The organism is Nocardia wallacei (assembly GCF_029869545.1).
GTDB classification, from domain to species: Bacteria; Actinomycetota; Actinomycetes; order Mycobacteriales; family Mycobacteriaceae; genus Nocardia; species Nocardia wallacei_A.
On sequence record NZ_JARWQD010000312.1, the window covers coordinates 1 to 57,671 of the forward strand.

Genomic DNA, 57,671 nt, shown 5'->3' on the forward strand with positions numbered 1-57,671 from the left:
CCCCCGGCCCACCGCCGCGGCGTTGCTTACGCGGGCTCGGGGGAGACCATGTTAATAGGTAAGTCGGGTTTTTTTACGGGGTTAGGGGCGACCCCCGGATTAATTTACCACCCCCACCCGCCGAAACTCCACCCGGGGGCCCCCCCCCCCCCCGCGGCATCCCTGGCCCGTCTTGGTGAACCGGGCCGCGGCCGCGCCGCGGGGCCCGGGGCCGCGACCCGATCGCTCGGTCGATGTCGCGGTGGTCCAATTCGCCCCCTACACCGACAAGGACGCCAATCTGGCGCAGCTGCGGGCCGAGGTGCGCGCGGCGGCCGAGCACGGCGCGCGGGTGGTGGTCGCGCCGGAGTATTCGATGTTCGCGGTGACCCGGCTGGACCGGCGGGTGCTCGACGCGGCGGAACCGATCACCGGGCCGTGGGTCGAGCGGCTGCGCGGGCTCGCCGCCGAATTCGGCGTCCACCTGGTCGCGGGAGTGGTCGAGGCGCCGGGCGGCGGGGAGCGCGAACGCGTCCACAACACGCTGGTCGCCGCGGCGCCCGACGCGGAGTTCGTCGCGGTGTACCGCAAGGTGCACCTGTACGACGCGTTCGGATTCCGCGAGTCGGACATCGTGCTGCCCGGCCCGATCACCGACCCCGCGACCTTCACCGTCGACGGCGTGACGTTCGGCCTGCAGACCTGTTTCGACCTGCGCTTTCCGGAGGGCTGCCGACGCGTCGCGGCCGCCGGGGCGCAGGTGCTGGCCCTTCCGGCGCAATGGATCCCGGGCCCGGCGAAGGTGGACCAGTGGACGACGCTGCTGCGCGCCCGCGCCATCGAGAACACCGTCTACGTCGCGGCCGCCGACCAGGCCGCACCGCGCGGGGCGGGCGCCTCGATGATCGTCGACCCGACCGGCACGGTGCTGGCCGAACTGGGCGAGGCCACCGGAATCGCCACCGCCCGTGTGGATCTCGGGCATCTCGAGCAGGTACGCGAGGCCAATCCCAGCCTGGCGCTGCGCCGGTTCACCGTCGAACCGCGATAGTGCCGCGGACGGTCGATGTACGGCTTTCGTCCACAGGTACCGCCACCGGAACTAGACTTGACAGACCATGATCTATCCCGATCGCGCCGCCGCCGGTCGCGCGCTGGGTGAGTCGCTGCTGCACCTGCGAGCGTCGGACCCGCTGGTGCTCGGGCTGCCCCGGGGCGGGGTGCCGGTCGCGGCGGCGCTACGCGAGAAGATCGGCGGGGATCTCGACGTCCTGCTGGTCCGCAAGCTCGGCGTGCCCTGGCAGCCCGAGCTGGCGATGGGCGCGATCGGCGAGGGCGGGCTGCGGGTGCTCAACGAGGACGTGATGCGCCATTCCGGGGTGACTCCCGAACAGCTGGCCGAGACCGAGGAGCGCGAACGCGCGGAACTGGAACGGCGCCAACGGATGCTGCGCGCGCACGCGGCCCCGATCTCGCCGAAGGACCGCACCGTGGTGATCGCCGACGACGGAATGGCAACCGGCGCAACGGTTGCGGTCGCCTGCCGGATACTGCGGCTGCACGGGCCGCGGCGGATCACGGTGGCCGTGCCGGTGTCCTCGGCCGAGGCGCTGCACCGCATCGAGGAGCTGGCCGACGAGATCGTCTGTCCCTTGGTGCCGCGCGTGCTCGGCGGCGTCGGCGGCGCCTACGACGACTTCCACCAACTCAGCGACGACGAGGTGATCGAGCTGATCAGCGCAGCCCCCCGGGACGGCTAGCCGGTTCGCTCAATCATCGATGGCGCTCAGCCCTTTTCGGTGCCGCCGGGCGAGTTCGGCGTAGAAGCCCGGATTGAGCTTGACCCAGCCCTCGGCCTGCGTACCGGCGAGCGGCCGCTTCACCTCGGCGGGCGATCCGGCGGCGAGCACCCCCTCGGGAATCTCGGCGCCGGGCTGCACGAGTGAGTGCGCGGCGACCATCGAACCCGCGCCGATGCGCGCCATGTCCAGCACCGTGGTGCCGTTGCCCACAATGGCTTCCGCGCCGACGACGGCGCCGTGCAGCACCACGCTGTGGGCGATGGTGGCGCCCGGCCCGACCTCCACCGCGACGTCCGGCGGCGTGTGTACCACGGCGTTGTCCTGGATGTTGGCGCGCTCGCGCACGATGATCGGCGCGAGATCGGCCCGCAGCACGGCGCCGTACCAGACCGAGGCCCCCGCCTCGACCCGCACGTCGCCGATCAGCGTGGCCGTCGGCGCGATGAACGCCGTCGGATCCACCTGCGGTCGCTTGCCCTCGAACTCGAAGAACGGCATCTGTACACCGTAAGGCGGTGCCGCCCGGCCGTCCAGAACAACATCGAGCATCGTCCCCGCCCGGTACTCACCAATCGGCGGTTTCAGTGACCATGCGCTCGGCCGCCGCGACCATCGGGCGCAGTTGGGTGGCGAAGACCTCGGCGGTGACCGGGACGATGTCTACCTCGGTGCGGGTGCGCACCGTGTAGCGGCCGTCGCCGGTCACATCGATCCAGCAGAGCACGCCGAGCGGGCGCATGGTGTCGTCGACGCGGCGGGCCGAGACCACGATCTGACCGAGGCCGTCGCGCGGTTGTTTCAGCAGCCGCCGCATCCGGGCGGATTCCGTCGGCCCGGCGACCGGCACCGTCACCAGGTCGCGGCTGTCCTCGCGCACCCGGTCCAGCGGTGCGGTGCGGCGCGGTCCGGTCCCCGGGGAATTCTCCGGCAGCACCGAGACCACCCGCGCCGCAAGGGTTTTCAGCGTCCCGACGAACAGCCGCACCTCGGCGCCCCGATCCGGCGCGGTACCGGCACGCTGCGCCGCGACCACCGTGACGTGCCCGTCGGCGGCCCCCAGCACCCGCACCGGCTGCGCCTGCCCGCCCGGGCCGTATTCGCCGAACACCTCCACCTGGATCGCGGGCCGCGCCAGCACCCGCAGCGCCGCCTCCAGGTCGGGATCCAGGGTGCGGTCGCACCAATCGTGCAGCTCGGGCAGTTGTGCGGCGCGTTCGGCGCTGTCGCGGGCCGAGAGCCGGACGGCGAGCGGATACGGGATCCGGTCGCCGTCGGTGCGCTCCCAGGCCAGCGCGAACTGGTCCGGGGTGAGCGTCCATCTCACCGGCGGCGGCCCGCCTCGATCGTCGTGATGTCGTTCATCCCGCCGTCAGTCGTCCTCGGCCCATTCGCCCAGCACCGGCGGCGTGGTCGGGTCGAGCCGACCGACGAGGTCGGTGCCCGGCTCGGCCGGTTCCAGGTAGGTCGGCTCGTCGAAGTCGTCGTAGTAGTCCTCGTCGAAGTCGTCCTCGTCGTCCTGGGAACGCTTGGGCGGCACGGGAATACTCGATCCGGAGCGGACGGCGTCACCGGCGGCGAACGCGCCGCCCGCGAGTCCCCCGACGACCCCCGCGCCCATGCCGCTGACGGTATCGGTGGCGGGGTCGCGGCGCTGCTCGTGCTCCTCGCGCCTGCGCTGTTCGTCGGAACCCTGCGCGGTGGTGGCGGCCGCCGCCGGGCGGGTCGCCACCGGCGGGGGCGCCGTACCGACCGGAGCCGAGGCCACCGCCACCGAATCCTGGTGCGGCGCAACGGTAGTCATCGGAGCCGCGGGAGCGGCGGCCGCGGGGCGATCGAGTTCCGGCGCGGCGGTTGCGGCTCCGGCGGGCACGGTGGCGGCGGCCGGAGTGGTCGCCGCGGGCGCGGTATCGGACCCCGCCGGGGCGACCGCTGCCTGCTCGGCCCGCGGGGTCTGCGGCTCCGAATCGGCTTGTGGCCGTATAGATTCCACCACCGGAGCGGGTGCCGTCGCCGACCGCAGCCCGGCGGCGGAGTCGGTCGGATCCGGGCCGCCGCCGTCGCCGTCCGGCCCCGGAGCCGGGGACTCGGACGTCGGATACATCCCGCCGTCGTGGAAGGCCGGGACGCCGTTGCCGGTGGGGACGAACGCCCCCGCGTACACCGTCTCCATCACCCGGACCACGTCCTGGCGCACATTCTCGGCCTGCTTCTGGATCGAGACGTTGAGGGTGGCGCGCTTGGGATCCAGCAGCGCCGCTTGCAGATCCGGCCCCGCGGACACCGGCTTCGCCACGGCCGCGCGCAGTGTCTCCGCGGCGTCGTTGGCCTGGCCGAGCCGCCGCGCGACGTCGGCCATCACATCGGCAACGTGCTGGCCCAGTCCCTCGAACGCCTGCATCGCGGCGACCGCCTGCTGCGCCGCGCCGCCACGCCAGCCGTCCGCGACGGCGCCGCGGATCTCCGCGTGCGCCTGCTGTACCGCGTCGCCCAGGCCGGTGGCCGCGCCCTGCCAGGCCTGGCGCCCGGCGGTGAGCACCTCCGGATTCAGCTGCAGCACACCGCGATAGATCTCGTCGTAACGCATCTGGTCGAAGACCTCGACCGTCGGCGCGTAATCGGGGTCGGCGGTGCCGGACCCGGGCGCGTTCCCGGTCTTCCTATGCATGACCCACCCCCACCGCATCCGAGCCGACCCGGCCGATCGCCGCGGAGATGTCCGCATCGTGCTGGTCGTAGGCCGCGGCGGCCGCGCGCAGCGTGTGCGCCAGCTGCCGTGCGGCGTCGGCGTACTCCTGTAGCCGCTGCAGTCCCTGCGCCGCCTTGTCCTCGAAGCCGCGCTGCAGCGCGATGCCGGACTCGAAACCACCGAAGCCGGGTAGTGCCGCGGCCGCGCGCAGCGTCCGGATCTGCTGCTCCACCTGATCGGCGAGCTGCTCGTAGCGCCGCGCACAGCGCTCGTGGACGCCGTCGCCGACGAGCACGCCGTCGATCCACAGCCGGCCGTCGTCGACGGCCTGGGTCAGGGCAGCGACATCACTGCGCAGGTCCCCGGGTTGTTGCGACTGCACCGGTCCCCCTTTCTCGTGGTCACATCACGGGCGCACCGGCCGCGGCGACGCCCTGGATCCACTCCACGATGTCGGCGGTGACCTGTGTCCGCACCGGTTCGTGCAGCAGATCGTGCCCGGCATCGGCGTACTCACGCAAGCGCAACCCTACCGACTCCGGGCGCGCCGTCCAGTCCCGAACCGCATCGATAGGGGCTCGGCGGTCGTCCGCGCCGTGCAGCACCAGCACCGGCAGCCGGGCGGGCAGTTCCGGCGCCGGGGTGATCACCCGCCGGGGCGTGCCGGTGAGCACCAGCCCGGAGCAGTCGGGCAGCGCGGCCAGGGCGGCGGCCGCGCCTAGGGAGTGACCAGCGACGATCAGCGCGACCCCGGGACGCTCGGCGCGCACCAGCGCGGCGAAGGCCCGGGCGTCGGCGGCGAGTTCGGGGAGGGTGCCGGGGGCCTGCGGATCGCCCTCGCTCAGACCCTGGCCCGGGATGTCCAGCGCCCAGGTCTCGATGCGCGCGGCGCCGAGGCCACCGGCGAACGGATGGTAGTGCCCGCTGTGCTGGCCGGAGCCCGGCAGCAGCGCGACCACAGCCACCGGCCGGTCCACTCGCCACCGCCGATAATGCAGCCGTCCGCGCGCACCGTCGAAAAACGGCATCCTGCAATCCTTTCCGCGCCGAGTAGTCGAGATCATCATGATCCGGCGGCCCGCCGCGCGAAAATCCGGACCACCACCTGCGACGACACGCCCCCCTCGCGCCACGCCGAACTACCTCGACTGATTACGCTGGGGCGCGACCCGGTACGCAAGGATGCGGCGGCCGGTGCGGGTGTCCGAGCCACAGGAGGGCCGCGATTGATTCTGGTCGGTGATCGTGTCGTGTACAGCACCGGCGACCTGGTGGCGGCAGCACGCTGTGAGTTCGCGGTGCTGCGCGCACTCGACGCCGAGCTGGGGCTGGTGGCGCCGGTGGGTTCCGGCGCGGGTGCCGTGCCGACCGAGCACGGCGAGATCGACTTGCCCGGACCCGATTTCGTCCGCATCGCGCCGCCCGCATCCGCGACGACCGCGGACTTGGCCCGCGCCCATCGCGACACGCTGTCCGCGGTGCACCGCGGCGTGGCGGCGATCGCGGGTGCCACCTTCTTCGACGGCACCTTCGCCGCCTCCTGCGCGGCACTGGTCCGCACGGAGGTCACCGACCGATCCCCGATCCGGGAATCCGCGGCGGGCGACGACGGCCCGGAACTCCCCAGCGAGTGGTCCGGCAGCGCCGCCATCGATCACGGCGGCCAAGGCCAGGTCGTCGACGGTGACGCACTGAGTTGCTCGTTCGCAACCGCCGACACGCCCGATGTTCCGGCCGTCGGCGTTCCCTCGCCCGGCGGCCACGACACTGCCACCGGCGACGCGGAGACCGCTCCGACCACCGAGCCTCCCTGCTACATCGTGTACGGATCGGCGCGCGCCGAGGCATCCACCGCGCAGTTCATCGAGCTCGCGGCGTGCGCGGAAGCGATGCGGCACAGCGGTTTCCGGGTGGATCCCGTGCTGCGGGTGCGGCATTCGGACGGCTCGGAGTCGACCCGGCCGCTGGCGGAGGCCATCCGGGTGTACGCCGCGCGGCGGCGCCGGCTGGCCGCGATCCTCGCTGCCAAACAGGACGAGCTGCTGCCGGTGCAGTGGGGCGATCGGCGGTATCTGGCGTGCGGGCGCTGCGCCACCTGTACCGCGGAGCTGGTGACCGGGCGCGATCTGCTGCTCGTCGCCGGGATGCGCCCGGCCGTGCGGGCGCAGTTGCGCGATGCGGGCATCACGACGGTGGATCGGCTGGTGCGGGCCGACGCCGCGGTGACCCGGGTGGCGACCCAGACGTTCTCGGCACTGCGCCGCCAGGCCGAGGCGCAGGTGCGGCGCGAGCGCACCGGCGCACCGGTCCACACGCTGATCGACGCGGCCGCGCTGGCGGCCCTGCCGTCGCCCTCGCCGGGCGATGTGTTCCTCACCGTCGCGGGGAGCCCGGCCGCCGTCGTCGGCGTCGGGGTGCTGCCCACGCGGCCGCCGGAGGAGGGCGCGGACCCCGCCGATCCCGCCATTCTCTTCCATGCCTTCGGCCTGCACGACGATCCGGCCGCCCTGCTGGAATTCCTGGCCGAGCGGCAGGAGAACCATCCCGATCTGCGCATCTACCACTACCGTTCCGCGGCCCGTCCGCTGCTGGCCGAGTTGTGCGCGCGCTGCGGCGCCGACGAGGTGGTCGCCGACGATCTGCTCGGCGCGCTGGTGGATCTGTATCCGATCGTGCGGGCCGCGCTGGTCATCGGCGAACGGTCCTACGAGCTGCGGGATCTGGCGGGCCTGCTCGGCACCGAGGCTCCCGCAACGGACCTGGAATCGGAGTGCGCGCAGATTCCGCGGCTGCGCGACCGGCTGCGGGACCTGGCCGCCGACAACGACATTCGCGCCTGCCCGGCCCCGCGCGACACCCCGGCCGAATCGCCCGCCGCGGTCGAGGACGCGCTGCGCGAATTCGCCTTCGACGACCGCGGCGCGGGCGAGCGCACCGATCCGGCGGCCCCCGACGAAACCCAGGCGGCGAGCGGCGACGCCGCACCGGGCTGGGACGGAACCCGCACCCCCGCACAGCGATCCGCGGCACTGATGGCCGCCGCCCTGGGCTACCGCCGCCGCGAGCGCCAGCCGCTGCACTGGGCACACACCGACCGCCTGCACCGTCCGGTCGCCGAATGGGCCGATACGCCTGGGGTTCTCGTCGCCGACTGGGGCACCGTGGACACCAAGTGGCACAGCACCGGTCACGGGCCGATGCGCCGCTACCTGAAGCTCACCGGACGGCTGGGCACCGGTAGCGCGCCCCCGCCCGGAACACCCGTGCTCACCCTCTACGACCGCCCGGTGCCCGGCATGCGGTGCGTGCCCGGGCGGCGCGCCACCGCCCGGGCCACGGTCCTGGGCTGCGCGCTGGACGACAATTTCGACGACACCGTCCGCGTCGAGGAGCTGCTGCCGGAGGGGTGCGCGCTCTACGACGATCTGCCGGTCGCGATCGTCCCCGGGCCGCCCGAGCACGACGAGAACATCGAGGCGGCACTGGAATCGGCCGCGCACGACCTGCTGGTGAGCCTGCCGGAGGTCCCGGCGACCGCGGCATTCGATCTGCTGTGCCGCCGCGCGCCGCGGCTGCGGTCGGCCGACGCGCTGCCGGAGGTGTTCGGCGACCACGCCGCCGCGGTGACCGCCGCCGTCCTCGATCTCGATGACTCGTATGTCGCGGTGCAGGGCCCGTCCGGCACCGGCAAGACCGATACCGCGGCGCGGGTGATCGAGCGGCTCGTCACCCGCTACCGCTGGCGGGTCGGTGTGGTCGCGCAATCGCACTGGGCGGTCGAGGAGGTGCTCGACGCCCTGGTGCGGGTCGGGGTGCTGCCGGAACTGGTGGCGAAGTCCGATGCCCGCGCGGTCGCGCCCGAGTGGCTGGCGATCGATCCGGCGCGCTTTCCCCGCTTCCTCGACAATGCCGTCAACGGCTGCGTGGTCGGCGGGCTGCCCGACGAACTCGCCGATGCCGAGCGGGTCGCGCCCGGCAGCCTCGACCTGCTGATGGTCGCCGACGCCGGGCATTTCCCGGTGGCCGACGCGGTCGCGGTGGCGGGCAGCGCGCGCAACCTGCTGCTGCTCGGCGACCCCGCCCCACTGCCCGGGCACGGCACCCATCCGGAACCCGTGCACGACTCGGTGCTCGGCCGCCTGGTCGGCGACAACCCCACGCTGCCACCGGAATTCGGGTACTTCCTGGACCGCACCTGGCGGATGCATCCGCGGCTGTGCGAACCGGTATCGCGGCTGCGCTACGGCAATCGGCTGCGCTCCACCGAAACCGTCACGCTCGCACGCGATCTGGAGGGTGTGCCGCCGGGTGTGCGGTCGGTGCCGGTCGACCATCACGGCAACGGCACCGAATCCGCGGAGGAGGCCCGCGAAGTCGTGCGCCGGGTGCGCGCGCTGCTGGGCCTGCCGTGGCGGCAGGGCGCGGTGACGCGCCGGCTGCATCCGCACGACATCCTGGTGGTCACGCCCTATCACGCTCAGGCCGCGCGCATCCGAACCCTGCTGTCGCGCGCCCGGATCGAGGATGTGCTGGTCGGGACGGCCGAGCGCTTCGCGGGCCGGGAGGCGGCCGTGGTCCTGGTGTCGCTGACCACCTCGTCACCGGCCGAGGCGCCGCACGGCATCGACACGCTGCTGTCGCGGCACTGGCTCACCACGGTCGTGTCCCGGGCGATGTGGACCGCGCTGGTCATCCACTCCCCGCTGCTCACCGAGTACCTGCCCGAAACCCCGGAGCAGCTGTCGGATCTCGCGGCCTTCCTGGAGCTGGTCTCGCCGTAGGGCCCGAATCGGGCAGTGCCGCACGGCTATCCGAAGTTCTTGCCCTCGCCGCGATAGGTCGGGACGGCGGTGCGGGTGCCGTCGGTGTCGACGATGTGCACGGTGTCGAAACGCTCGCACAGCTCCCCGGCCTTGGCGTGCCGGAACCACACCCGATCGCCGATCGCCAGTCCGTCGGCCCCGCTGAGCGGGGTCTGCACCTCACCCGCCCCCTCGGTGCCGATGAGCCGTAAACCGCTGGGCCACACCGGCTTCGGCACCCTCGACTTACCCGCGGGCCCGGAGGCGATGTAGCCGCCGCCGAAGACGGTGGCCATGCCGGGCGCCGGGTGCCGCAGCACGGGCAGCGCGAAGAACAGCGCCGGGCGCGGCGCGAAGCTGCGGTAGCCGTCGAACAGCGTCGGCACGTACAGCCCGGAGCCCGCCGTCACCTCGGTGACACCCGGGCTCGCGGCGCTGACCTCGAGGGAGCCGCTGCCGCCGCTGTTGACGATCTCGAGCTCCCCCACCACCGACCGCACGGCGTCGAGCACCTGTCCTCGCCGCTTGCCGATCTCCGCGGCCGACGCCCACTTCACCAGGCGCACAGCGGGATTGGTATCGGGCAGGCCGGCGATCTGGGCCTCGTAGGTCATCAGCCCGACCACCCGGAAACCGCGCTCGAGCGCGAGGCGGGCCAGCCGCGACGCCTGCTCCGGGGTCCGGATCGGCGACCGGCGCACCCCCAGGTGCAGCGGGCCGATCCGCAGTGAGGCGTCCACGTCCAGGCATATCCGCGGGGACACCCGTTCGGCGCCGACAGCGGTCTTGATGAGGTCGAGCTGGGCCGGATCGTCCACCATGAGCGTGATGGATTCCCGCAGTGTCTCGTCCGCGCCGAGTTCGGCCAGCGCGGCCCGGTCCACGCTCGGATAGCCCAGCAGGATGTCGCGGGCACCGTGGCGCGCCAGCCAGATGGCCTCGCGCAGCGAATAGGACATGATCCCGGCGAATCCGCCCGCCGCGGTCAGCTCCGCGCCGAGCACCTCCTCGAGCACCGCGCGGCAGCGCACCGATTTCGCGGCCACCCGGATCGGCAGGCCGCGGGCGCGGCGGACCAGATCGGCGGCGTTGGCGCGCAGGGCGGCCAGATCGAGGGCGGCCAGCGGTGGGTCGAGGTCCGCGGTGCCCGCCCGCAGGGCGGCGGTCGGCGACAGATCTGTCACATCGACCACTCAACCACGTAACTGGTCATGCGTCCAGCTTTTGGGCGCGGGCTACCGATCCACCGCCTTGGTGGACAGGCTCGAGACCAGATCGTCCAGCACCACCAGCGTGGTCTCGTCGTCGCAGTCGGCCAGCCAGCGCAGCACCGTCCCCTGCATCACCGCCACCGCGTAGGCCGCGATCGCCTCGACCGGTTCCAGCCACTCGCTGTTCGACCGGTCGGCGCACAGCCGCAGAAACGCCCCGACCTCGGCATCCAGATCGCGGAACAGCGCCGCCACAGCGGGATCGGCCACCGGGTCGGTGCGGTCGGCCCACTGCCGGCGCAAGGCCTCGATCGTCGACTCGTAGGTGCGGATCTGCTTGTGGGGCGCCGCCTTGATGGCCGGCCACAGGGCGCTCACTCCGGCGTGCAGCAGCACCCGCAGGGCACGCGTGCCGGTGCAGTCGATGGCGGCGGCCGCCTTCTCGACGGCCTCCTCCACGGGCGGCCGTGGTCGTACCTCGATGATTTCTCCACTAGCGCTCAACGACGACTCCCTCGGGCGAATGAACGCGCGCACCTCGCCTGCGCGACTCGCTCAACGGGTTGCAGATCCTCACTGATCGCACCGGGGCATTCAACCCGGTCGACCCGTTCAACAACCAACAATGTTAGAGGGTTTTCGGGGATCGCGACCAGGTTCGATGGGTGTTTCCGGACTGAAAGAATGTTTTGTTACCCCTCCGGGACGGGCCCGAAATCGAACGGAGACCGGCGGCTCCGCCGGGCATGACCCACAACCGACATGACTCTACGCGCCCAGCGACCGCCGCCCCGGACCTGTGGCCGATCACACAGCCGCTCGACGTTCGCCGGTTCGATCGGAGAACGACACCGTCGCGATACCGGCGCGCCGATAGCCTGGATTGGTGACGATCGCGCGCCCCGACCAGTTCCTCATTTCCGGCACCTTCAACTATCGCGACGTCGGGGGTGTGCGCACCGAATTCGGCCCGCGCGTGCGCGCCGGGGCGCTGCTGCGCTCGGCGCAGCTGTGCCGCCTCGACGCCGACGGCCACGCCACCATGCGCGAACTCGGCATCGCCGCCGTCCACGACCTGCGCGGCCCCGAGGAGATCCGGCACCTGGGCGCCGACGTCCTGCCGGACGGCGTGCGGTTGGCGCTCACCCCGTTCGACTCGAAGATCGGTGAGCAACCGCCGCACGAGGTGGTGCACGACGAACCGTGGCAGGAGATGCTGCACGTGTACCGGTCCTTCCCGGCCATGCCGGAGGCGGGCGTCGCCATCACCGGAATCGCGCGGTCGCTGGTCGGCGGTGACGGTGCGGTCCTCGTGCACTGCGCCGCGGGCAAGGACCGCACCGGCTGGGCGATCGCGACGCTGCTGCGCGCGGTGGGCGTCACCGAAACCGACCTGCTCGACGACTATCTGCTCAGCAACGACGCCGTCGATGCGCTGCGCGACGACGTCGCGCGCAATTCCGAGGGCCGGGTGAGCCTTCCGCTCGACGTCCTCGGCGTCGCCCCGGAATACCTCGCCGCGGGCACCGACGCCATGCACCAGCTCTACGGCGGCCTCGACGGCTACCTCACCGCCATCGGCCTCACCGACGACCTCCGCACGGCCCTCCGCACCCGCCTCCTCGAATAACCCCTACTCGGCGCGGTGGACGAGGCCCTCGTCGTCGATGTCGACCTGGTTGCCGGTGTGGAACCAGGGGCCGGTGAAGCGGGACTCGGTGGTTTCCGGGTCGTTCCAGTAGCGGGGGGTGACATTGGGGCCGCGGCAGAGCAATTCGCCGTGACCGGCGGCCGCGTGCGGGCCCCACAGCGCCAGTTCGGTACCGCCGAACGGGAATCCGAGCAGGTCGCACCGCGGGGCCTCGCCGCCGTCGGGCAGCGCCAGGCCGATACCGCTGGTCTCGGTGGCGCCCCACACCGACCACTGCCGCGCCAGCGGGAACACCTCGCGCAGCGCGGCGGCGACGACCTCCGATGTGCCCGGATCGGTCGCCGCCAATTCGGCGCGGTGCCCGGCGCTGCAGACCTGCCGCACGCCCTCGGCCCGCAGCCCGGCCAGCTCGGGCAGCAGACCGGCGAAGATGCGCGGCGTCGCCGCGACCATATCGACGCGCTCGGCCACGATGGCCTCCGCGACCAGCGCCGGATCCGGGGCCAGCACCACGGTGCCGCCGACGGCGAAGGTGGGCAGCAGCTGGTCCACACAGCCGCTGGCGTGCGCCAGCGGCAGCAGCACCAGGTTGCGCAGCCCGTCGGTGGGCAGATCCAGCGCCCCCACCATGGATCGGACCGCGGACAGCAGGTTCTCGTTGGTCAGCTCCACGCCCTTGGGCGGGCCCGAATCCTCCTGGGCCACCGCGCCGCTGGTGTAACACAGCAGTGCCAGCTCGCTCAGCGAGGCGCCGTCGTCGATGAATGCCGCGCCGTCGGGAAAGTCCGCGCAGCCCGGCCCGCCCAGCACGAAATCGGTGCTGCTGTCCGAGAGGAGCTGGGCCGCAATATCGTCGGGCAGGCCGTCCTGCACCAGCACCGGGACGGCCCCGGACAGCAGCGCGCCGAGGAAGGCCTGGATCCAGCGCGCCCCCACCGGCATCCGCACCGCAACCCGGTCGCCGTAGCCGATGCCGTGCTCCTGCAACCCGCCCGCGATGCGCGACGCCGAATGCCACAGCTGCCGGTAGGTCAGCCGCGGACCGCCGATCTCCACCACCGCCTCCCGGCCCGAGAAGGCGTGCACCTGCACGTCGAGTAGCTCCGTCAGCGCCGGGTTGAGGTTGCCGTAGCGCAGCACACCGTCCGCGCCACGGGCAAGAGGGTTGTCGCACCACGGGTTTCGCGATTGCGGATATTCGACCAGGAGCTGCGCCATAGATCCCTCCGAGCGCCTCGATTTCGGCAGGCACCTGTGACTATATGACGCAGATCACAAACGCGGGCGGATAGACGGCAAACGTGTCCGCACCGTCATACCGGTCACTTCCCGGTATAGGTCGCCTTACCCGGTCCGACCTCCAGGAAGCTGCGCACGGCGCCGCGCAGATCGTCGGTGCCGAACAGCTCGCCCGACACCTGCGGGGTCACCGAATCCGCGTGCGCCACACCGCCGGAACGCCACGCCGCCACGATCTGCTTGGTGGCCGCATGCGCGCGGGTGGGGCCCTCGGCCAGCCTGGCCGCCAGCGCGCGGGCGGCGGCGTCGACATCCTCGTGCACGGCGTTGACCACACCCCATTCGGCGAGCTCCCCAGCGCCGAACAGGTCGCCGGTCATCACCAGTTCGCGGGCGCGGCCGGAACCGGCGCGCTCGGCCAGCCGCTGCGGGCCACCCATCGAGGGCGTCAGCCCGACCACCGTCTCCACCAGGCCGAACTTCGCCTTCGGTCCGGCCAGGATGATGTCGCAGGCCAGCGCGACCTCGAAGGCGGCGGTCAGGGTCAGGCCGTGCGCGGCGAAGACGACGGGGCACGGCAGCGCCTCCAGCGGGTGGATGATCCGCGCGAACAGGGTCCGCCACAGCTCGGCGCCCTCCTCGGGCGTAAGCCCGTCGAAGACATGCACGTCCACGCCGCCGGACACCATCTTGCCCTCGGCGCGCAGCAGCACCGCGCGCGGCGGATCGGCGCTCAGTTCGGCGATGTCGGCGGCCAGCGACTCCATCAGCGCCTGGTCGAACAGGTTCAGCGGCGGGTTGTCGAGGGTGAGGACGGCCAGCCGCGCCCCGTTGTCGGTATCGACGCGTTCCAGGCGGGTGGGTTTCGAATCGCTCATCCGCCGAATGTATCCAGGTATGACGGGCGCACGAAACCTCATCTGCGACACTGGGCCGGTGAGCACCTCGTCTTCCGACAGCGCCACGTACATCGAGCCCGGTGAGTTCAAGCGGGACACCAACTACATCGGCACGCGGATCACCGCCGACGGCCGCGACGGATATCCGGTCGAGGCGGGCCGGTATCGCCTCGTCGCCGCGCGCGCCTGCCCGTGGGCGAACCGGACGCTCATCGTGCGGCGGCTGCTCGGGCTCGAGGACGTGCTGTCGCTCGGGCTGTGCGGCCCCACGCACGACAAGCGCAGCTGGACCTTCGACCTCGATCCCGGTGGCGTGGATCCGGTGCTCGGCATCCATTTCCTGCGCGACGCCTATTTCGCACGGTTTCCGGACTATCCGCGCGGGATCACGGTCCCCGCGGTGGTGGACGTGCCGACCGGGCAGGTCGTCACCAACGACTACCCGCAGATCACCCTCGATTTCTCCACCGAGTGGACGAGATTCCACCGGCCGGGCGCGCCGCAGCTGTATCCGGAGCCGCTGCGCGCGGAGATCGACGAGATCAACCGGCGGGTGTACACCGAGGTGAACAACGGCGTCTACCGCTGCGGTTTCGCCGGCGCCCAGGACGCCTACGACGCGGCCTACGATCGGCTGTTCACCGCGCTGGACTGGCTGTCCGAGCGCCTGGCGCGGCGCCGCTACCTGGTGGGCGACACCATCACCGAGGCCGATGTCCGCCTGTTCACGACCCTGGTCCGCTTCGACGCGGTCTATCACGGCCACTTCAAGTGCAACCGCAACAAACTGACAGAGCTCCCCGTGCTCTGGGCCTACGCCCGCGACCTGTTCCAGACCCCGGGCTTCGGCGACACGGTCGATTTCACCCAGATCAAGCAGCACTACTACATCGTCCACGCCGACATCAATCCCAGCGGCATCGTGCCCAAGGGCCCGGATCTGTCGAACTGGCTCACCCCGCACGGCCGGGAGGAGCTGGGCGGCAGGCCCTTCGGCGACGGCACGCCGCCCCCGCCCCCGCCGCTCCCCGAGCGCGTCCCCGCCGACCACAGCGCCTGACCCGACGGGCCGGGTCACGCGTCCTGGTCGCCCCGGTAGGTGCGGGGGCGAGCCCGGTCACGCGTCCCGGTGTCCGGGGTAGGTGCCGAAGCTCCAGAAGACGCCCTCGGGGTCGCGGCAGGTGAAGCCGCGGGAGCCGTAGTCCTCGTCGCGCAGTTCGCGGGTGATGGTGGCACCGGCGGCCTCGGCGCGCTCGTACAGCTCGTCCGGGTTGTCGATGACCACATACACCGAGCCCGCGCCCGGCGGAGCCATCTCGAGGGACGACCCTTCCCGGACGGTGCCGAGCATGACCCCGCCGCCGCCCGGCAGGGTGAGTTCGGCGTGTTCGACCACGTCGCCCTCGCCGTAGCGGGCCCGTTCGACGAAGCCGAAGGCCCGTTGCAGGAAGTCGATCGCCGCCGGGGCGTCACGGTAGGCGAAGCACGGCCATAGGACCGCGCCGGTGCGAGTGCTGCTGGTTTGCGTCGTTGTCTCGGTCATATCCCCGAGCCTTCCAGCGCGGTCCGCGACCGGTCTTGGACGAATGGGAACTGTTCGGCGGCCAGCCACGCCGAGGGCGGCATGCCCGCCAGTTCCCGCCACTCCCGGGCCATGTGGGCCTGGTCGTAGTATCCGGCCGCGGCGGCGACCGCGGCGATCGACACCTCCGTCCGGCCGCGCGCATACGCGGTGGTCACGGCCGACCGCAGCAACCGATGCGAGGACTCGAAGCGGGCCAGCCGGGCCGCATCCTTCGGGGTGATGCCGAATTCGGCGAGGAACCGGTTCCCGAGATGCCGTCGGCTCCAGCCGATCTCGGTCGACACCTCCGCGACGCGGGCCTGCCCGGCCCCGGCGGTGAGCAACAGCCACGCCCGCCCCAGATTCGGATCGATCGCGGATTCGGCGAGGCGGCGCAGCAGGATCTCGTCCAGGATCTCGAATCGCCGCGCCCAGTCGGACGTGGCCGACACCCGATCGCGCAGCTCGCGGGCGTCCGCGCCGAGCAGATCGGCCAGGTCGATCACCCAGGATCCGAGTTCGGCCACCGGCACCCCCAGCAGGGCCCGCGCGCCCAGCGGTGTCACCGCCAGCTGGATGCCGTGCTGGAAGCCGCGATGCGCGATGGCACAGGGCCGCACGGTGAGCCCGCTGGCCATCGTCTCCCAGCGGCCCGCCGACTGCGCGGGATGCGGCGACACCGGAATCTCGAGGGGTTCGTCGATCGTGATGATCACGGTGAGATCGGTGCCCGGCATGCCGATGTGCGTGCCCGGGTCGAAGCCGCGCAGCAGGTATCCCTCGTAGCTGCGGACGAAGGCCCGCAGCCGCGGATCCGGCAGCCCCGCGGCGCCCTCGGAGACACCACTCACGGGTCAACCCTAAGCCCGATCCCGCGGAACCGGCTCGCCGTCCGACGCGTTCTCCGGACGAGGACGCGCACGGCGGTCGCGACCGGCCACCGTCGCAAAGCAGAACCATATGGACTATCAATAGGTACACAGCCACCGATGCGAAGGGGTAGACGATGTTCAAGGGCGGTGCGGAGAAGGCGGTGAAGGCACTGCTCGACAACGGGGCGCAGCTACAGGCCCCGGCCGTCGCCAAGTATGTCGACCGCTTCCGGCGGTCGCATCCCGACGAGAGCCCCGCCCAGATCATCGAGCGGCTGGAGCGGATCTACCTGAACACGGTGACCGGCAGCGGCACCGCGGTCGGGGCCACCGCCGCGGTCCCCGGCGTCGGCACCGTCGCCTCCCTGGCCGCGATGAGCGCGGAGACCACCTTCTTCCTGGAGGCGTCGGCGGTGTTCACCCTGGCCGTCGCGGCCGTGCACGGCATCGCCCCCGACGACAAGGAGCGCCGCCGTGCCCTGGTGCTGGCGGTGGTGCTGGGCGAGAGCGGCATGCAGATCGTCGAGAAGAACGTCGGCCATTCGGCGAAGAACTGGGGATCGCTGCTGGCCAACCAGATCCCCGGCATCCGCAATATGAACGAGTCGCTGATGAAGCGGTTCATCGTGCAGTTCATCGCCAAGCGCAGCGCGCTCATGTTCGGCAAGGTGCTGCCCGCCGGAATCGGCGCGGCCGTGGGCGGTTTCGGCAACCGCGCGATCGGCAAGCACACCATTTCCAACGCGCGACAGGCCTTCGGCCCGGCCCCGCTGACCTGGCCCAACCCCACGGTGATCGACGCGGATCCGCTGCCGGCGCTGGACGACAAGTCCTCCGGGCAGCAATGAGCGCGGCGCAGCCGCCCGCCTTCGCCGCCGCCGGGCTGACCAAGAGGTTCGAGGCCGTGGGCGCGGTGCGCGAGGTGAGCTTCACCGTGCCGCCGGGTACCACCGCCGCGCTGGTCGGTCCCGCCGGTTCCGGCAAGACCACGATCGTGCGCATGCTGCTGGGGCTACTGCCGCCAACCTCGGGCGGCGCGGCGTTCGGTGGCCGTGGATCGCAAGCACCGCGACCGGCCGGATCGGTCGGCACCGTGCTGCAGCCGCGCGGACTGCACCCGGCCCGGACGGTGCGCGGTCAGCTGCGCGTCTACGCCCCCGCCGTGGGCGTCGCCGACGACCGGGTCGACGCCCTGCTCGAACTCATGAGCCTGGAAGCCGTTGCCGGAGAACGGATCCGGGCGCTACCGGCGAGCGTGCACACGCGGCTGGCCCTGGCGATCGCGCTGCTGGGTGATCCGCCGCTGCTGGTTCTCGACGACCCGTTCGCCGGGCTCGAACCGGCCGAACGCGGCTGGCTCGCGGACTATCTGCGCGGGCACGCCCGCCGCGGCGGCACCACCCTGGTGACCTCGCAGAGCCTCGCGGCCGTGCTGCCGGTGGCCGACCAGCTGATCGTGCTCGGCGGCGGGTCGGTGGTGTACCAGGGCAGCCCCCGCCGGCTGCGGCGCAGCCACCCCGACCGCCTGGTGGTGGGCGCGTCCAGCGCCATCGCCTTGGCCACCACGCTGGCCGCGCGGGGATACACCGATACCGTGATGCGCGCCGACGGGCGCCTGGCCGTGGCCGAAGCCTCGCAGGACGAGATCGTCGCCGCCGCGAGCACCGCCCGCGTGCAGCTGACGGAGATGATCCCCGAACCGGTACACCCCGACCGGGTGCTGGCCGCGCTCACCAGAACCGCACCGACCGTCCAACCACCGATGCCTTACGGGACGCCACCATGATTCCGACCCTGCCCACGGATGTGAGCCGGGCTGCCACCGCCGAACTCCGCAAGATCACCACGCTGCGCGCGGGCTGGGTGCTGCTCGGGCTCTGCGCCGCGATCGGCTTCGTGGCCACGGCCGTCACCGCGATCACCGGCAGCGGCCCGCAGCAGGATCAGGCGCTGGCGACCGGCACCGCCAGCATCGGTATCTATCTGGGCGTGGCGGCGGCGCTGGCCGCGTCCGCGGTGTTCGCGGCGCTCGGATCGGGCGGCGAGTACCGCGATCGGAGCATGCCGCTGACCGCTCTGTTCACCTCGGATCGCGATGTGCTGTGCGGCGCGAAACTCGCTGTCGCCGCGGGCTTTTCATTGCTGCTCGCGCTGGCGGCGGAGGTGGGCGCCGCGCTCGCGCTGGCGGCGTTCGGACGCGACCGGATCGAGTTCGGGCTGCGGCTGGTGAGCGTGTTCGGCGGCGGGCTGCTGGCGGCGGTGTGCTGGGGCGTGATCGGCGCGAGCCTCGGGTTGCTGCTGCGCTCGGCGGTACCGGCGATCGCGGCCCTGGCCGGTTGGCTGGTGGTCGTCGAGCCCCTGCTGTGGGTGGTCCTCGACGGCATCGGCCTTCCCGGATTCGCGGTGCTACTGCCGGGCTCGGCGACCGTCGGCACGGTCGCGGTCGACTCGTTCCCGAAGAGCCCGTTCCTGCCGCCGAGCGCCGCCTCGATCGTCGTGCTGCTGCTCTGGGCGGCCGCCGCGGGCGGCGCGGCGTGGTGGTTGCTGCGCGAGCGGGAGATCTGAGCGGGCGCGGACTCGGCCACCCGGCGGCTGCGGGAACAAAGCCGTGTCGGTGGGCGTCGGTAGGTTCGAAACGATATGAGTGACGCCGACGCAACCGCACAGCGCGGCCCCGGGTGGATACGCCGACTGTGGGCCGCGTGCCGAGCGCATCCGAGGCTGCTGACCGGTGTGATCGCGGCGGTGATCGGGGGTGCGCTGGCGGAGGTCGCCGCGCCGCTGGCGGCCAAGCAGGCGCTCGACAGCGCGCGGGTCGGCGATACCCGGGCCATCGGCGCGATCGCGATCGTGCTGGTGCTGCTGGCGGCGGTGCGGTTCGCCACCGCGTACGGGCGGCGGTGGCTCGCCGGGCGCCTGGCGCTGGATGTGCAGCACGGACTGCGGGTTTCGCTGCTGACGGCGCTGCACCGCTACGACGGGCCGGGCCAGGACTCGTTGCGCACCGGGCAGGTGGTGTCGCGATCGATCACCGATCTGCAACTGGTGCAGGGACTGCTGGCCATGGCGCCGCTGTCGGCGGCCTCGCTGCTGATCTTCGTCCTGGCCGCCGCGGTGATGCTGGTGCTGTCACCGCTGCTGGCGATCGTCGCGCTGCTGACGGTTCCGGCGCTGGGGGTGGTGGTGTATCGCACCCGGCCGCTGCTGCACGCGGCCACCTGGTCGGCCCAGCAGCGCGCGGCCGACCTGGCCCAGCACGTCGAGGAGACGGTCACCGGGGTCCGGGTGGTGAAGGGCTTCGGGCAGGAGGGCCGGATGGTCCGGCTGCTCGAGGGCCACGGGCGGCGGCTGTACGCGGAACGGATGCGGGCCGCGCGCATCGACTCCCGGTTCGCGCCGACGGTGGCGGCCATTCCGCAGATCGGCATGGTCGTGGTGATCGCGCTCGGCGGCACGCTGGCCCTGCGCGAGGTGATCGGGGTCGGGACGTTCCTCGCCTTCGCCGCCTATGTCACCATGCTGGCCTCCAGCACCCGCATCGTGTCGAACGTGATCGTCATGGCGCAGCTGACCCGCGCGGCCGCCGAACGCGTCTACCAGGTCATCGATTCGGCACCCGCAGACACCGACCCGCCCGACCCGCGGCCCCTGCCCGACGGCCCGCTCGGCATCGAGATGCGCTCGGTGACTTTCGGTTTCGATCCGGACCGCCCGGTGCTGCGCGATTTCGACCTGTCCGTGCGGCCCGGCGAGACCGTCGCGATCATCGGGCCCGCCGGTTCCGGGAAGTCCACGCTCGCGCTGCTGCTGCCCCGGCTGTTCGCGCCGGACGCCGGGCAGATCGTGCTGCGGGGACCGACGAGCGCGGCAGGCCAGCCCGATGGTGAACACGCCGCAGGAACGCCGTGCGAGGTGGACATCGCCGATGTGCGCGCGGCCGAACTGCGCGCGGCGGTGGGTGTCGTCTTCGACGAGCCGTTCCTGTTCTCCGATACGGTGGCGGCCAATATCGCGCTGGGCCGCCCCGACGCCACACCGGACGAGATCCGCCGGGCCGCCCGGCTGGCGGCCGCGGACGGATTCATCGGCGAACTGCCCGACGGATACGACACGATGGTCGGCGAGCGCGGCCTCACCCTCTCCGGCGGCCAGCGGCAACGCCTGGCCCTGGCCCGCGCCCTGCTGGCCGACCCCCGCATCCTGATCCTCGACGACGCCACCTCCGCCGTGGATGCCGTCACCGAGGCCGCCATCTTCGACACGCTGCCCACCGACACCGCCCGCACCACCCTGATCCTGGCCCACCGCGAATCCACCCTCACCCACGCCGACCGCATAATCCGCCTCCCACCACCGGAGTCGACCGACAACGCCGTCCACCTCTGGCCGGATTCCGGCCAAGAGCACGCCGGAAACAAGAAGACAGCCACAGGCACCGCAAACGAGAAGGCAGCCACACTCGCCGGAAACAGCGAGGCTTCCCGCCACGCCGAGCACCCTCCCACTTCCCGGCGGGGCGAGGACTCTTCTGTTTCTCGGCGGGGCGAGAATCCTTCTGTTTCCCGGCATGCTTTTGGCCGGGATGTGCCGCCGGAGATTCGGGAGGATCTTGCTCGGCTGCCTGCGGCGACGGAGGTGCCGGGGCTCGACGAGCGGGGGCTGGAGCGGCCGGAGCCGGACTTTCGGCTGGTGCGGCTGTTGCGGCCGGTGCGGTGGCTGCTGGTGGCGGTGGTGACGCTGCTGGCGGTGGATGCCGTGATCGCCGTGGCATTTCCGGCGCTGACCCGGTACGCACTCGATGACGGCGTGGCCGCGGGCAGCGCGCGGGTGCTGGCGATCGCGGCCGTCGGCGGCACCGTGCTGGTGCTGCTGAGCTGGCTGGACGAGGCCGTCGGCACCCTGCTCTCGGCGCGCGGCGGGGAGCGCGTGCTGTACGGACTGCGGGTGCGCAGCTACGCGCACCTGCAGCGGCTCGGCCTGGACTACTACGAGCGCGAGCTGTCCGGCCGGATCATGACCCGGATGACCACCGACATCGACGCGCTGTCGACATTCCTGCAGACCGGCCTGGGCAATGCGTTGATCAGCTTCGGCACGGCCGGTGGCATCGCGGTGGCACTGCTGGTCATCGATCCCCGGCTGGCGGCGGTGGTCTTCGCCACCCTCCCGCCGCTGATCGGCGCGACCCTGATCTTCCGCCGGGTGTCCGCGGCCGCCTACTCGGCCTCCCGCGAGCGCGTGGCCACGGTGAACGCCGACTTCCAGGAGAATGTCGCCGGACTGCGCGCCACCCAGGCCTACCGGCACGAACCGCATGCGGCGCAACGCTTCACCGACTACTCCGACGCCTACCGCCGCGCCCGCATGCGGGCACAGCGGGCCATCGCGCTGTACTTCGCCTTCGTCGTCGCCTGGGCCGACCTGGCACTGGCCGCGGTGGTCTACGTGGGCGCGCGGGAGATCGCGCACGGCGCCACCACCGCCGGCACGCTGGTGGCCTTCGTGCTCTATCTGAACCTGCTGTTCGGCCCGATCATGCAGCTGTCGCAGATATTCGACAGCTATCAGCAGGCCCGGGTCGGCCTGCGCCGGATCGAGTCGCTGCTGCACACCCCGTCCTCGATCGCCCCCGACCCGCCGGAGGCGGCCGCGGTCCCCGATCGGATGCCCGCCGATGTCGTCTTCGACAAGGTGAGCTTCCGCTACCAGGACGCGAAATCGCCTGCCCTGGAAGATGTCTCACTGCACATCCCGGCCGGAACCACCCTCGCCCTGGTCGGCGAGACCGGCGCGGGCAAGTCGACGATCGTGAAACTCCTCGCACGCCTGTACGACCTGCCACCGTCCGACGCGCCGACCGGCACCATCCGCGTCGACGGCGTCGACGTCCGCGACTACCGCCTCGCCGACTACCGCGCCCGCCTCGGCGTCGTCCCGCAGGAAGCTCACCTGTTCACCGGCGACGTTGCCAGCAACATTGCATTCGGGAAACCTTTCGCCACACCCGAGCAGATCGAACGCGCCGCCGCGACGGTCGGCGCGCTGGACATGATCGCCACCCTCCCGCGCGGCATGCGGCAGCCGGTCGGCGAGGGCGGGCGTGGCCTGTCGGCCGGGCAGCGCCAGCTCGTCGCCCTGGCCCGCGCCGAACTGGTCGGTCCGGATCTGCTGCTACTGGACGAGGCCACCGCGGTCCTCGACCCCGGCAGCGAGGAAAAGGTGCTGGCAGCGAGCAATTCGCTGATGCGCGCGGGAACCGGCCACGGCCGCACCGCGGTGATCGTCGCGCACCGGCTGGCGACCGCCGCCCGGGCCGACCGCATCGCCGTCGTGGACCGCGGCCGCATCGCCGAGATCGGCACGCACGACCAGCTGCTCGCGGCCGGTGGAATCTATTCCCGGCTGTGGTCGGCGGCACGGTCTGAGGTAGGAATATTCTCGACTTCGGACGGGTCGTCACATATGAGGCTGGGTCTGTCCGGCAGTCGATAGGCGCCTCGGGGCACGCTCCACGGGGATGGGAGGCGAAAGCTTTGCGCAATCCGAAGAAACCCGCGGAGACCGCCATGGGGCGCTGTGCCGGGCCTGCGCCTATCCTCAGAAAGGGCGCATCGGCACGCAACACGCCGATTACCCGTGCCGAGCACGTCACAAACGTCGCAGCGCAAAGAACGAAATGAGGCGAACACCTGCTGTGAGCAGCTCAACATCCCAGTTCGGACAGAACCAGTGGCTAGTCGACGAGATGTACCAGAAGTACAAGCAAGACCCGTCGTCGGTCGACGAGAGCTGGCACGAGTTCCTGGCCGACTACACACCGGAATCGACGGGCGAGACCAACAGCTCGGGCCGGGCGGGTGTTGACGCTACTCCGGCCGCCGCCGCACCGACGAACACTCCCGCCCCCGCACAGGCGCCCGCCGCCGCCCCCGCACCCGCCGCCGCGCCCGCGGCCCAGGCCGCCACGCCCCCGGCCCCCAAGGTGAACTCGGCCGCCTCGGCCGCCGCCGCCCCGCCGCAGGCGCGCGCCCCCCAGACCACTCCGGCCCCGGCCTCCAACGCCGCGCCGACCACCGGCGCCCCGAAGACCGCCGAGACCGCGGACGAGGCGAAGGTGCTGCGCGGCCCGGCCGCCGCCATCGTCAAGAACATGTCGGCGTCGCTGACCATCCCGACCGCCACCAGCGTGCGCGCCATCCCGGCGAAGCTGATGATCGACAACCGCCTGGTCATCAACAACCACCTGGCCCGCACGCGAGGCGGCAAGATCTCGTTCACCCACCTGCTGGGCTACGCGATCGTGCAGGCGGTCAAGTCGTTCCCGAATATGAACCGGCACTTCGCGGAGGTCGACGGCAAGCCGAACGCGGTCACCCCCGCGCACACCAACCTGGGCCTGGCCATCGACCTCCCCGGGAAGAACGGCAACCGCACCCTGGTCGTCGCGGCCATCAAGAACTGCGAGACCATGACGTTCGCGCAGTTCCACACCGCCTACGAGGACATCGTCCGCCGCGCCCGCGACGGCAAGCTGGGCGCCGAGGACTTCTCCGGCGTCACCATCTCGCTGACCAACCCGGGCACCATCGGCACCAACCACTCGGTGCCCCGGCTGATGGCCGGTCAGGGCGCGATCATCGGCGCGGGCGCCATGGAGTACCCGGCCGAGTTCCAGGGCATGAGCGACCAGCAGCTGGCCGAGATCGGCATCGGCAAGCTGATGACGCTGACCTCCACCTACGACCATCGCATCATCCAGGGCGCGGAGTCCGGCGACTTCCTGCGCACCATCCACCAGCTGCTGATCTCCGACGAGTTCTACGACGAGATCTTCCACGGCATGGGCGTGCCCTACGAGCCCGTGCGCTGGCGCAAGGACATCAAGGAGCGCGGCGTCGACAAGAGCGTCCGCGTGCAGGAGCTCATCGCCGCCTACCGCAACCGCGGCCACCTGATGGCCGACACCGACCCGCTGCGGCTGGTGAAGGACAAGTTCCGCAGCCACCCCGATCTCGACGTCACCCAGCACGGCCTGACGCTGTGGGACCTGGACCGCGAGTTCAACGTCGCCGGTTTCCACGGCCAGGAGCGGATGAAGCTGCGCGACGTGCTGTCGCTGCTGCGCGACGCGTACTGCCGCCACATCGGCGTGGAGTACACCCACATCCTCGACCCCGAGCAGCTGGCGTGGATCCAGGAGCGGGTCGAGCAGAAGCACGCGCGTCCCACCGTCGCGCAGCAGAAGTACATCCTGAGCCGCCTCAACGCGTCGGAGGCCTTCGAGACCTTCCTGCAGACCAAGTACGTCGGCCAGAAGCGCTTCTCGCTGGAGGGTGCCGAATCGGTCATCCCGATGATGGACGCCGTCATCGACCAGTGCGCCGAGCACGGCCTGGACGAGGTCGTCATCGGCATGCCGCACCGCGGCCGCCTGAACGTGCTGGCCAATATCGTCGGCAAGCCCTACTCGCAGATCTTCACCGAGTTCGAGGGCAACATGAACCCGGCCGCCACGCACGGCTCGGGCGACGTGAAGTACCACCTCGGCGCGCACGGGACCTACATCCAGATGTTCGGCGACAACGACATCGAGGTGTCGCTGACCGCCAACCCGTCGCACCTCGAGGCCGTCGACCCGGTGCTGGAGGGCCTGGTCCGCGCCAAGCAGGACCTGCTCACCAAGGAGGACCTGGTCACCAAGGGCGAGGAGGCGCGCACCTTCTCCGTCGTGCCGCTGATGCTGCACGGTGACGCGGCCTTCGCCGGTCAGGGCGTGGTCGCCGAGACGCTGAACATGTCGGGCCTGCGCGGCTACCGCGTCGGCGGCACGGTCCACATCGTGGTGAACAACCAGATCGGCTTCACCACCGCGCCGGAGAACAGCCGCTCCACCGAGTACTCGACCGATATCGCGAAGTTCATCGGCGCCCCGGTCTTCCACGTGAACGGCGACGATCCGGAGGCGTGCACCTGGGTCGCGCGGCTGGCCACCGACTACCGCGAGCGGTTCCACAAGGACGTCGTGATCGACCTGATCTGCTATCGGCGCCGCGGCCACAACGAGGGCGACGACCCGTCGATGACCCAGCCGTACATGTACGACGTCATCGACACCAAGCGCAGCGTCCGCAAGTCCTACACCGAGGCCCTGATCGGCCGCGGCGATATCTCGATGAAGGAGGCCGAGGACGCCCTGCGCGACTACCAGGGCCAGCTCGAGCGGGTCTTCAACGAGGTGCGGGAGCTGGAGAAGTACCAGCCGGAGCCGAGCGAATCGGTCGAGAAGGAACAGACCATCCCGCAGACGGTCGTCACCGCCGTGGACAAGACGGTGCTGCATCGCATCGGCGACGCCTTCGTCGATGTGCCCGAGGGCTTCAGCGTCCACCCGCGCGTCAAGCCGGTGCTGGATCGCCGCCGCGAGATGGCCTACGAGGGCAAGGTCGACTGGGCGTTCGCGGAGCTGCTGGCCTTCGGCACGCTGATCGACCAGGGCCGCGCGGTGCGCCTGACCGGTCAGGACTCGCGGCGCGGCACGTTCACCCAGCGGCATTCGGTGGTCATCGACCGCAAGACCGGCGCCGAGTACACCCCGCTGCACAACATCGGCAGCGCCAACCCGGGCTGGTTCGCGGTGCACGACTCCGCGCTCAGCGAGTTCGCCGCCGTCGGCTTCGAATACGGCTACTCGCTGGGTAATCCGGACGCGCTGGTGCTGTGGGAGGCGCAGTTCGGCGACTTCGTCAACGGCGCGCAGTCGATCATCGACGAGTTCATCTCCTCCGGTGAGGCCAAGTGGGGCCAGCTGTCCGACGTCGTGCTGCTGCTGCCGCACGGCCACGAGGGCCAGGGTCCCGACCACACCTCCGGCCGCATCGAGCGGTTCCTGCAGCTGTGCGCGGAGGGGTCGATGACGGTGGCGGTGCCGTCCACCCCGGCCAACTACTTCCACCTGCTACGCCGGCACGTGCTCGACGGCATCCGCCGCCCGCTGATCGTCTTCACCCCGAAGTCGATGCTGCGCAACAAGGCCGTGGTGTCCAATATCGAGGACTTCACCGACAGCAAGTTCCGCTCGGTGTTCGAGGAGCCGACCTACGAGAGCGGCGACGGCGATCGCAGCAAGGTGAAGCGGATCCTGCTGACCAGCGGCAAGCTCTACTACGAGCTGGCGGCGGAGAAGGCCAAGAAGAACCGCGACGACGTGGCGATCATCCGCGTGGAGCAGCTCTACCCGATTCCCTCGTACCGGCTCAACGAGAAGCTGGCGACCTACCCGAACGCCACCGACCTGGCGTGGGTGCAGGAGGAACCGGCGAACCAGGGTGCCTGGCCGTTCTTCGGCCTGAACCTGCCGGAGATCCTGCCGGAGCGGTTCAACAAGCTGCGCCGGATCTCGCGCCGCGCCATGTCGGCCCCGTCCTCGGGTTCGAGCAAGGTGCACGCGGTGGAGCAGGCCGAGATCATCGCCGAGGCGTTCACGCCGACCGCGTAAGGGTTGACCGGATCACTGCTACTGCGCCGGGTCGAATTCGCTCCATCGGAGCGGTTCGACCCGGCGTCGTGGTATCTGGACGTGCCGGTCATCGCCGAAATATGTTCGGACGGGCTGACTTTCGAGAAGCCGGTGACGGTGATTGTCGGGGAGAACGGGGTCGGGAAGTCGACGCTGGTGGAGGCGATCGCCGGGAGCTGGCAGGCCGGGATGCACCGGGCGGAGGACCACATGTGGGCTCCGGGCCGCACATCCGGCGACAGCGATCTGAAATACCACCTGCGCTGCGACGGCGTGTACCCGCGGCCGACGAACGGCGGTTTCCTGCGCGCCGAAGCCATGCTGAATCTCTTCGAGACCGTCGACGCCACGCGCGTGCGCGACACCGATCAGGTGTGGAACAACCTCTCCCACGGCCAGTCTTTCCTGCGCTATGTCGCCGAACGCCCTGTGGGGCAAGGGCTTTGGCTGCTCGATGAGCCCGAGGCCGCGCTGTCGTTCCAGTCCTGCCTGGCGCTGGTCGGCGTCCTGATCGACCTGGCCGCCGAGGGCTCGCAGGTGATCATGGCAACCCACTCCCCCCTGCTCGCCGCCTGCCCGGACGCGGAGATCCTAGAACTCACCGAGGACGGCATCGAGTACCGCGAGTGGGATCGGCTCGACATGGTGCGCAACTGGCGCGCCTTCCTCGATTCGCCGCAGCAGTATCTGCGCCATTTGTAGCCCATCGGCGGCACTGTGACTCCGCTCATCCGCCCTTGTTCAGCAAAGATTCCGCACCGTATATTCGGCGTGGAGTATTTCGACGCGGAGGGAGAACGACGATGACGAAGCAGCCGGGTGCGACGCTGACGCCGCTGGCGCTGGCGGTGCTCGCGCTGCTGGAAGAACGCCCGATGCATCCGTACGAGATGTATCAGCTGCTGTTGCAGCGCCGGGAGGACTATTTGCTCAAGATCCGCCCCGGCTCCCTCTATCACACGGTGACGCGGCTGGCCGAGCAGGAACTGGTCTACGCCGAGGGGACCGACCGCGCGGGCAATCGCCCCGAGCGCACGACGTACCGGATCACCGAATCCGGCACCACCGCCTTGCGCACTCGAATATCCGACCTCATCCGCCGCCCCCTCCGCGAATATCCGATCTTCCCGCTGGCCCTGTCCGAGGCGCACAATCTGCCCCGCGAGGAGGTGATCGCGCTGCTGCGCGAGCGCATCGGCTGGCTCGACGACGACATCACCGAACTGGACGCCCTGCACGACTGGCTGACCACGCACAAGGTCGCCCGGCGGTACTGGATGGTCCTCGAGTACCTGCGCGGCCAGGTCGACGCCGAGGTCACCTGGCTGCGCCGCATCACCTCCGAACTGGAATCCGGTGCCCTGGAATGGGAACCGTTCACCCCCGACGGCATCCGCATCACTCCGGAGACCGGCGTCATCGGCCACGGCTGGGGCGCGGCGGTCACCGACGACGTGCTCGCCGAGCTGCGGAAAGGAATCTCATGACGACTCAACGCAATCCGTGGCTGGCGCTCTACGCGCTGGTCGTCGGGTTCTTCATGATCCTGCTCGATATGACCATCGTCGCGGTGGCCAACCCTGCGATCATGACCGACCTGCACACCGACATGACCAAGGTCATCTGGGTGACCAGCGCGTACCTGCTCACCTACGCGGTGCCGCTGCTGGTGACCGGACGACTCGGAGATCGCTTCGGGCCCAAGAACATCTACCTGATCGGCCTGGCCGTATTCACCCTCGCCTCGCTGTGGTGCGCCATGTCCACCACCGTCGAGATGCTGATCGCGGCGCGCGCGGTGCAGGGCCTGGGCGCGGCGCTGATGACACCGCAGACCATGGCGGTGATCACCCGCACCTTCCCGCCGGACCGGCGCGGCGCGGCGATGGGGCTGTGGGGCGGCGTGGCGGGTCTGGCCACGCTGGTCGGCCCGATCCTCGGCGGCGTGCTCGTGGACTGGCAGGGCTGGAACTGGATCTTCTACATCAACGTGCCGATCGGCATCGTCGCCTTCGTGCTCGCCGTGTGGCTGGTGCCCGCACTGGAGACGCACGAGCACAAGTTCGACCTGGTCGGGGTGGTGCTCAGCGGTGTCGGCATGTTCCTGCTGGTGTTCGGCATCCAGGAGGGCAATACGCACGACTGGAACGCGTGGATCTGGACGATGATCATCGCGGGCCTGGTGGTGTTCGGGCTGTTCGTGGTCAATCAGGCCCGCAATACCGGCGAGCCGCTGGTGCCGTTGAGCCTGTTCCGCGATCGCAACTTCGCGCTGTCCAGCGTGGCCATCGCCGCGATGGGCGCCGCGGTGACGGCCCTGATGGTGCCCGCGTACTTCTACCTGGAGGCGGTGCGGGAATTCTCGCCGACCAAGGCGGCGCTGGTGTTCGCGCCGATGGCGATCGTCACCGGCCTCACCGCGCCGTTCATCGGCAAGATCTCCGACCGGATGCCGCCGCGCATCATCCCGACCATCGGCTTCTTCCTGTTCGCCGCCTCGGTGTTCGGCTTCTCGGTGCTGATGAAGCCCGACGGTTCCATTCCGCTGTTCCTGGTGATCGCGGCGATCGCCGGTCTGTCCAACTCGTGCATCTGGGCACCGCTGGCCTCCACGGCCACCCGCAACCTGCCGGTCTCCCAGGCCGGTGCCGGCGCGGGCGTGTACAACACCACCCGGCAGGTCGGATCGGTGCTCGGCAGTGCCGCCATCAGCGCGCTGATCTCCGCCCGCATGTCCGCGCAGGGCCTGGGCGGGGCCAATGTCTCCGAGGGCGGCGGCACCACCATGGGCAAGCTTCCGGAGGCCATCGTCGACAAGTTCAGCAGCGCCCTGGGCCAGTCGATGATCCTGCCCGCCGCCATCCTCCTGATCGGCGTCGTCGCCTCGGCCCTGTTCGTGAGCGGCAAGTCCAAGTCGACCGGCGCGGAGGCCGACGCCAAGGTCCCGGTCGACATCGGACACTGATCAGCCAACGCGGACCGAGACCGTCGGATATCCCGTGGCACCGTCGGGGATGACATCCCGGACCTCCGAGGTCTGGGTCCGGCCGGTGGCATCGGTGGAGCGGGCGCGCAGGGTGTGGGGGCCCGGGGTGGCGGCCCAGTCGTAGGACCACTGGCGCCAGGTGTCGATCGTGGGTTCGGCGGCCAGGCGGGCGGATTCCCAAGGGCCGTCGTCGATTTGGACCTCGACGGCCCGGATGCCGCGATGCTGGGCCCAGGCCACACCCGCCACGACGACGCGGCCGCCGCTCACCCGGGCGCCCGAACGCGGGGTGTCGATGCGGGTGCCGGTCTTGATCGGGCCGTGTGCCGACCAGCCGCGCTTGGTCCAATAGGCCTGGGCGCGGTCGAATCTCGTGATCTCCAGCTCGGTCACCCATTTCGTGGCCGACACGTAGCCGTACAGGCCGGGCACGACCAGCCGGGCGGGATAGCCGTGCGCGACGGGCAGCGGCTCACCGTTCATGCCGACGGCCAGCAGGGCATCGCGGCCGTCGATGAACGTAGCGAGCGGGCTGCCCGCGGTGAACCCATCGACGCTGCGGGACAGCACCATATCGGCATCCGGATGCGGGCGGGCCTCGGCGAGCAGTTCGTCGAGCCGGTAGCCGAGCCAGCGCGCGTTGCCGATCAGATCCCCGCCGATGGGATTGGAGACGCACGCCAGCGTCACCAGCCGCTCGACCGCCGGGCGCCGCATGAGATCGGCGTAGCCGAGCCGGATTTCGCGCTCCACCATGCCGTGGATGCGCAGCGACCAGGTGTCGGTGCTGACCTGCGGCACCACCAGCGCGGTATCGATCCGGTAGAAGTCGGCGTTGCTGGTCAGATACGGTGTGAGACCGGGAATTCGGAGATCGGCGGCCGGATCGATCGGTGGCGCAGCAACATTCGGCAGCGGCAGCTGCACCGCCGCCCGCTCCGAGGACACGCTGTGCACCCGCGCACCGAGCAGCCGCCCCGCCAAACCCGTTGCGGCGGCGAGAATTCCGACACCGACAATGCCTCGCACGGCCTGCCGCCGGTCCAGCGCCCCGGCCGAAACATCGGAAGCGGCAGGGCCGTCGGCGCTATCCCGTGTGCCGGATGCCGCGTGGCCCGCCGATGTCGCGCGCGAGGCGCCCGGGGCCGCGACCACATCGTCGCGCGGGCGCCCTCCCACACCGGGCGCGGCCCGAGGCCGGGCCGGTACGCCGTCCCGCCCCGGTGCCACCTGCTCGCAGCGTCGAATCGACCAGCGCAGCACCATGATTCCGAGCACGACGCCCACCAGCGACGGCAACGCCCAGGTCCACGACGCTCCCGGCCGGTTCGCCGCGACGAATGCGGCCACCAGACCGAACACGGCCAGCACCGCGGAGCCGAACGGACGATCCGTGCGCTCGATGCGCCCCGCCAGCGCCGCCACCGCCGCCGCGACAACCCCCATGCAGACGAACAGCACCAGCTTGTCGTTGGTGCCGAAGGTGTCGATCGCCCATTCCCGCACCCGGTCCGGCGTGCGGTCCACCACGGTGGAACCGATCGCCGCCAGGGGTGCGCTTCCCGCGCCGACCGGCACCGCCACCAGCTCCGCCACGCCCAGCGTCAGCCCGGCGGCCACGATCCCGCAGGCCGCGCGCAGTCCCGATCCGGTCATACCGTGAGCGTACGTCCGCCTCCCCGCCCTCCGACCCGCCGAACAGGCACGACAACCGGCCCGTCACACATTCGTCAGATCTCGAGCACCGCTTTGCCGTGCAGGCGCCGCGACAGCAACGCCTCGGCCGCCTCGCCGAACCGCGTCCAGTCCCCGCGCCAGGCGATATTCGGATCGAGCTGCCCGGTCGCGACCCGTTCGGCCAGCCAGCGCAGGTCCGGGCCCAGGTTCGGGCACGCCATCAGGTAGAACGTCGTGATCGATCGGTCGTGGCGACCCTGGTCACCGAAGAAGGCCCCGAAGGGAAACGTCTCGTCCGCACCGGCGGCGTGCCCGATCGCCACCACCGTGCCGCCCTCGGACAGCCGCTGGTAGGCATCGACGAGTTGGGAACCGCCAACCAGATCGATCACGCCGTCGACCGGATCGCGCAGGCCCGACGGATCGGCGATCACCTCGGCCGCGCCGAGCGCGCGCAGACTCGGGGCATGGGTGGCCGGATCCCCGGTCGCCGCGATGACATGCGCGCCACCGAGGCGGGCGAGCTGGACCGCGTAGCGACCGGTGCCGCCGGTCGCCCCGGTGATCAGCACCCGCCGCCCCAGGATGGGCCCGAGCCGATGCAGGGCCCGCAGCGCACTCGTCCCGGCGACCGGAACCGTGCTGATCGCCGCCGGATCCGCACCGTGCGGGATAGTGCCGATCAGATCCGTGTCGACGGCCCGCAGTTCGGCCCAGGCTCCGTCGGGCGCGAGCGTGACGACCGGGGTGCCCACCGGCGGACCGGAACCGTCCGCGGCCGCCCGCTCCACGATCCCGGCCGCATCCCAGCCCAGCACCGCGCCGTCGGGCGCCGCGGCGAGCACGAACTGGACCTCGCCGTTGTTGAGCGAGGTCGCCGTCACCCGGATCACCGCCTCGTGCGGAGCGGGCTCCGGCTCGGCGACCTCACCGAGGCGCAACCCGGAGGGAACGGAATGGTCGACAACCAATGCGCGCATGCCACAACGCCTTTCGAACGCAAGGGGATTCTGTGATGCCGGAAATCCCACATCACCGCCAATGTGCCACTGAGTGGCAATTGCTGTCAAGTGGCTCTAGCCGCTAAGGGGCGTTATCCTGGCGACATGGCTGACGCTGAGATCGACCGGCTGCCGCTGCGGGAGCGCAAGAAGCAACGCACCCGGCAGGCACTGGTCGACACCGCCCTCGAGCTGTTCACCGAGCGCGGTTTCGACACCGTCACGCTCGATGAGCTCTGCGACGCGGTCGATATCTCCAAACGCACGTTCTTCCGCAACTTCACCAGCAAGGAAGATGTCGCGATGGCGCCGCTGCGGGATATGTGGGCCGCCTTCCTCGCGGACCTCGCAACCCGCGAGCCCGGTTCGCAGCCGCTACTGCGCACCCTGCAGGACGGTCTGCTGGCGACCCTGGACCGGATGCCGCCCGACGGCTGGGCGGACCGGGCCGCGCGCAGTCACCGACTGGCACGGACGACCCCCTCGATGGGCGCGAGCAACCTGCAATTCTGCGATCGGACCGTCCGCGATGCCCTCGCGATCCTGCACGATCGTTTCGCCGTCGACCCCCGCACCGACCGGCGCCCCCGCCTGACCCTCGATATCGCGGTCGCGGCGTTCCACTCCGCCCTCGATACGTGGAGTTCGGGCCCGGGCAACCTCAGCACGGCCGCCCTCACCCGCCACGTGCGCGAGGGCTTCGACGCGATACCCGGGGCGCTCACCCTCACGGTGTGAGGTCGGGCACGTGGCAGTTCCACGGCCACTCCCCAGCGAGTTCTCAGGAATCGCGCGCCTAATGGGTGCAGGGATACCGACATTTCGAGGACGTGATGACCTTGCATCCGAATCAAGGCGGTTGGCAGGGGCCGTACGGGCCGCCCGCAGGCCCCCGGGCGCCGCGGCCGCAGCGGCCCGCGCTGAACTTCACCGTCGTGGCGGCCCTGGTGCTGGCCGTGGCCGTCGTCATCGGCCTGGTGGCCGCGCGCATGAGCGCGAACCAGCACGCGCCGACCACGCCGCCCGCACCGTCCGGCGGCGTCATGCAGGCGTTCGACTCGAAGAGCCGGGCCGACCTCACCGATGCCGCGCAGCGGGTCGCGCCGGGCATCGTCACGGTGAACACCGAACTCGGCCTGCAGGGCGGCGGCAGCGCGGGCACCGGGATCGTCCTCACTCCCGACGGCGACGTCCTGACCAATAACCACGTCGTCGAGGGCGCCACCCGGATCCAGGTGACCAGCGTCGGCAACGGTGAGACCTACCCCGCCACCGTGCTGGGCTACGACCGCACCAACGATCTGGCCGTGCTGCGCCTGTCCGGCGCCTCGGATCTGCCGACCGCACCGCTCGGCGATTCCGACAAGGTCGCCGTCGGCGACGAGATCGTCGGGGTGGGCAACGCCGGCGGCACCGGCAGCCCCTCGGCGGCGAGCGGCCGGGTGACCGCGCTGGACCGTTCGATCACCGCAAGCGACGAATCCTCGGGCAGCTCCGAGCAGCTGACCGGGCTCATCCAGGTGGCCGCCGATATTCAGCCGGGCGATTCCGGCGGTCCGCTGGTGAACGACTCGGGTCAGGTCATCGGCGTCAATACCGCCGCGTCCCAAGGCTTCCGGCTCGGCGCCGGTGGCGGTGAGGGTTTCGCCATCCCGATCAACAAGGCAGTATCGATCGCCGGGCAGATCCGGTCCGGAACCGGCTCGGGCACGGTGCATGTCGGCCCGAGCGCCTTCCTCGGCATCACGGTCAGCGACGCCGGCGGCCAGGGTGCGCTGGTCCGCAATATCGTCCGTGGCGGCCCGGCCGACGAGCTGGGACTGACGCCCGGCAGCGTGATCACCGACATCGACGGCGACCGCATCGATTCGGCGAACGCCCTGATCGCCACGATGGACAAGCACCACCCCGGCGACAACGTCGACCTCACCTGGACCGACCGAACCGGCCGAACCCAAACCGCCAAGGCGGAACTGGCGAAGGGTCCCACGGGCTGAGCCTCGCGCTGCCTATGCTTTGGATCGACGTTCTATTTTCCAGAGGCGAGGTCATCGATGGCCAGAGGTTCCCGGCGGGCCTATCACACCGGGTTGTCGCGCGGCGTGATCGTCGACGCCGCGCTGGCGCTGACGGCCGAGCGCGGCCTCGACGGCTGGAGCATGCGTGATCTCACCGGCCGCCTCGATACGTCGCTGTCGGTGATCTACCACCACGTCGGGGACCGGGAGCGGCTGCGCGCCGCCGTGGTCGATCGGATCTATGCCGAGATGGACCTGGACATCGACGAAACCGATTGGCGGACAGCGCTGTACAGCGTGCTGTCGGCCATGATCGACCACCTGTCCGGCTACCGCGGCGTCGCCACCTGGCTGCTGCACAACGGTCCGCAGACCGAGCAGCTCGTTCCGGTGCTGGAGACGGGGATGCGGCTCATGCTAGAGGCGGGCTGGGGTGAGGAGTCCGCCCCGGCCCACTCCATGGCGTTCAACACCTGCCTCGGTCTCATCGCCCTCGGCGACCGGCAGCCGGGCGACACCGCCGAGCCCGGCCTCTCCGGTCTGCGGTCCCTGCTCGAATCGCATCCGGCGGCGGGACCCGGCGCCGAGCAGATGGGCCGCATGGCCGCGCGATTCGAAGGCGATGCGGCCGAGACCGCGGCCGTCCGGCGCGAGTACTGCCGGTACGCGCTGGACCGCATCCTGGACGGGCTCGAGGTACGGCTCGACACGATCCGCGAACGCGCGACCCAGGCCCCGCGGACTCGTTAGCCGACCCACCGGCACCGCGCACCCCTTGCATTCGCCGGACCAGTCGTTACACTCCAGATTAGAACAGTGATCTAATTTGTGAGGTTCGATGACTACCGTGCGGCAGGATCCGGCCACCGATAACAGACCCAGTGCCCTCGGCGTCGTGCTCGCACCGATCCGCGGCCGGTTGGCACTGGCGGCCGCCCTCCAGGTGCTGGGCGCGCTCGCCGCGCTCGCGCCCTATCTCGCGATCGTCGAGATCGCCCGCGAGTTCCTGGGCGGCGATGCCGTGGATCGCGGCAGGATCTGGGCGTACGTGGCGGTCGCGGCCGCCGGGTTCGTCCTCCGCACGGTCTGCGCCGGGATCGCCTACACGCTCAGCCACGTCGCCGATGCCGATGTGGGCCTGAGCATCCGGCGCACCGCGGTCGACCGGCTGAGCCGCGTATCGCTGGGCTGGTTCACCGAGCGCAGTTCCGGCCGGGTGAAACGAGCCCTGACCGACGACGTCGGCGCGGTTCACCACGTGGTGGCCCACGCGATCAACGATCTGGTGGCCGCCGTGGTCACCCCCGTCGCGGCACTCACCTACCTGTTCCTCCTGGACTGGCGGCTGGCGGCGATATGCCTTGCGCCCCTGGTGCTCTGGCTCGCGTTGGTCGCGGTGATGTCGCGCGGCGATGCCGAACGCACGGCGCGCTGGACCACCGAACTCGACAAGGTCAACTCCGCGGTGGTCGAACTCGTCGACGGGATCGCGGTCGTCAAGTCGTTCGGCCGCGCGGGCCGGGCCCAGGCCCGCTATCGGCAGGCCGGTGCGGATCTCGCACACTTCCTCGACGAATGGATGGGCCCGACGCAGCGGCTGGATTCCCTTGCCTCCGTGGTTATTTCGCCTCCGGTCCTGCTGCTGACCGCGATCGGTGGCGGCGTGTGGCTGGGGGTCGATCCGGTCGAGGTCATCGCCTTCGTGATGCTGGCGGTCGGGCTCGGGGCGCCGGTGCTGTCGCTGGGATTCGGCGCGCTGGCGATGCAGGAGGCGACCGCGGCCGCCCGACGAGTCGCCGCGCTGCTCGCCACTCCCGAACTCCCCCGCGCCACCGACCCGGCGACGCCGAGCGGCGCCCGCGTCGAATTCGATTCCGTGCGTTTCTCCTACGACGGCCGCACGACCGTGCTCGACGGTGTCGATCTCGTGCTCGAACCCGGCACGGTCACCGCCCTGGTCGGCGCCTCCGGTTCCGGGAAATCGACGCTGGCCCGGCTGCTGCCGCGATTCTGGGATGTCGACGAGGGCGCCGTGCGCCTCGGCGGCGTAGACATCCGGCACATACCGGAAGGCGACCTGTACCGCCACGTGGGCTTCGTCTTTCAGGAAACGTCGCTGCTGCGCACCAGCATTCGCGACAATATCGCCCTCGGCCGAGCGGGCGCGGACATCGCGGAGATCCAGGACGCGGCGCGCGCGGCACAGATACACGAGCGCATCCTGGCGCTGCCCCGCGGTTACGACAGCGTGATCGGCGCGGATGCGCACCTCTCCGGCGGTGAGGCGCAAAGGATTTCGATCGCCCGGGCGGTGCTGGCCGACACACCAGTCCTGGTGCTCGACGAGGCGACCGCCTTCGCCGATCCGGAATCCGAAGCGGCGGTGCAGGATGCGCTGTCGCTGCTGGTATCCGGGCGGACCCTGCTGGTGATCGCGCACCGCCTGCACACGATCCGCGGCGCGGACCGCATCGTCGTGCTCGCGCACGGCCGGGTGGCCGAATCCGGCAGACACGACGAATTGCTCGCCGCCGGTGGCGAATACGCGCGGATGTGGGACAGGCACACCGCCCTCAGGAAGGAATCGGTATGATCCGCAAGCTGTTTCGGATCGTTCACCCGAATGATCGGGCGCGCTTCGTCCGCTGGGTCGGGCTGATCATCGCCTTCTCCGTGCTGCAGGGGATCTGCGTCCTGCTCGTGGTTCCCATCCTGCGCCCGCTGCTGGCGGGCGACCGGGACGGCGCGCTGCCGTGGCTGGCCGTGCTGGCCGCCACGACGGCCGCGACATGCGTCGTGTTCTATGCCCAGGCGATACACGGCCACCGGATCGCCGACAGGCTGCTGCTCGGCATCCACCACCGGGTCGGCGATCACCTGGCGAAACTGCCGCTGGGCTGGTTCGGGACCGACCGGACCGGCCGCCTGACCCACACCATGTCGCAGGGCACGACGAGCATCCTCGGGGTGCCCGCCCACCTGATGCAGCCGGTGGTCGGCGCGGCGGTGACCCCGGCGGTCGTGGTCGCGGGACTGTTCCTGTTCGACTGGCGCCTGGCGGTCGCGTCGGCGCTGGCGGGACTGGTGTTGCTCGCCGCGTACCGCCGCGCCCAGCACGCCCTCGCGCGCAGCTTCGGCGCGGTCGACCGGGCCGCGGTCGAGGCCGCGGGGCGAGTGGTCGAGTTCGCGCAGTGCCAACCGGTCCTGCGCGCCTTCGGTCGCGCGGGCTCCCGAAATACCTTGCTGGGCACCGCCATTACCGGCGAGCGCCGAGCCCTCGGGGAGCTGAGCCGCCGTGCCGTATCCGCGCTGCTGGTGTTCTCCGTCGCCGTGCAGGCCGTCTTCGTCGCGCTGCTCGCCGTCGGCGTCGCCCTGGCCCTGGGCACCTCGCTCGATGCCGCGGAGCTGATCGCGCTGCTCGTGCTCGTCACGCGCTTCGTCGGCCCGCTGGTCGAGACCGTGGATCACGGCGCCGCACTGCGGGCGGCCTCGGAGAACATCGATCGGATCGATGAGGTGCTGGCCGTCCGTCCCCTGCCGGAAGGCGCGGTGGCGCAGGCGATCACGCCCGGCGAGGTGCGCTTCGACAATGTCACCTTCGGCTACGGCGACCGCACGGTCCTGCGCGATATCGCCTTCGAGGCCGGGCCCGGCACGCTGACGGCGATCGTCGGCCCGTCGGGATCCGGCAAGACGACGCTGCTCCGGCTGGTGGCGCGCTTCTGGGATGTCGATGCGGGGGCCGTGCGCGTCGGCGGCGCCGATGTCCGGGAACTGACCACCGAGGCCCTGATGGACCAGCTGGCCATGGTGTTCCAGGACGTCTACCTGTTCGACGACACCATCGAGGCCAATATCCGGATCGGGCGGCCCGACGCCACCGCGGCGGAGATCGGCGAGGCGGCCCGGCTGGCCCGGGTGGACGAGATCGTCGACCGGTTGCCCGACGGCTGGAACACCCGGGTCGGCGAGGGCGGCGTCGGCCTGTCCGGCGGTGAGCGCCAACGGGTTTCGATCGCCCGGGCACTGGTCAAGCAGGCGCCGATCGTGCTGCTCGACGAGGCCACGGCCGCCCTGGACCCCGACAACGAGGCGGCGGTCGCCGATGCGATCCGGGCCCTCGCCCGGCGGCGGACCCTCATCGTGGTCGCGCACCGGCTGCACACGATCGCGGCGGCCGACCAGATCCTGCTGCTCGACGACGGGCGCATCGCGCAGCGCGGTACGCACGATGAATTGATCGGTCAGCCGGGGAAATACGCGGACTTCTGGCGGGAACGCGAACGCGCACTGGGCTGGCGGCTCACCGCGTGAGGCGACCGCGGGGCGACCGGGCCCATGATCCCCCAGGCGGTCGCCGAGGCGGGCACCAGCAGCGGATGCAGCACGGCCGCCACCGCGAGCAGTGCCACCGCGACGATCGCGTCGAGCCAATAGTGGTTGCCGGTGCCGACCACGATGAGGGTGGTGAGCACGGGATGCGCCAGCAGCAGCCACCGCCAGCCGCTGCGCATCGCGGCCACGCCGGCGAAGGCGAGCAGCAGCGCCCATCCGACGTGCAGGGAGGGCATGGCGGCAAGCTGATTGGACAACCCGTCGGATTCGATCGGGCCGTAGACGGATTGGCCGTGCAGCGCCGCGAGATCGACGAAGCCGTACTGCGGCATCATCCGCGGTGGCGCCAGCGGGAACAGGGTGTGCACGGCCAGCGCGGCACCGGTGAGCGCCACCATCAGATTCCTGGTCCATCGGTAGTGCTCGGGGCGAAAGACCCACAGCCACAGCAGCATTCCGACCGCGACGGTGAAATGCGCGGTGGCGTAATAGAAATTGGCGGGAACGGCCACGACATCGTGATCGACGAAGATCGCCTGCACCGCCGTCTCCCCCGGCAGCCCGAGGCGATCCTCCAGCCCCAGGACACCGTGGGCATTGCCGAACGCGTGCACGGTGTCGTCGGCGGTGAGCAACCGGCCCATGCGATACCCCATATAGAGCACGGTGATCAGGACGAGCTGGCCGATCGCCTCACCGCCGCGGCCGCGCACCGCCTGCCGTACCCGCTGTGCGATGCCGTCGGTCGCGAAGCCGAAATCGATGCCCGGACCGCCGAGCCCCAACGTCACCATGCCGCGACCTCCTTCACCGTTGAACAGGTCGCCGAATCCGTTTAACCGGAGCCAACGCCTCCGTTTATCGTAGCGCCGGGTTCAGCCGCAATTCATCGCAATGTGACCCGACAGACACCGGGCGTGCGCGGCAGGCGGTCACGCGCGCAGGCGGCGGACCTCTGCGGCGGAGGGGCAGCGCAGCGCTCGGGCCGCGAGCGCGGTGCAGGTCTTCATGTCCGAGGCGCGGACGGCCGCCTTGATCTCCGGCACGGCCGGTGGGGCGACGCTGAGTTCGGTGACGCCGAGGCCCAGCAGGATCGGGACGGCGCCGGGGTCGGCGGCCAGTTCGCCGCAGACGTGGACGGGGATGTCGCCCGCCCCGCGGCAGGTCATGTCGATCAGGCGCAGCACACCGGGGTCGAGCGGATCGGCGAGGGCGGCGAGGGTGTCGTTGCCGCGTTCGGCCGCCAGGGCGTACTGGGTCAGGTCGTTGGTCCCGATGCTGAGGAAATCGACGTGATCGGCGAACGCCGAGGCCCTGGCCGCGGTTGCGGGGACCTCCACCATGATGCCGAGATCGACCGAGAGTCCTTGCGGCGCCACCTCTTCCAGTAACGCGCGTCCGGCCCGGACCTCGTCGAGCGCGGTCACCATCGGGAACATCACACCGACGGGGTGGTCGGCAGCGACGCGCGCGATCGCGCGCAGCTGGTCGCGGAACAGCCCCGGATGCGCCAGGGTGAAACGGATCCCGCGCACGCCGAGGAACGGGTTGGCCTCCACCGGTCGCGGCAGGTACGGCAGCGGCTTGTCCCCGCCGACATCGAGGGTGCGCAGGATGATGCGGCGGCCGCCGAATGCCGCCGCTATCTCGCGATACACCTGCTCCTGCTCGTCGACCGTGGGTGCCCGGTCGCGGTCCAGGAACAGGAATTCGGTTCTGACCAGGCCCGCCAGGTCCGCTCCGGCGCGCGCCGCCGCCACCGCCTCGGCCACGCTGCCCACATTGGCCGCGACATCGATGACGGTGTGGTCCCGCATGATCGCCGGTTGTGCCGCCGCGGCCCGGGCGGCGTGCCGATGCTGCCGCAGTTCCGCCGCGCGCGTGGCGAACTCGCCGAGCAGGCCCGGGTCCGGGTCGATCTCGAGCACACCGGCGCCGCCGTCCACGATGACCGTGGTCCCCTCCGGGATCTCCAGCACCCGCGGGCCCGCGCCGACGAGGGCCGGAATCCCCTTGGAGCGCGCGATGATCGCGCTGTGCGCGGTGGGACTGCCCTGCGCCAGCACCATGCCGGTCACCAGTTCCGGGTCGAGCCCGGCGACCTGCGCCGGGGTCAGGTCGGTCGCGACGAGAACGCCTGGGCGAGTTGAGATTCCGGCGCCGCGTCCGAGTAGTTCCGCCAGCACCTGATCGCGCACCGCCCGCAGATCCTCGGCACGGGCGCGCTGATAGTCGTCCGGCAGCTGCGCGAGATCGGCCGCGGCGGAACCGAAGACGGTCGCCCACGCCGTCGCCGCGGCCTGTCCGGCGGCGATCCGCTCCCCGATCGCCTCGGACAGTTCGTCATCGTCCAGGAGCAGCAGATGCGCCTCGAAGATTCCCGTGGTGGCCTCGTCGCGCGCCCGGGATGCGCGATCGGCCTCGGCGCGAATGCTGTTTCGTGCCTTGGCGATTGCCGCATCGAGGCGTCGGCGTTCCGCGGCGGGTGGACCGCCCGGGTGGTCCGGTGGCTCGAATTCGGGTGCCGACAGGTGCCGGGCCGGGCCGATACCGATTCCCGGGGAGGCCGGATAGGGACCGGACGTGCTTGCACCGGACGGCGTGGCCTCGATGGGCGATGGACCGGCCGCTTCCTGTGCGCTCTCGCCGAATTGCCTGTCCGCCAACGCCAGTAACCCGTCGACCGCCTGTTGCGCCTCGGGGCCCGTCGCGGTGGCCTCCACCTCCTGCCCGGCCCGCACCCCGAGTCCCGCGATCCGGCTCAGGCTCCGCCCGGACACCGGACCGGTTCCGGTACTCAGATTCCGCAACCGGACGTCGGCGTCGTAGCCACGCAGTGCGGTAACCAGCCGTGCGGCAGGTCGTGCATGCAGGCCGTGCTCATTGGCCACCACGAATGTCGCCCGCACAGCGGGGCCGGTAGGCGCGTCGTCATCGGCCGAGACAGCCGCACGGAGCTGGGACTGCTTGCCGGACAACGCGTCCGATGCCTCGGCGGCCACCTCGTCCAGCCCCGCTCCCCCGGCGGCCGACACCACGGCGGCGACCAGACCTTCGACGAGCGGCGCCGCGCACAACCGCACCTCGTGCGGCGAGTCCAGCAGGTCCACGGCGAGTTCGGCGGACAGCACCGCGCTCCCCAGGTCCATCAGCACGAGCACACCGTCACCACTGTCCGCCGCGGCGATCGCCTCCGCGACGGCCACCGCATCGGTACCGAAGGTGTGCTCATCGAGCCCCGCCGCAACCTCGACCCGCACCGCCCGCCCCTGCACCATCTCCCCCGCCAAGCCCACGGCCGCCCGCGCCAGCGAAAAGCTATGGGAAACAACAACAACCCCGATCACGCCCACACCTCCCGGCCTACCATCGCCCCGCCCCCGTCATTTCCGGCACGCTTTCGGCCGGAATGCCCTGCGGCCAATGTGTGGATCCCGGCCAAAAGCACGCCGGGAAATGAAGGCCGAGCATGCGGGGACCTCCGGGCCTCATGAAAGTGCCTGGCGGGCTGCGGATATCAGTAAGGCCGTGCTGGTGGCGCCCGGGTCCTGGTGGCCGATGCTGCGGTCGCCGAGGTAGGAGGCGCGGCCCTTGCGGGCCTGAAGCGGGATCGTCGCGTCGCGGCCGGATTCGGCCGCCTCGGTGGCGGCGGCCAGGGAGGCGGCGAAATCTTCTCCCGCCGCGAGTTTTTCCTCCAGCGCATCGACCGCGGGCGTGAGGGCGTCGATCATCGTCTTATCTCCCGGCTCGGCCTTGCCGCGGGCGATCACGCCGTCCAGACCGGCCCGCAGCGCCTTAGCGAAACCCGGTGCGTCCAGCCCGTTTTCGCCGACAGAAGTGGCCATGCGGAGCAACAGTGTGCCGTAGAGCGGGCCGCTGGCACCACCCACCGACCGGATCAGCACCATTCCGGCCTGTTTCAGCGCCTCGGCCGCGGAGGCCGGTGCCGACTCGTCGAACGCAGCCACGACCGCGACCGTGCCCCGGCGCATATTCGTGCCGTGATCCGCATCGCCGATGGCCGCGTCCAATTCGGTGAGCGCCTCGGTGTTCTCGTCGATCGACGCCGCGAACGCGCGTAGCCAGCGGACGGTATCGAGGGTCGCCATGGTTCACATCCCCCAGCGCAGGGCCGGGGTGCGCACCGGCGCATCCCACAGCCTCAGCAGTTCGTCGTCGACCTTGGTGAGGGTCACCGAGCACCCCGCCATCTCCAGCGACGTGATGTACGGCCCCACGAGCGAACGGGCGATCTCCACCCCGCGCCCGCGCAGGATGCGGGCCACCTCGTTGTACACCACGTACAGCTCGAGCAGCGGGGTGCCGCCCATCCCGTTGACGAAGCAGATCACGCTGTCGCCCTTGACGAACGGCAGATCCGAGACCACCGGTTGCACCAGCATCTCGGCGATCTCCCGGGCGGGCGCCAGCGGTGCGCGGCGGCGGCCGGGTTCGCCGTGGATGCCGATCCCGATCTCCATCTCGGTGTCGGGCAGATCGAAGGTCGGCTTGCCCGCGGCGGGCACGGTGCACGAGGTCAGTGCCATCCCCATGCTGCGGGAGTTCGCGTTCACCCGGCTCGCCACCGCGGCCACCTCGGCGAGCGGGCGGCCCTCCGCGGCGGCCGCCCCGGCCAGCTTCTCCACCAGCACCGTGCCGCCGACCCCGCGCCGCCCGGCGGTGTAGAGGCTGTCCTGCACGGCGACATCGTCGTTCACCACCACCGACACCACCTCGGTCCCGGACTCCGCGGCGGCCAGTTCGGCGGCCATCTCGAAGTTCATGACATCGCCGGTGTAGTTCTTCACGATGTGCAGCACGCCCGCCCCGGCGTCGACCGCGGTCGTCGCGGCCTGAATCTGATCCGGTACCGGCGAGGTGAAAACCTCACCGGCACAGGCCGCGTCGAGCATTCCCGGGCCCACGAACCCGCCGTGCAGCGGCTCGTGGCCCGAGCCGCCGCCGGACACCAGCCCCACCTTCCCCGGCACCGGCGCATCCCCGCGCAGCACGAGGCGGTACTTCTCGTCGACGCGGAGCTCCGGATGCGCCGCGGCCATCCCGGCCAGGGCCTGCGCGACCACCTCGGCCGGGTCGTTGATCAGCTTCTTCATCGAGTCCTCCTGTCGGCGCGCTCCCTTCGAAGGCTGCCACCGGTCGGCGATCTCGCGGTGGATTTCCGCCAGGAATCTAGGAATCCCGGTGGCGGTCGTAGTAGCGGGCAACGCGGACGCGGTTCCCGCAGCGCTGGGGCGAGCACCAGCGGCGGCGCGGGTGGGCGGGCAGGAACAGCATGACGCAATCGTCGGCCTCGCAGCGTTTGAGGCGGGCGATGGCCGGATCGATCAGCAGGTCGACGGCGGCTTCGGCCAGCACCGCGGCCAGCCGGGCGCCCTCCGGCCCCGCGCGGAACGTGGGTGCGGTGAACGCGCCGTCGTGCCACTCCAGGTAGCGCACCGCGGGCGCGGCGGACTGCGCCCTGTCCAGTCCGCGCAGGGCGTCGGCCGGGGGGCGATGGCCGTGCAGCACCGCCTCCAGGATGGCCGCGGTGTGGTCGCGAACGGCCCGCACGGCCCGGAGGTCCTCATCGACGGGGTGCGGGATCGGCGGCTCCGGCAGCCGGTCGGCCTCCGCGCGCAGCCAGCGCGCCAGGTCCTCCGGCGTGCTCAGCAGGTCGGCCCCGGCGGGCCGGGTGTTGACCAGGTCCAGCGCCAGCGGCTCGCCGATCAGCGGCGTCGGGTCACTCATGTGCCTAATGCTACATCCTCAAGTTGACACATTAGGTTGGTGACAGCTAGAACTAATGCATCTTCTCCGAAAGAAAGCATGTGAACGCCATGGGCCTGCCAGTGATCAACCACCGCCACCTCGATGTCGACGGCGTCCAGGTCTTCTACCGCGAGTCGGTGCCGACCCGCCCCGACGCTCCGGTTCTGCTACTGCTGCACGGATTTCCGTCGGCCTCGCACCAGTTCCGCAGGCTCATCGATGCCCTCGGCGACCGCTACCGCCTCGTCGCGCCGGACTATCCCGGCTTCGGAAACACCACGGCCCCGGACGATTTCGTCTACACCTTCGACCGCCTCGCCGACATCACCGAGGGATTCGTGCGGCGCCTGGGGCTGACCAGGTTCGCCATGTACGTCTTCGACTTCGGCGCTCCGATCGGATTCCGCCTGGCCGAACGGCATCCCGAATGGATTGCGGGCCTGATCGTGCAGAACGGGAACGCCTACGCCGCCGGATTATCCGACGGCGCACGGGAATTCACCGCCTTGCGACCGGACCAGGACGGCGCCGAGGACACCGTTCGCGGCCTGCTCACGCTGGAGGGCACGCGCAGCCAGTACGAGACCGGCGTCGCCGACCGGACCCTGCTGTCCCCCGAATCCTGGCTGCTGGACCAGCATTTCCTGGATCTGCCCGGCCGCAAGGAGGCCCAGGTGGCGCTCGCCTTCGACTACAAGTCGAATATCGCCCGCTACCCCGCCTGGCAGGCATGGTTGCGCACGTACACCCCGCCGACCCTGATCGCCTGGGGCGCGCACGACCCGTTCTTCCCCGAGCCCGGCGGCCACGCCTACCTGGCCGACGTCCCCGACGCCGAACTGCACGTCCTCGACACCGGCCACTTCGCCCTGGAAACCCACGCGGCCGAAATCGCCTCCCTCATCGCCGATTTCCTGGACCGGCTACCGGCGGCGATCGCCTATTCGGCGGGCGTGTAGCCGATCATCCACGGCACCGCGTACTTGTCGGTCACCATGCCGAACAGCTCGGCCCATTCGGTCTTGCCGATCGGCAGGGATACGTCGCCGCCCGCCGACAGCTGCTGGAAGATCCGCTCCGCCTCGCCGCGGTCGTTGAAGTCCACCGACACCGCGTAGGCCGGGCTGTCGGTGTTGACGGTCTGCCCGGGCGGGCAGTCCGACGCCATCAGCAGCTGATCGGTGCCCTGTAGCGGCAGCGCGGCGTGGGCGATCAGATCCTTCGCCTCGGCGGGCAGATTTCCGCCGTCGCCCATCTCGCTGAAGCGGATCAGCTGCAGCTCACCGCCGAATACGGACCGATAGAAGGTGAACGCCTCCTCGGCGTTGCCGTTGAACATCAGATAGGGATTCACAGTCGCCACGGGTTGCCTCCTCGGATGAGTACATGGCCGGACGGACGACAGTGGCCGCCGTCCCATATAGGGACGACGGCCACTCTACGAATTCATCGCTCCCCGCACCGGCATTCCGACCGGACCGGGGTCCGTTTCGCGGCGACTCAGCCGTTGTAGATGGCGTCCACGTCGGCGGCGTAGTTCTTCATGACCACGGCCCGCTTCAGCGACATCTTCGGCGTCAGTTCGCCGCCCTCCTGCGTCCAGTCGACGGGCAGGATGCGGATCTTCTTGATCTGCTCGGCGTGCGAGACCAGCTTGTTGGTGTCGGCCACCGCGGCGTCGATCGCGGCCTTGAGTTCCGGCAGCTCGATCAGCTTCTCCATCGGCAGGTCGGCGGGCAGGCCGTTGCGTTCCTTCCAGCCCGGCACCGCCTCCGGGTCCAGGGTGATCAGCGCGCCGATGAACGGCTTGCCGTCACCCACCACCATCACCTGACTGATCAGCGGATGCGCCCGCAGCGAATCCTCGAGCATGGCCGGTGCCACGTTCTTGCCACCCGCGGTGACGATGATCTCCTTCTTGCGGCCGGTGATGGTGATGAAGCCCCGATCGTCGATGGCGCCCAGGTCACCGGTCTTGAACCAGCCGTCGGCGAAGGCGTCCTCGGTGGCGGTCGGGTTGTTCCAGTACCCGCCGAACACGACCGGGCCGCGCACCAGCAGCTCACCGTCCTCGGCCACCTTCGCCCCGTGTCCGGGCAGCGGGCGGCCGACGGAGCCGACCCGGAGGAATTCGGGCGTGTTGACCGAGACGGCGGCGGTGGTCTCGGTGAGGCCGTAGCCCTCGTAGATCGTCACACCGACGCCGCGGAAGAAGTGGCCCAGCCGCGCGCCCAGCGGACCGCCGCCGGACACCGCCGACCGGCAGCGCCCGCCCATGGCCTCGCGCAGCTTGCCGTAGACCAGCTTGTCGAACACCGTGTGCTTGGCCTTGAGCACCAGCCCCGCACCGCCGTTGTCCAGCGCCTGGCTGTAGGCGATGGCGGTCTCGGCGGCGGCGTCGAAGATCTTGCCCTTGCCGCCGTCGTGCGCCTTCTGCTTGGCGCCGTTGAACACCTTCTCGAATACGCGCGGCACCGACAGGATGAAGTCCGGCTTGTACTCCCCGAACTGCTCGACCAGCGTCGACCAGTCCGCGGTGTGCGCGACGGTGACACCGGCGTCGAACGCGGCGAGCGCCACCGCGCGGGCGAACACGTGCGCCAGCGGCAGGAACAGCAGCGACTTGTTGCCGGGCTTGAGGAACTGCGGCATCGCCGCCCGGTCCGCGGCCGATTCCGCGTACAGGTTGGCGTGCGAGAGCATGACGCCCTTGGGGCGGCCGGTGGTGCCGGAGGTGTAGATCAGCGTCGCCGGGGAGGCGGCCTTCACCTGGGCGCGCCGGTCGTGCACGGCCTGGTCGTCGAGGTCGGCACCCTTGGCGACGAGCTGATCGATCGCGCCGTCCGCGAGCCGCAGCACCTCGCGCAGCTCCGGCAGCCCCGACTCGATCTCGGCGATGGTCGCGCGCTGGGCGGCGGTCTCGACCACCAGCAGCTTGGTCGAGGAATCCTCGAGAATCCAGCGTGCCTGCTCGGCGGAGGAGCTGTCGAAGATGGCGACGGTGCAGCCGCCGGCGGCCCAGATGGCGAAGTCCAGGACCACCCACTCGTAGCGGGTCGAGGCCAGGATGGCTACCCGGTCACCGAGTTCGATGCCCGACGCGATCAGTCCCTTGGACACCGCCGTGACGTCCTCGGCGAACTTCGCCGCGGTGACATCGGTCCACCCGCCCTTGCCGTCGGGGCGATTGAACACCACCAGGCCGGGCGTGCGCTCGGCATGCCGGAAGGCCCCGTCGGACATGTTGGCGTCCTCGGGAATGGTGTAGGTCGCCGGGACTTCGAACTCTCGCATCGGTGCCCTTCCACGTGGTTTACTCACCGGTAATTTACGCCACTCGCGGCGGCCCCGTGTGCCCGGAGGGTGAGGCCGCCGAATATCTATCCTATGGATCGTGTTTGCGCTGCTCGCAGCGATTCCCCGAGGAAGGCCGCCAGCTCGCGCGTCGCCGCCGCGGCGGGTTCCACGATCGAGGCCTGCAACTGCGCGACGTGCCACAGCCCGCGGGTCACGCTGAACTGCGTGGTCACCCCGGCCGACCGCAGCGCCGCCACCAGCCGCACGCACTGCACGTGCAGCAGTTCGCCCGCATCGACCTGCACGTAGGTCGGCGGCAGGCCGTGCAGATCGCCCAGCAGCGGCGCGTAGCCGGGGTCCAGGCCGTCACCGTCGCCGAGGTAGGCCGCGGCGCAGGCCCGCGACCACGGCTTGTTGATCACCAGATCGCGGTAGCCGTCCGGAACCTCGTTGGGGTCGGCCCACGGCGCGATCAGCCCCAGCGCGGCGGGCCGTATTCCGTGCTTGTCGCGCAGCCGCAGCGCGAGCGCCAGCGACAGGCCGCCACCCGCCGAATCACCGGACACCGCAATATCTTCCGGCCGCAGCCCGGTCGACACCAGATCCAGGAAGGCCGCCTCCGCGTCGTCGAGGGCGGCCGGATAGGGATGCTCGGGGGCCAGCCGATAATCGGGCAGATAGACCGGGCAGCCGATCTCGCGTGCCAGATGCGCGGCGAGGGAGCGGTGGGTCGCGATCGAGCCGACCGCGTAGCCGCCGCCGTGCAGGTAGAGCACCGCGCCCGTGGCGGTGTCCGGCTTCGGTGCGGTGATGCGCTCGGCCGGGCGCCCGCCCAGCCGCAGCTTGTGCACGCTGGTGCCACCGGGCATCAGCTGCAGCACCGACCCGGCGTCGAGCAGGGCGCGCTGAGCCCGCCACGGCAGTCGATGGTGCATCGCGTAGCGGAACATCGGATGCAGCACCACCCGGGCCAGCGGCAGCGGCAGCGAAACAGCAGGCATAGCAGGCACTTTCACGGGTCAGGGCAGCATGCGGCGGTTCACGACGCTCGCGATGCGCTGATAGTAGGACGCGGTGGTGCGGACGAACAGATCCAGCACCTTGGCCTCCCACCCGATCAGCACCCGGCCGTGACCCTTGCGCACGCCCTCGGTGATGGTCTGCGCGGCCATCTCCGGGGTGTGCAGCGCCAGCTGCTTGTCGAACTGGGCCGCGACCTTCTTCTGGTCCAGCCCCTGGGTCTCGGCGACGGTGGCGTTGCGGGCCACCGCGGTCTTGATGCCGCCCGGATGCACGCAGGTCACCTTGACCGGCTCGCCCTTGACCAGCATCTCCTGCCGCAACGCCTCGGTGAAGCCGCGCACCGCGAACTTGGCGGAGTTGTAGGCGCTCTGGCCCGGCACGGCGATCAGCCCGAACAGGCTGGACACGTTGATCACGTGGCCCTCGCCGGATTCGATCAGGAACGGCAGAAATGCCTTGGTGCCGTTGACGACTCCCCAGAAGTCGACATCCATGATCCGCTCGATGTCCTTGAATTCCGTGTGGACCACGTCGCCGTGATGGGCGATCCCGGCGTTGTTGTAGATCTGATTGACCTTGCCGAAATGCTTTTTGACCTCGTCGGCGTAGAGCAGCACCGCCTCGCGCTCGGCGACGTTGAGCCGGTCGGATTTGACCTCGGCGCCCAAAGCCGCACAGCGCCTGACGGTTTCGGCCAGACCCTCGGTATCGATATCGGACAGTGCGAGTTTCGCGCCGCGGCGGGCGAGGTTCTCGGCCAGCGCGCGGCCGATGCCGGATCCCGCGCCGGTGATCACACAGACCTTGCCGCGAAAGTAAGCGTCGTTGCTCACTGTTTTGCCACCACTTTCAGATCGGACCGGACCTCGGCCCCGTTGACGGTCGTGTCGTAGGCGGACACATCGAACTTTTCCAGCAGTCTACGGAAGCGGAAGGTGAAGTCCGGCCACAGCGTGGTGTTGTTTCCGTACTTGTCCAGATACCAGCTGGCGCAGCCGCCGGTATTCCACACGCTGCCGACCAGCTTGCCCTGCAGCTCCCGATTGAACTTGTCCTGCACGTCCTTTCGCACCTCCACGGTGCGCAGGCCGCGCATGTCGAAGGTATCGATCGCATCGGCGATGTAATTGATCTGCGACTCGATCATGTACACCATCGACGTGTGCCCCAGGCCCACGTTCGGGCCGAGCAGGAAGAACATATTGGGGAAATTGGCGATCGCCGAACCCTTGTAGCCCTGCTGCCCCGCGGCCTCGAAAACCTCGGCGAGCGTGCGCCCGTCGCGCCCGGCGACGACCTCGTACGCCGGCGAGTCGGTGACGTGGAATCCGGTGGCGACGATCAGCGCGTCGATCTCGCGCTCGGTGCCGTCGGTGGTCACGATCGAATTCGCGCGGATCTCCCTGATGCCGTCGGTGACCACGTCGACGTTGTCGCGGCTCAGCGCCGGGTAGTAGTCGTTGGAGATCAGCATGCGCTTGCAGCCGATGCGGAAGTTCGGGGTGACCTTGCGCCGCAGCTCGGGGTCGCGGACCTCGAGGGCGAGCTTGGCGCGGGCGACCGCCTCCAGCGCCCGCATGGCAGGGGTGAACTTGGCCAGGCCGACGACCTGGGTCTCCCGCGCGGCGTAGATGGCCGCGCGCGAAAGCCGCTGCACGCCAGGGACATACTTGAACGCCAGCCGCTCGGGCAGCGTGTAGGGGCGGTCCATGCGCGGCAGCAGCCAGGGCGCGGTGCGCTGGTAGACGTCCAGGTGCGCGACCTCGGGCGCGATCGAGGGCACGATCTGGATCGCCGAGGCGCCCGTGCCGATGATCGCGACCCGCTTACCCCGCAGCTCGGCCTCGTGATCCCAGCGCGCGGAGTGGAAGATCTGACCCCGGAAGTCGTTGATGCCCTTGATATCCGGCAGATTCGGCTCGCACAGCGCGCCCACCGCGGAGACCAGGATGTCGGCGGTGAAGGCACCCTTGGAGGTCTGCACCTCCCACCGCGCCTCGGCGTCGTTCCAGCGCGCGCCGGTCATCTCGCAGTCGAAGAGGTGCTTGTCGCGCACGTTGTGCCGCGCCGCCACGTCCTGGATGTAGCGCTGGATCTCCGGCTGCTTGGAGAACGAGCGCGACCAGTGCGGGTTGAGCGCGAACGAGTACGAGTACAGCTGCGACGGCACGTCACAGGCCGCGCCCGGATAGGTGTTGTCGCGCCAGGTGCCGCCGACATCGCTGCCGCGCTCGATCACCAGGTAGTCCTCGCGGCCCTGCTGGCTCAGCCGGATGGCCAGGCCCAGGCCGGAGAAGCCACTGCCGACGATCAGCACGTGCACATGCCGGGCGGCACCGCGGTTACGCGGGCTGCCCGCACCGGGCGCGTCACTGCGGCCGGTGTCTGTAACCTTGCGACTCATATACCCGAGAGTAAGGGCTTATTGAGCAGGAGTCAACAGTATTGACTCACGTTCAGTAGGATGGTGCCGTGAGCAAGGAACCTGGTGAGAGCGGCAAGCGACTACGGCTGAGCCCGGCCGAGCGCCGCGAGCAGCTGCTCACCCTCGGCGTCCGGATGCTGAGCGACCACGCCCTGGAGGACATCTCCGTCGGCGATATCGCCGCCCAGGCCGGGATCTCGCGGGGCCTGCTGTTCCACTACTTCCCGACCAAACAGGATTTCCAGCTGGCGATCGCGCAGCGCGCCAATGCCGAACTGCTGGCCCGCACCGCGCCCGATCCGAACCTGTCGCTGTTCGACATGCTGCGCGACGCGGTACAGCGCTATGTCGACTACGTCTCCCAGAACCGCACCTCGTACCTGGCGCTGCTGCGCGGCCCGGCCAGTACCAGCCCCGAATTGACGGCGCTGGTGGATGCGACCCGCGGCGCCATCGTCGACCGCATCCTCGCCGAGGTGCCGGTCCCGATCGAGGACGCGGACCGGCCGCGGCTGCGGCTGGCGGTGCGCGGCTGGATCGCCTTCGTGGAGGAGACGACGCTGAGCTGGCTGCGCCACGAGACCATCACCCGCGAACAGCTGGTGGACATGCTGGTCGAGTCGCTGCCCGCGCTGGCATTGAGCCCGGAACTGTCGCAGGCACTGCGCGAATGAGCCGCCGTCAGGTCTCGTACTCGTAGCCGGAGCGGTCGCCGGCGCGGTAGGCCGACAGCGCGGTCAGCGCCGCCGCGACCAGGATCATGATGCCCGAAACCAGCAGGGCCACATCGAGTCCGCGGTGGAAGGCGGCGTAGGTGGCGTGGATGACCTGGTCCACGATCGGGCCGTAGGCGGCCGAGGCGGCCGGATCACCGCCCGCGGGAACGCTTCCGGTCTTGATGGCGTCGATGACGATGGCCTGGAAGTTCGCCGGAATATCGAGCTCGTCGAGCCGCCGCACCAGATCGGCGTCGAGGAACGAGTTGACCAGCGAGCCGAGCGCGGCGACCCCGACCACCGCACCCACCTGCCGCATGGTGTTGGTGGCCGCGGCGGCCATCCCCGAATGCTCGGCGGGCACGCCCGACAACACCGCCGAGGTGAGCGGCACGACCGCGATGCCGAAGCCCAGACCCGCGACGGTCAGCGCCAGCGCCAGCGGCGTGAATTCCACTGTGACGCCGAGGCATTCGCGGGCGAGCAGAATCCCCACGGCACCCAGGACGCAGCCGGTGATCATCGGTGTGCGCGAACCGCGCAGGGCCACCCAGAATCCGGCGGCCAGCGAGCCCAGGACGATCGCGACGGCCATGGGCGCGAACACCGCGGCCGTCCGCCAGCCCGAATAGCCGATCACCTCCTGCAGGTACAGGGCGGTGAAGAAGAAGATCGAGAAGATGCCGAAATAGACGGCGAACGCCACGATCAGCGCGCTGCGCACCATCGGCCGCCGCAGATACCGGAAGTCGAACATCGGGTTGCGCGCGCGCATTTCGACCAGCACGAAGCCCAGGAAGGCGAGGCCGCCGATCACGAACAGGGTGATCACCGAGGCGGCGTCGTAGCCCACCTCCTCCCCCGAGATCGCGGCGTAGATCACGCAGCCGAGAAACGTTGCGCCCAGGACGAATCCGCCCCAATCCACCGGGCCGGGCTGCGGGTCGGCGCTGTCCGGGACGTAGCGCAGCGCCGCGCCCAGCACCACCACGCCGACGACCAGGTTGAACCAGAAGATCGACTGCCAGCCGAACGCGCCGACGAGCAGGCCGCCGACCACCGGACCCGCGGCCAGCGCCAGTCCGGACACGGCCGCCCAGGCGCCCAGCGCCCTGGCCCGGGCGCCGCGATCGGGATAGATGTGCCGGATCACCGACAGCGTCCCGGGTTCGCAGGCGGCCGCCCCCAGACCCATCACGCCGCGCCCGGCGATCAGCACGGCCACGCTGGTCGCGGTCGCCGACAGCACCGATCCGGCGCAGAAGACCACCAGACCGGCCACCAGCACTCGCTTGCGACCCCAGCGGTCGCCCAGCGAGCCGAGGGTGAGCATCAGGCTGGCGAATACCAGCGTGTAGGCGTTGACCACCCACTGCAGCGGCACCACCCCGGCGTGCAGATCGGACTGGATGTCGCCGAGTGCGACGCTGACGATCGTCGTGTCCAGGAAGGTCACGAACAGCACCGCGGTGACGGTGGCCAGTGCGACGTCGGGCCGTTCCGCGCGGGCGGTCGAGGCGGTCATCGGCTCGTGGCGCACACCGGCGGCGGGTTGCCCTGGAGCGTGAGCAGGGCGCAGAAGGTCGCCGCGGTGACCTTCCAGCCGCCGTCCTGATAGATCGCCGAGCCCTGCTGATTCGCCAGTGCCGGTTTGCCGTTCATCAGGATGGTGTAGTTGACATCGGCGTGGTCGGTGCCGGTGCTGGCGACCCCGGAGACCGTGGCCGTCGTGGATTTGGCCATCGGCGAATCCGCCTGGGCCTCGATGGTGTCGGCGAAGGCCTTGCCGTTCTCCAGTAGTGCCATCTTCTGCTCGGCGCCGGTGGCACCGTCGAAGAAGCGCTCGTAGGACTCGGTGACCGCCTCGGTCACGGTGGGTGCGCCGGTGGGCTCCGCGGGCCCGGACTCCTCGTCGGATCCGCCACAGGCGGTGGCGGACAACAGGATCAGCGCGCAGGCGGCAAGCATGCTCGCCGCGGTCTTTCGGGTGAACATGTCCCGGTCGAACATGTCCCGCCTCCCTCGTATGGGTCGGTCCGACGGCGGCGCAGCCGGACGTGGTGACCCGGCAGCGCCGTGCCCCACCCGCCCGTCGCCGCGCCGCGACGGCTGCGAGATCAGTTCGCTCAGATTACTCGCCGGAACCGACCGCCGGGCCCGGATCGGCGACTACCGCACCCGCGGTCAATTCGGCCAGGACGCGGGGCAACTCGGCCGCGAACTCCGTCGCGTCGAGCATCGCGGGATCGGCCGAGAGCCCGATCCCGAGCACCCCGCGCCAGCTCAGCACCCCCGCGACCAGGGGTACGCCGGGCGCCGACGGCAGGATCGGAAACACCTGGGCTATCGGCGTATTCGCGAAGGTCAGGTCCCGATCCGGTCCCGCCATATTCGACACGATGGCGTGGAAGAAGCGCCCGCCGTACACGGTGCGGGCGAACCGGCCGAGCGCCGGTTCGGGCAGCAGCCGCAGTCCGGTGGACATCACGAAATGCGATGCCAGCGCCCGGGTTCCGCTGTGCAGGCGGGCACTGCGGCCGCGAATATCGGCCAGTAGCTCGGCCGGGTTCGCCGCGGCGAACCGGACATCGGTCATCACGGCCGCGGTGAGGTTGCCCTCGGCCGTCGAGGACGGCTCGCGCACCATCAGCGGCACCGCCACCCGCAGCCTGCCGCGCAGCGGTCCGGCCCAGTCCGGCCGCAGCCGGTGCAGCGCGGTGACGATGGCCGCGAGTAGCACGTCGGTGACGCGTGCACCGTGCGAATGTGCCACCGCGCGAACGTTTTCCAGCTCCAGCGGCACCACGGCGAAGCTGCGCCGCGCGGAACCGCCGGGCAGTCGTCCCGCCGGGCGCGCATCGGTGGCGAGCTGGGCCAGACCCGTCGCGATCGCCGCCATCCTGGCGCCCCGGCCGGGCCGTGCTCGCGCTCCGTCCCGTCGAGCCCGCCCGTCGACGAGGGTGAGATCGATCGGCGGCCGCAGCAGGTGCAGCGCCTGCACCACGGTGCCGATGCCGTCGGCCACGGTGTGATGCAGCAGGAACAGGACCCCCACAACCCCGGCCGCGGGATCACGCACCAGCACCAGCCGCCACAGCGGCCGGTCGCGCGGCAGCGGTTCGGCGGCCGATTCCGCGACGAGCCGGGCGATATTCGCGGTCCACGGTGCCTCGTCGCCGGGTATCCGAGCCGCCGGTGCCTGCGATTCCCACGGCTCGGCGCCGGGCACCACGCCGATGCCGTCGCTCCGGAATCCGTTGCGGCCGTCCATGTCCGGGTAACGATCGAGGGTTCGCTCGGTGACGTGCCAGGTCCAGTCGATATCCGCGTCGACCCAGCGCGGGCGGCGCCACCGGCCCGGCCGGTGCAGGCGCTGGCGGAAGCGGGGCAGGTGGGCGAGTTCGGCGCGGACCAGGGTTCGGACCTCGTCGGCGGTGGGGCCGCCGTCCGGGCGCGGGTGCAGCACCACCATGCCACCCACCTGCTGCGGCACCCCGGCGTTCTCGACGTGCAGGAAGAACGCGTCGGCGGGCGGCACCGCCGGCGGGCGCGCGTACCACCGATCGACCAGCAGGACGCTGATCACGACGAAGCCGACCGCGATGACGGCATCGAGGATGAAATGGTTCGCGGTCGCCATGATCACGTACACCGTGACGAGCACGTGCAGCGCGCTGAGCACCTGCGCGGTGACCCCGCCCGCGATGCGGGCCAGCACCACGCTCACCCACAGCGCCCAGCCCACGTGCAGCGACGGCACCGCCGCCAGCTGATTGCTGCCGTCCACCAGCGGCGTCCCCCACGACCCCCAGGTCCCGCCCGCGACGACGGTGTCGACGAATCCGAGATCGGGCAGCAGTCGCGGCGGCGTCACCGGGTACACCGCGAAGCACGCGATGGCGAGCACATTCAGCAGCAGGAACGAGTCGCGGGCGCGCGGATAGTCCGCGGGCCGCCGGAAGTACATCCAGAACAGCAGCACGAACGCGGTCAGGATGTAGGTGAACGCGTACTCGTAGTTGGCGAGGGTGGCGAGCCACTCGCGCCCGGCGAGCCAGCGGTTCAGCGACAGCTCGACATCGGCGTGCAGCCACCGCTCGAGCTCGAACAACCCGCGCGCGTTGCGATCGGCCGCGACCCGGCGCTCCGGGCTGTGCAGCGCATCTACCAGTAGATACAGCCCGAACACGGCCAGCCCGACCGCGATGTCCCGTCCCAGGGCGGGCCGCGAGGGAATGCCCACATAACCGTCATAACACAAAGTCGCGCAACCGTTTACGATCTTTCGGCCGTCGCACGAAAAGAGCCCGCCGGGCGGGCGGGTGTCGGACCGCCCGGCGGGCATCCCGGGGTTGTGCGCCGCCCGACGGCTGGAAGGCATGGTCGGACCGTCGAGCGGGGCACAGCTCGAGAACTGTCAGAGCTTGCCGCCACCTCCCAGCAGCCACGGGTTGAAGGTGCACTGCAGCGGCTGCGACGGGTCGAGCGCGTGCAGCGCGATCGACAGCGCCCGCGGCGAGTACATCATCGTCAGGTGGTCCGACAGATCCTGCTCACAACCGTCCTGCAGCAGGACGTTGTTCACCGTCGCCCCCGGCCCGGCCTTCAGGAAGGTCAGGTCGTACGGGTTGGTGACCTCGTCGTAGCGGGTCGCCACGCTGGTGTACTTGATCCCCGGCACGGTGTCACCGTTGGCGTTGAGCTGGTTGATGAAATCCGAACCGATGGTCTGCTGAATCCCCGAGTGGCCCACGAAGATCTCGATCAGACCCAGGATGTCGATGCCGAAGTTGTTGATCGCCCGGCCCAGCGCGCCGATGCCGTCCAGCGACGTTCCGTGATGGGTGGCGCCGTAGGTGATCAGGTTGTTCACCTTGCTGCCGCCGCCCTCGAACTTGGTGTACCAGTTCGACATCGACCCGCCCTGCGAGTGCGCGATGATGTCGACCTTGTCCGAGCCGGTCGCCGCCAGCACCCGATCCACGAACTCGGCCAGCTGCTTGGCCGAATCCTGGATGTACCCGGTGCCCATGGCGCCCGGCAGCACCGAACCCAGGCCGCCGCCCTCGAGCAGGTTCGACCGCCCGTAGTTGAAGGTGAAGGTGCAGTATCCGGCGTCCTTGATCGGCTGGCCCATGAACGCGAATCCGTTGTAGGCGTTCATCCACGTGCCGTGCACCAGCACCACCGGATGGCGGCCGTC

At 70.6% G+C, this 57,671-nt stretch carries 47 protein-coding genes (1 of these 47 running past the window's edge); 20 read left to right on the forward strand and 27 right to left on the reverse strand.

Annotated features, from left to right (window positions below; translation table 11 throughout):
• The first annotated feature begins 241 nt into the window (after positions 1-241).
• The gene (locus QH290_RS28055; RefSeq protein ID WP_280386171.1) at positions 242-1,030 is read left to right on the forward strand and encodes a carbon-nitrogen hydrolase family protein; all 789 of its coding nucleotides are present in this window, start codon (positions 242-244) and stop codon (positions 1,028-1,030) included.
• Between the two features lie 67 nt (positions 1,031-1,097).
• Positions 1,098-1,739, forward strand: coding sequence for a phosphoribosyltransferase (locus tag QH290_RS28060; RefSeq protein ID WP_280265751.1), 642 nt, complete (start codon positions 1,098-1,100; stop codon positions 1,737-1,739).
• A 9-nt stretch (positions 1,740-1,748) separates the two neighbouring features.
• Here QH290_RS28060 and QH290_RS28065 read toward each other — a convergent pair whose 3' ends face one another.
• From QH290_RS28065 to QH290_RS28085, 5 genes are all read right to left on the reverse strand, one after another.
• Positions 1,749-2,279, reverse strand: a complete 531-nt coding sequence (locus tag QH290_RS28065) for a gamma carbonic anhydrase family protein (protein ID WP_280265752.1) — start codon at positions 2,277-2,279, stop codon at positions 1,749-1,751.
• Positions 2,280-2,346: 67 nt separating this feature from the next.
• Positions 2,347-3,105 carry an ESX secretion-associated protein EspG gene (locus tag QH290_RS28070; RefSeq protein WP_280265753.1) on the reverse strand — a complete coding sequence of 253 codons (759 nt, stop codon included), beginning with the start codon at positions 3,103-3,105 and terminating at the stop codon, positions 2,347-2,349.
• A gap of 45 nt (positions 3,106-3,150) precedes the next feature.
• The gene (locus tag QH290_RS28075) at positions 3,151-4,446 is read right to left on the reverse strand and encodes a PPE domain-containing protein (RefSeq protein ID WP_280386173.1); all 1,296 of its coding nucleotides are present in this window, start codon (positions 4,444-4,446) and stop codon (positions 3,151-3,153) included.
• The gene (locus tag QH290_RS28080) at positions 4,439-4,849 is read right to left on the reverse strand and encodes a hypothetical protein (RefSeq protein ID WP_280261679.1); all 411 of its coding nucleotides are present in this window, start codon (positions 4,847-4,849) and stop codon (positions 4,439-4,441) included. The genes QH290_RS28075 and QH290_RS28080 overlap by 8 nt, the downstream gene beginning before the upstream one ends.
• A gap of 19 nt (positions 4,850-4,868) precedes the next feature.
• Positions 4,869-5,495 carry an alpha/beta hydrolase gene (locus QH290_RS28085; protein WP_280261681.1) on the reverse strand — a complete coding sequence of 209 codons (627 nt, stop codon included), beginning with the start codon at positions 5,493-5,495 and terminating at the stop codon, positions 4,869-4,871.
• Between the two features lie 198 nt (positions 5,496-5,693).
• Between QH290_RS28085 and QH290_RS28090 the strand changes: the two genes are divergently transcribed.
• On the forward strand, positions 5,694-9,248 hold the full coding sequence (locus tag QH290_RS28090; protein ID WP_280386174.1) for a bifunctional RecB family nuclease/DEAD/DEAH box helicase: 3,555 nt from the start codon (positions 5,694-5,696) through the stop codon (positions 9,246-9,248).
• Positions 9,249-9,274: 26 nt separating this feature from the next.
• On the opposite strand, the gene QH290_RS28095 is transcribed toward QH290_RS28090, so the two are convergent.
• Together QH290_RS28095 and QH290_RS28100 are read right to left on the reverse strand one after the other, a co-directional pair.
• Positions 9,275-10,444 (reverse strand): alanine racemase, encoded by a 1,170-nt coding sequence (locus tag QH290_RS28095; protein ID WP_280386218.1) that lies wholly within the window; start codon positions 10,442-10,444, stop codon positions 9,275-9,277.
• Between the two features lie 60 nt (positions 10,445-10,504).
• Positions 10,505-10,984, reverse strand: a complete 480-nt coding sequence (locus QH290_RS28100; protein WP_280261684.1) for a TetR family transcriptional regulator — start codon at positions 10,982-10,984, stop codon at positions 10,505-10,507.
• 382 nt (positions 10,985-11,366) lie between these two features.
• On the opposite strand from QH290_RS28100, the gene QH290_RS28105 reads away from it, so the two are divergent.
• Positions 11,367-12,110, forward strand: a complete 744-nt coding sequence (locus QH290_RS28105; RefSeq protein WP_280386176.1) for a tyrosine-protein phosphatase — start codon at positions 11,367-11,369, stop codon at positions 12,108-12,110.
• A 3-nt stretch (positions 12,111-12,113) separates the two neighbouring features.
• Here QH290_RS28105 and QH290_RS28110 read toward each other — a convergent pair whose 3' ends face one another.
• Together QH290_RS28110 and QH290_RS28115 are read right to left on the reverse strand one after the other, a co-directional pair.
• Entirely contained in the window at positions 12,114-13,349 is a 1,236-nt protein-coding gene (locus QH290_RS28110; protein ID WP_280386178.1) for a class I adenylate-forming enzyme family protein, read from the reverse strand.
• Positions 13,350-13,453: 104 nt separating this feature from the next.
• A complete protein-coding gene (locus QH290_RS28115) occupies positions 13,454-14,248 on the reverse strand; it encodes an enoyl-CoA hydratase/isomerase family protein (protein ID WP_280261690.1) in 795 nt (264 codons plus the stop codon).
• A 58-nt stretch (positions 14,249-14,306) separates the two neighbouring features.
• On the opposite strand from QH290_RS28115, the gene QH290_RS28120 reads away from it, so the two are divergent.
• The gene (locus tag QH290_RS28120; RefSeq protein WP_280386180.1) at positions 14,307-15,329 is read left to right on the forward strand and encodes a glutathione S-transferase family protein; all 1,023 of its coding nucleotides are present in this window, start codon (positions 14,307-14,309) and stop codon (positions 15,327-15,329) included.
• 57 nt (positions 15,330-15,386) lie between these two features.
• On the opposite strand, the gene QH290_RS28125 is transcribed toward QH290_RS28120, so the two are convergent.
• Both QH290_RS28125 and QH290_RS28130 read right to left on the reverse strand, forming a co-directional pair.
• Positions 15,387-15,812 (reverse strand): VOC family protein, encoded by a 426-nt coding sequence (locus tag QH290_RS28125; protein WP_280261694.1) that lies wholly within the window; start codon positions 15,810-15,812, stop codon positions 15,387-15,389.
• Positions 15,809-16,684, reverse strand: a complete 876-nt coding sequence (locus QH290_RS28130) for a helix-turn-helix domain-containing protein (protein ID WP_280386182.1) — start codon at positions 16,682-16,684, stop codon at positions 15,809-15,811. Before QH290_RS28130 ends, QH290_RS28125 begins: the two co-directional genes overlap by 4 nt.
• Positions 16,685-16,839: 155 nt before the next feature.
• On the opposite strand from QH290_RS28130, the gene QH290_RS28135 reads away from it, so the two are divergent.
• The 8 genes from QH290_RS28135 (at position 16,840) to QH290_RS28170 (ending at position 30,186) form a co-directional block, all read left to right on the forward strand.
• Positions 16,840-17,553 (forward strand): hypothetical protein, encoded by a 714-nt coding sequence (locus tag QH290_RS28135; protein ID WP_280261698.1) that lies wholly within the window; start codon positions 16,840-16,842, stop codon positions 17,551-17,553.
• Positions 17,550-18,491 (forward strand): ABC transporter ATP-binding protein, encoded by a 942-nt coding sequence (locus QH290_RS28140; protein WP_280386184.1) that lies wholly within the window; start codon positions 17,550-17,552, stop codon positions 18,489-18,491. Before QH290_RS28135 ends, QH290_RS28140 begins: the two co-directional genes overlap by 4 nt.
• Positions 18,488-19,270, forward strand: coding sequence for an ABC transporter permease (locus QH290_RS28145; protein ID WP_280261701.1), 783 nt, complete (start codon positions 18,488-18,490; stop codon positions 19,268-19,270). The genes QH290_RS28140 and QH290_RS28145 overlap by 4 nt, the downstream gene beginning before the upstream one ends.
• Before the next feature lie 75 nt (positions 19,271-19,345).
• A complete protein-coding gene (locus tag QH290_RS28150; RefSeq protein ID WP_280386186.1) occupies positions 19,346-23,197 on the forward strand; it encodes an ABC transporter ATP-binding protein in 3,852 nt (1,283 codons plus the stop codon).
• A 184-nt stretch (positions 23,198-23,381) separates the two neighbouring features.
• A complete protein-coding gene (locus tag QH290_RS28155; protein WP_280386188.1) occupies positions 23,382-27,200 on the forward strand; it encodes a multifunctional oxoglutarate decarboxylase/oxoglutarate dehydrogenase thiamine pyrophosphate-binding subunit/dihydrolipoyllysine-residue succinyltransferase subunit in 3,819 nt (1,272 codons plus the stop codon).
• A 15-nt stretch (positions 27,201-27,215) separates the two neighbouring features.
• A complete protein-coding gene (locus tag QH290_RS28160) occupies positions 27,216-27,923 on the forward strand; it encodes an AAA family ATPase (protein ID WP_425303657.1) in 708 nt (235 codons plus the stop codon).
• Positions 27,924-28,024: 101 nt separating this feature from the next.
• On the forward strand, positions 28,025-28,708 hold the full coding sequence (locus QH290_RS28165; protein WP_280263547.1) for a PadR family transcriptional regulator: 684 nt from the start codon (positions 28,025-28,027) through the stop codon (positions 28,706-28,708).
• Positions 28,705-30,186 carry a DHA2 family efflux MFS transporter permease subunit gene (locus tag QH290_RS28170; RefSeq protein WP_280263550.1) on the forward strand — a complete coding sequence of 494 codons (1,482 nt, stop codon included), beginning with the start codon at positions 28,705-28,707 and terminating at the stop codon, positions 30,184-30,186. Before QH290_RS28165 ends, QH290_RS28170 begins: the two co-directional genes overlap by 4 nt.
• On the opposite strand, the gene QH290_RS28175 is transcribed toward QH290_RS28170, so the two are convergent.
• Positions 30,187-31,863 (reverse strand): molybdopterin-dependent oxidoreductase, encoded by a 1,677-nt coding sequence (locus QH290_RS28175; RefSeq protein WP_280386190.1) that lies wholly within the window; start codon positions 31,861-31,863, stop codon positions 30,187-30,189.
• Between the two features lie 74 nt (positions 31,864-31,937).
• On the reverse strand, positions 31,938-32,864 hold the full coding sequence (locus QH290_RS28180; protein WP_280263552.1) for a zinc-binding dehydrogenase: 927 nt from the start codon (positions 32,862-32,864) through the stop codon (positions 31,938-31,940).
• 126 nt (positions 32,865-32,990) lie between these two features.
• Between QH290_RS28180 and QH290_RS28185 the strand changes: the two genes are divergently transcribed.
• The 5 genes from QH290_RS28185 to QH290_RS28205 all read left to right on the forward strand — a co-directional run bounded on the left by QH290_RS28185 (position 32,991) and on the right by QH290_RS28205 (position 39,217).
• Positions 32,991-33,623: a TetR/AcrR family transcriptional regulator gene (locus QH290_RS28185; protein WP_280386192.1), complete on the forward strand. Its 633-nt coding sequence runs from the start codon at positions 32,991-32,993 to the stop codon at positions 33,621-33,623.
• A 251-nt stretch (positions 33,624-33,874) separates the two neighbouring features.
• Complete coding sequence (locus tag QH290_RS28190; RefSeq protein WP_425303658.1) at positions 33,875-34,882, forward strand: S1C family serine protease; 1,008 nt, start codon at positions 33,875-33,877, stop codon at positions 34,880-34,882.
• Positions 34,883-34,939: 57 nt separating this feature from the next.
• Complete coding sequence (locus QH290_RS28195; RefSeq protein WP_280263557.1) at positions 34,940-35,653, forward strand: TetR/AcrR family transcriptional regulator; 714 nt, start codon at positions 34,940-34,942, stop codon at positions 35,651-35,653.
• Between the two features lie 88 nt (positions 35,654-35,741).
• Complete coding sequence (locus QH290_RS28200; protein WP_280263559.1) at positions 35,742-37,496, forward strand: ABC transporter ATP-binding protein; 1,755 nt, start codon at positions 35,742-35,744, stop codon at positions 37,494-37,496.
• The gene (locus QH290_RS28205) at positions 37,493-39,217 is read left to right on the forward strand and encodes an ABC transporter ATP-binding protein (protein ID WP_280386195.1); all 1,725 of its coding nucleotides are present in this window, start codon (positions 37,493-37,495) and stop codon (positions 39,215-39,217) included. Before QH290_RS28200 ends, QH290_RS28205 begins: the two co-directional genes overlap by 4 nt.
• Here the strand turns inward: QH290_RS28205 and QH290_RS28210 are convergent.
• From QH290_RS28210 to QH290_RS28230, 5 genes are all read right to left on the reverse strand, one after another.
• Complete coding sequence (locus QH290_RS28210; RefSeq protein ID WP_280263563.1) at positions 39,148-40,032, reverse strand: phosphatase PAP2 family protein; 885 nt, start codon at positions 40,030-40,032, stop codon at positions 39,148-39,150. The two genes, QH290_RS28205 and QH290_RS28210, sit on opposite strands and share 70 nt — an antisense overlap.
• 138 nt (positions 40,033-40,170) lie before the next feature.
• A complete protein-coding gene (gene ptsP / locus QH290_RS28215) occupies positions 40,171-42,585 on the reverse strand; it encodes a phosphoenolpyruvate--protein phosphotransferase (protein ID WP_280386197.1) in 2,415 nt (804 codons plus the stop codon).
• Between the two features lie 141 nt (positions 42,586-42,726).
• Positions 42,727-43,347 (reverse strand): dihydroxyacetone kinase subunit DhaL, encoded by a 621-nt coding sequence (dhaL, locus tag QH290_RS28220; protein ID WP_280386199.1) that lies wholly within the window; start codon positions 43,345-43,347, stop codon positions 42,727-42,729.
• A 3-nt stretch (positions 43,348-43,350) separates the two neighbouring features.
• Entirely contained in the window at positions 43,351-44,352 is a 1,002-nt protein-coding gene (gene dhaK / locus QH290_RS28225) for a dihydroxyacetone kinase subunit DhaK (RefSeq protein ID WP_280386201.1), read from the reverse strand.
• 76 nt (positions 44,353-44,428) lie between these two features.
• Positions 44,429-44,986: a CGNR zinc finger domain-containing protein gene (locus QH290_RS28230; RefSeq protein ID WP_280386203.1), complete on the reverse strand. Its 558-nt coding sequence runs from the start codon at positions 44,984-44,986 to the stop codon at positions 44,429-44,431.
• Positions 44,987-45,075: 89 nt separating this feature from the next.
• On the opposite strand from QH290_RS28230, the gene QH290_RS28235 reads away from it, so the two are divergent.
• Positions 45,076-45,966 carry an alpha/beta fold hydrolase gene (locus tag QH290_RS28235; RefSeq protein ID WP_280263573.1) on the forward strand — a complete coding sequence of 297 codons (891 nt, stop codon included), beginning with the start codon at positions 45,076-45,078 and terminating at the stop codon, positions 45,964-45,966.
• Here the strand turns inward: QH290_RS28235 and QH290_RS28240 are convergent.
• The 5 genes from QH290_RS28240 to QH290_RS28260 form a co-directional block, all read right to left on the reverse strand.
• Complete coding sequence (locus QH290_RS28240) at positions 45,948-46,370, reverse strand: VOC family protein (protein WP_280263575.1); 423 nt, start codon at positions 46,368-46,370, stop codon at positions 45,948-45,950. The genes QH290_RS28235 and QH290_RS28240 overlap by 19 nt on opposite strands.
• Positions 46,371-46,507: 137 nt before the next feature.
• A complete protein-coding gene (locus tag QH290_RS28245) occupies positions 46,508-48,301 on the reverse strand; it encodes an AMP-dependent synthetase/ligase (RefSeq protein ID WP_280386205.1) in 1,794 nt (597 codons plus the stop codon).
• Between the two features lie 86 nt (positions 48,302-48,387).
• Positions 48,388-49,305, reverse strand: a complete 918-nt coding sequence (locus tag QH290_RS28250; protein ID WP_280386207.1) for an alpha/beta hydrolase — start codon at positions 49,303-49,305, stop codon at positions 48,388-48,390.
• 18 nt (positions 49,306-49,323) lie between these two features.
• The gene (locus tag QH290_RS28255) at positions 49,324-50,160 is read right to left on the reverse strand and encodes an SDR family NAD(P)-dependent oxidoreductase (protein WP_280263581.1); all 837 of its coding nucleotides are present in this window, start codon (positions 50,158-50,160) and stop codon (positions 49,324-49,326) included.
• Positions 50,157-51,731: a flavin-containing monooxygenase gene (locus QH290_RS28260; RefSeq protein WP_280263583.1), complete on the reverse strand. Its 1,575-nt coding sequence runs from the start codon at positions 51,729-51,731 to the stop codon at positions 50,157-50,159. Before QH290_RS28260 ends, QH290_RS28255 begins: the two co-directional genes overlap by 4 nt.
• Before the next feature lie 68 nt (positions 51,732-51,799).
• Between QH290_RS28260 and QH290_RS28265 the strand changes: the two genes are divergently transcribed.
• A complete protein-coding gene (locus tag QH290_RS28265; protein WP_280386209.1) occupies positions 51,800-52,426 on the forward strand; it encodes a TetR/AcrR family transcriptional regulator in 627 nt (208 codons plus the stop codon).
• 7 nt (positions 52,427-52,433) lie between these two features.
• Here the strand turns inward: QH290_RS28265 and QH290_RS28270 are convergent, their stop codons facing one another.
• From QH290_RS28270 to QH290_RS28285, 4 genes are all read right to left on the reverse strand, one after another.
• Positions 52,434-53,993 (reverse strand): MFS transporter, encoded by a 1,560-nt coding sequence (locus QH290_RS28270; RefSeq protein WP_280386210.1) that lies wholly within the window; start codon positions 53,991-53,993, stop codon positions 52,434-52,436.
• On the reverse strand, positions 53,990-54,478 hold the full coding sequence (locus QH290_RS28275; RefSeq protein WP_280263589.1) for an MTB12 C-terminal domain-containing protein: 489 nt from the start codon (positions 54,476-54,478) through the stop codon (positions 53,990-53,992). Before QH290_RS28275 ends, QH290_RS28270 begins: the two co-directional genes overlap by 4 nt.
• Positions 54,479-54,599: 121 nt before the next feature.
• Entirely contained in the window at positions 54,600-56,711 is a 2,112-nt protein-coding gene (locus QH290_RS28280) for a bifunctional phosphatase PAP2/O-acyltransferase family protein (protein ID WP_280386211.1), read from the reverse strand.
• Between the two features lie 174 nt (positions 56,712-56,885).
• On the reverse strand, positions 56,886-57,671 hold the 3' portion of the coding sequence (locus QH290_RS28285; protein WP_280263593.1) for an esterase/lipase family protein. Its footprint extends 426 nt past the window's final position; the window shows 786 of its 1,212 coding nt (coding positions 427-1,212); its start codon lies beyond the right edge, outside the window — the gene reads right to left on this strand; it ends in the stop codon at positions 56,886-56,888.

Coding starts and splice junctions, on each gene's coding strand:
- QH290_RS28155 (WP_280386188.1), top strand. CDS start 23,382: ATGAGGCGAACACCTGCTGTGAGCAGCTCAACATCCCAGTTCGGACAG.
- QH290_RS28230 (WP_280386203.1), bottom strand. CDS start 44,986: ATGAGTGACCCGACGCCGCTGATCGGCGAGCCGCTGGCGCTGGACCTG.
- QH290_RS28170 (WP_280263550.1), top strand. CDS start 28,705: ATGACGACTCAACGCAATCCGTGGCTGGCGCTCTACGCGCTGGTCGTC.
- QH290_RS28260 (WP_280263583.1), bottom strand. CDS start 51,731: ATGAGTCGCAAGGTTACAGACACCGGCCGCAGTGACGCGCCCGGTGCG.
- QH290_RS28195 (WP_280263557.1), top strand. CDS start 34,940: ATGGCCAGAGGTTCCCGGCGGGCCTATCACACCGGGTTGTCGCGCGGC.
- QH290_RS28145 (WP_280261701.1), top strand. CDS start 18,488: ATGATTCCGACCCTGCCCACGGATGTGAGCCGGGCTGCCACCGCCGAA.
- QH290_RS28115 (WP_280261690.1), bottom strand. CDS start 14,248: ATGAGCGATTCGAAACCCACCCGCCTGGAACGCGTCGATACCGACAAC.
- QH290_RS28175 (WP_280386190.1), bottom strand. CDS start 31,863: ATGACCGGATCGGGACTGCGCGCGGCCTGCGGGATCGTGGCCGCCGGG.
- QH290_RS28085 (WP_280261681.1), bottom strand. CDS start 5,495: ATGCCGTTTTTCGACGGTGCGCGCGGACGGCTGCATTATCGGCGGTGG.
- QH290_RS28200 (WP_280263559.1), top strand. CDS start 35,742: ATGACTACCGTGCGGCAGGATCCGGCCACCGATAACAGACCCAGTGCC.
- QH290_RS28140 (WP_280386184.1), top strand. CDS start 17,550: ATGAGCGCGGCGCAGCCGCCCGCCTTCGCCGCCGCCGGGCTGACCAAG.
- QH290_RS28270 (WP_280386210.1), bottom strand. CDS start 53,993: ATGACCGCCTCGACCGCCCGCGCGGAACGGCCCGACGTCGCACTGGCC.
- QH290_RS28165 (WP_280263547.1), top strand. CDS start 28,025: ATGACGAAGCAGCCGGGTGCGACGCTGACGCCGCTGGCGCTGGCGGTG.
- QH290_RS28125 (WP_280261694.1), bottom strand. CDS start 15,812: ATGACCGAGACAACGACGCAAACCAGCAGCACTCGCACCGGCGCGGTC.
- QH290_RS28190 (WP_425303658.1), top strand. CDS start 33,875: ATGAGCGCGAACCAGCACGCGCCGACCACGCCGCCCGCACCGTCCGGC.
- dhaK (WP_280386201.1), bottom strand. CDS start 44,352: ATGAAGAAGCTGATCAACGACCCGGCCGAGGTGGTCGCGCAGGCCCTG.
- QH290_RS28185 (WP_280386192.1), top strand. CDS start 32,991: ATGGCTGACGCTGAGATCGACCGGCTGCCGCTGCGGGAGCGCAAGAAG.
- QH290_RS28275 (WP_280263589.1), bottom strand. CDS start 54,478: ATGTTCGACCGGGACATGTTCACCCGAAAGACCGCGGCGAGCATGCTT.
- QH290_RS28075 (WP_280386173.1), bottom strand. CDS start 4,446: ATGCATAGGAAGACCGGGAACGCGCCCGGGTCCGGCACCGCCGACCCC.
- QH290_RS28135 (WP_280261698.1), top strand. CDS start 16,840: ATGTTCAAGGGCGGTGCGGAGAAGGCGGTGAAGGCACTGCTCGACAAC.
- QH290_RS28110 (WP_280386178.1), bottom strand. CDS start 13,349: ATGGCGCAGCTCCTGGTCGAATATCCGCAATCGCGAAACCCGTGGTGC.
- QH290_RS28060 (WP_280265751.1), top strand. CDS start 1,098: ATGATCTATCCCGATCGCGCCGCCGCCGGTCGCGCGCTGGGTGAGTCG.
- QH290_RS28150 (WP_280386186.1), top strand. CDS start 19,346: ATGAGTGACGCCGACGCAACCGCACAGCGCGGCCCCGGGTGGATACGC.
- QH290_RS28250 (WP_280386207.1), bottom strand. CDS start 49,305: ATGCCTGCTGTTTCGCTGCCGCTGCCGCTGGCCCGGGTGGTGCTGCAT.
- QH290_RS28235 (WP_280263573.1), top strand. CDS start 45,076: ATGGGCCTGCCAGTGATCAACCACCGCCACCTCGATGTCGACGGCGTC.
- QH290_RS28210 (WP_280263563.1), bottom strand. CDS start 40,032: ATGGTGACGTTGGGGCTCGGCGGTCCGGGCATCGATTTCGGCTTCGCG.
- QH290_RS28065 (WP_280265752.1), bottom strand. CDS start 2,279: ATGCCGTTCTTCGAGTTCGAGGGCAAGCGACCGCAGGTGGATCCGACG.
- QH290_RS28180 (WP_280263552.1), bottom strand. CDS start 32,864: ATGCGCGCATTGGTTGTCGACCATTCCGTTCCCTCCGGGTTGCGCCTC.
- dhaL (WP_280386199.1), bottom strand. CDS start 43,347: ATGGCGACCCTCGATACCGTCCGCTGGCTACGCGCGTTCGCGGCGTCG.
- QH290_RS28205 (WP_280386195.1), top strand. CDS start 37,493: ATGATCCGCAAGCTGTTTCGGATCGTTCACCCGAATGATCGGGCGCGC.
- QH290_RS28245 (WP_280386205.1), bottom strand. CDS start 48,301: ATGCGAGAGTTCGAAGTCCCGGCGACCTACACCATTCCCGAGGACGCC.